Source organism: Candidatus Sodalis endolongispinus, assembly GCF_018777395.1.
GTDB lineage: Bacteria > Pseudomonadota > Gammaproteobacteria > Enterobacterales > Enterobacteriaceae > Sodalis_B > Sodalis_B endolongispinus.
Genome location: NZ_JAFJYC010000002.1, coordinates 749,729 through 807,399, shown reverse-complemented (window position 1 = coordinate 807,399; position 57,671 = coordinate 749,729). Strand labels below are relative to the sequence as shown.

Here is a 57,671-nt window from a genome sequence, read left to right as displayed (position 1 = left end):
GATTGCAGGCGCATTGCGACGAGTTACTGGCGCTTATCGGTCTGTTCGAGCAACATGCCAACGCCGTCTTGCCCCACGAAAGCGTAGAGGTGGAGCATCGGTTTGCGCTGGGCGTCCTGACAGCTCCGATGAGCGAGGCGGCGGCGCGGCTCTATACGCTGACGGATAAGTTGCGGATGCTGGCGGAGTTTTTGCTGGCGGACCTGGGCGAAAAAACCGGCAAGCACGACATCGTGCGCCTGCGTCAGACGCTACTGCACACCAGCCGCATTCAGGGCTTCTGGGACGCCACTAGCAGGCTATGGCGACTGGCCGCGCTAGAGAAAGCCTCCAACGCGCCGATTTCCAAATGGTTGATCCGTAGGCGGGGAGACAATGGCGTGCAGTTGTTTTTGCACTGCGTCGGCATCCGCGTCAGCTGCCAGCTGGAAAAGCTGCTGTGGTCGCGGATCCCCCATGCGGTCATCACCTCCGCCACGCTGCGATCGCTTGCGAGCTTCGCGCGAGTTCAGGAGTTGTCCGGCCTGCATGAGCGCAACGGCGATCGCTTCGTCACGCTGGCATCGCCTTTTGATCACCGTCGCCAGGGCCGGCTGGTTATCCCCCAAATGCCGATGGAGCCGGTCATGGCGCAGGAGGCGGCCCATATCGCCTGGATGGCGCGCTACTTTCGCGCCGAGTGGGCGAAAGGGACGCACTTTGGCATACTGGTGCTGTTCGCCAGTCACCGCGCGCTGCGGCTGTTTTTGGACCAGGTGACGGAGCTGCGCCCGCAATTGCTGGTGCAGGGGGATAAAACCCCTTTACCGCCTGGTAGAAGAACACCGCCGCCGCGTGGACCGCGGGCAGACCAGCGCGCTGTTGGGGCTGCAATCCTTTGCCGAAGGACTGGATCTGAAATGGGAATGGCTGACACAAGTACATATTCACAAAGTGGCCTTTCCGCCGGTGGACAGCCCGGTCATTTTGACCGAAGGGGAATGGCTGAAAACGCAGCCGCGCCATCCGTTTGAGGTACAAAGTTTGCCCAGTGCGTCTTTCAATCTGATTCAGCAGGTCGGGCGGCTTATCCGCAGCCATGAATGTCATGGCGAGGTGATCATCTACGACCGGCGGTTGTTGACCAAATCTTATGGCGCCCGCCTGCTGGAGGCGCTGCCGGTGTTTCCCATTGCCCAACCGGCGTTGGCGGCCGAGGCCGCGGCGACGCCCCAATCGACCGGAACGGTCGACAAAAAAAGACCCTGATGCGCCCGGCGATAAAGTGTTATTGCGTCACGAGGAAGCTAAAATCGCAGGGGTAGGTCATGTGTGTAAGGGTTCAGGAGAGTCCCATGTATATTCCTCCCGCGTTTTGTCAACCGGATGCCGAGGCGCAGCGCGCCCTGATTGCGGCCCATCCGCTGGCGCAGCTGGTCAGCTACGGCGAGTCGGGTTTGCAGGCTGACCCGCTGCAGCTGGACAGTTATCCTGACGGCGCCTGGCGGCTGCACGGGCATCTGGCGCGCGCCAATCCCCATAGCCAATCTCTGGCCCGCAACGGCGCCTGTCTGGCGATGTTTCAGGGAGAGTCAGGCTACATTTCCCCCGGCTGGTATGCGGCCAAGGCGGAGCACGGCAAGGTGGTGCCGACCTGGAATTACCAGACGCTACATTGCCACGGACAGGCGCGGATAATAACGGACCCGATATGGCTTATGGCACTATTGCAGGCGCCCTGGCAGGTCGAGGATGCGCCGCCGGGCTTTATCGACACCTTGATAGGCGCTATTGTGGGGGTCGAAATTTGCGTAACGCGCACCGAGGCCAAGTGGAAATTGAGCCAGAATCGCAGTCTGGCGGATCGCGACGGCGCGATAGAAGGGCTGACGGACGTCGGCAATGTGCCTCTGGCCCGCGAGATGGGGCGCGGCTGACGGCAATGTGCCGCTGTCCCGGGAGATGGGGCGCGGCCGACAGCAATGTGCCGCTGTCCCGGGAGATGGGGCGCGGCTGACGGCAATGTGCCGCTGTCCTGGAAGACATGGCGCGGCCGATGGCAATGTGCCGTTGGCCTGGAAGATAGGGCGCGGCTGACGGCAATGTGCCGTTGGCCCGGGAGAGGGGGCGCGGCTGACCGGTCGCTGCCCTTGCAGATACAGGTGGTTAATGGATTACAACAGCATCATTAAAGAAATCGGACGCGGCAAACATCACGCCCGCGATTTGGACCGCCAGACAGCCTATGCGCTTTACCGCGCTATCCTGGCCGGCGAAGTGCCGGAAATGGAACTGGGGGCGCTGCTCATCGCGATGCGCATCAAAGCAGAAGCGCCAGAGGAGTTGATCGGCTTTTACCAGGCGATGCAGGAGCAGGTGATGGCCCTGCAGCCGCCGGCGTCACGGCCGCCGCCCATCGTCATCCCCAGCTACAACGGCGCACGCAAGCAGGCTAATCTGACGCCGCTGCTGGCGCTCGCCCGTCTCGGTTTTCCGGTCGTGGTGCACGGCGTGACCGACGATCCCGGCCGCGTGACCAGCGCTAACATATTTCGCGAACTGGGCATTAACGGCGTCACGTCGCGCGATGAGGCGCAGGTCGCGCTGGACCGCCAGTTGTCATTGCGCTGGCGGCTCGGGGTGCGTAACAGCGCCCACACGCTGGCCAAGCTGGCGACACCGTTTTCATCGCATTCCCACTGGCGGCTTTGCAGCGTTTCCCACCCAGAATACATACCGCGCGTCGCGGGATTTTTCAGCGCTATCAACGCCACCGCCTTGTTGATGAACGGTACCGAAGGCGAAAGCTATGCCAACCCCAAGCGTCTGACGCGTATCTATCATGTTCGCGGCGGTGAGCCGCAGCTGCTGCTGGATCCGGCCGTCAACCCGCTGCCACCGTTGGAAAGCCTGCCGGACAACCGCGAGGCTGCCGTCACCGCCCGTTGGACTGAAGACTGTCTCGACGGCCGCTGGCCGTTGCCGCAGGCGATCCGTCTGCAGCTGGGCTGCTGCCTGGTCGCCACCGGCCAGTGCGCTGACCTGCCGGCGGCGCTCCTTGAGGTAGATAACCGCCTCGTTCGTCTCTGAATGCCATTTTCGCAGCTAACCGGAAGCACACGTCATGCAACATGCTATCGACTATTTTAACCGTTTAAATCAGGATTACCTGGCGGTACATCAGGCCAAAGAAGATCTGTTCTGGCAACACTATATGGGCACGTGCGGGGCGGAAGTATCAGCGCGTTTCGCCGCGGCTGAAACCGCCTACAAACGCTTTATTGCCGAGCCTACGCGCCCTGCGGAGCTGCGCCACATTATCAGCCAAGTGACGGCAGAGCCGCCGTTCTCCGAGCGCGACACTATATTGCACGGCCTGCGCGGCTGGGCGCGCTTTTTTGACTGCAATGTGATTGAAGACTCGGCGGCGCAGGCGCTGATGGATGAGATCATTGCCGCGGAAAACGATTTGTATGCCCGACGCAAAGACTTCACGATGCAAAATCAGCTGGCCGAGCAGGACGAACCCGTCGCCGCGAGCCTGGGGGAATTACTGACCAATCAGGCCAATAACAGCAGCGAACGCTGCCGACAGAGCTCACAACAGGCGCTGCGGGCGCTGGAGCAGTGGCTGCTGCACAATGGTTTTCCCCAACTGGTCAGCCTGCGTAATCGTTTCGCCCGGCAGATGGTCTATCGCAACTTTTTTGATTATAAGGTAAACAAAACCGAGCAGATGACGCCGGAGCAGCTGTTCGCCATCCTCGACAGCTTCGAGCGGCAGACCCGCGACGGCATGCAGGCCAGTCTGCGCCAGCTGGCGAGCGCGAAGGGTGACGCGGCACTGGCGCCGTGGAATATCCGTTATGCGACCGCCGGCGATGTGACCCGACAACTGGATCCTTACCTGCCGTTTTCCGACTCGCTGCGCCGCTGGGTGGACAGTTTCAAACGGCTACATATCGGCTTCAACGGTGCGCGCATGCAGTTGGATCTGCTGGTGCGGCAGGGGAAATATGAAAACGGTTTTATGCACGGTCCGGTGCCACCGTTCTTGGCGCAGGTCACCTGGGTGCCGGCGCGTATCAACTTCACCAGTCTGGCGCGCCCTGGCCAGCTTGGCAGCGGCATCAGCGGCATTACCACTTTATTCCACGAGGGGGGGCATGCGGCGCATTTCGCCAATATCCGCCAGAACGCTCCCTGTTTCTCACAGGAGTTCCCGCCGACCTCTATGGCCTATGCGGAAACGCAATCGATGTTTTGCGACAGTTTGCTCGACTATGCTGACTGGCTGAAACGCTACGCCTTAAATCGTCACGGCGAGGCGGTGCCGGATGCGCTTATTCGTGACGCTATCGCCGCTCGCCAGCCGATGCGCGCCTTCAACGAGCGCCATATCCTGCTGGTACCCTATTTTGAGTGGGCGCTGTATCATTGGGATGACGCGCAATTGACCCCCGAGGCCATTACGCGTCTGGCGCGGGAAAATGAGCAGCGGATCCTGGGCATCGACGGCAGTCCGCGGCCCACTCTGGCCATTCCCCATTTATTGTCGCAGGAGTCCGCCTGTTCCTATCAGGGCTACCTGCTGGCGCTGATGGCGGTAGAGCAGACCCGTCATTTCTTCCTGCAGCGCGATGGTTATCTGACCGATAACCCGGCGATCGGGCCAAGTCTGGCGCAGCATTATTGGCAACCCGGCAATAGCGTCAGCCACGACGCTACGCTTGTCAGTCTGACTGGCGAGGGCTTTAATCCGGCCTATCTGTCCGCCGTCTGCAACCAGACCGTCGAGCAAGCCTGGCGCCAGGCCCAGGACTGCATGGCACAGGCGCGCTCGCGTCCACAGCCGCCGGCGGATTTCCCATGGCAGGCCGACATTCACGTCGTGGATGGTGATGCGATATTGGCCAGCAATGCCCAGGGGGATGAGGTGATCTGCCGGCAGTTCGCGCAGGCAATCCAGCAGCGCTACGGCTAAGCAAGCGGCTGCGCGTTACGCGCCGTGCTGTTAGCATCAAGCGTCATGCTGTTAGCGTTACGCGCCATGCTGTTAGCATCACGCGGCGTGCTGTTGATGATATTCCGGGCTGTAATCTTTGATGGCCTGATTATTGTCGGCGGAAAAGCGCTGGGCGGGGCAGCGGCCGGCGGTGTCGGCTGTCGTTTGCGCCATGCAGGCGCTGTCGTTACGCTGATCACGCGGCATATCGGTGAGGCGGGAGGCGACGGCGGCCTGACTGATGGCGAAGGCGCCAAGGACAATAAAGGCACTAAATGAGAGTTTCATACTAATCACTCTGTAAACTATATCATAACGGAAACGTAGGATACGCCCACTAATACGATATTGCTCGAGGAATTTTTTAAAGATTTCATCAGTTTTTTTGATGAAGCGCTCGCGCTAGGGACGCCCTTGTTACGGCGTCCACGGCCGTCAGGTTAACCGCTCTTGCGATCATCGGGCCGTACCATGTCAAAGCGCTGTTGCGCAGAAATGGCAAAATAGGCGCTGGGACCGCCACCGCGCACCACCGGCTCCGCGGCGGCGGTCTGATACAGTCCCTGGTCATCCAGCAGCCGGCTGTCGATATACACCGCGACGACTTCGCCCAATACCAGCCAGCTACCGGTCTCCCGCCCGCCGGCATCCACCAGCGCAATACATTGGCTTAGACGACACTCAAAATTGACCGGGCTTTCGGCGACGCGATGCGCCTTAACCCGCTCCCCCTGTACAGGCGTCAGGACGGCAACGGCAAACTCATCTTCCCCCGCAGGGAGAGAGGCGGAGGTTTCATTCATCGCGTCGGCCAGCGGGCGTGTCACCAGATTCCAGACGAATTCGCCGGTAACCATGATATTGGCGACGCTATCTTTCTATCCGGCGCTGGAAAAGCCGATGATCGGCGGATGATAGTTAAAACAATTGAAAAAGCTGTAAGGCGCCAAATTGCGCTGACCGATGCAATCCAGCCAATGGGGCGCGGACCGATAATGGCGTTTAACGGATCATGCGGCAAACCATGGCCTAGCGCCGGTTCGTAAAAGTAGTGGGTATCAGAAATCATAGCGGCGTCCTCCAGCCCATGCTTACCCGGTGGTCTGGCCTGCCGGTATGCAGGCATTCTGCCAATGGAAAAACGTTCAGCATAGGCGTCCCACTACCAAGGTGTCTTACCATTTTGCCGCAGCAGCAGACTTTGGCCGTCTTGGCACCAGCCTAGCGCAGCTGGCTGTCCTTACTTCCGCGGCGGTTATAGCCGGCATAGCTGGCCTGGTGCTTATCCCGTTCCTGTTGGCAGGCCAAACATAACTGCACGCCCGGCACCGCGAGCCGGCGCGGTTCAGGAATCGGATCGCCGCATTCCTGGCAAAAATGCGCGCTTACACCGCCGTTCAACCCCTGACGTACGCGTTGCACTGCATCATTGAGGGTGGCATCGATTTGATCCTGCACGGCACCTTCCGGCGCCCAGCAACTGGCCATAGTGACACCTCCGCTTGTAAAGAAAAAAAGAAAAAGGCCAACGAGCAAGCCGTCAGCCTTTGCGAACTGCCCGTGCCGACCTATGCCGGCAATGACGTCAGTTTATTCAATGTTCGATTCGATAAACCACAGGAATTTATCCAGGTCGCGCGAGGCCGCGGTGAAAATATCGGCGGTGTCGTCATCTTCGACTTCGGTTATCGCCTTACGCACATCGTTGGCAACGATGCCATAACGATCGGCCAGCGCTTTCAGATGGTCCTGCACCGTATGGATATTGGTCGGGTAGCTTTTCAGTGGCGTTTTGTCGTTGGTCACCTGAACCGTTCCCAAGGCGACACCGCCTAACTGAACGACACGTTCGGCTATGGTATCCTGATGGTCGAGAATAGCGGTTCGGAAACCGTCCAGCATTTCATGCACACCAATAAAATTGTTGCCGCGCATATTCCAGTGCGCTTGTTTGGTGATAAGGGCCAGATCCACCAGCTCGATGACAATACGGTTAAGTGTGGCGATAGTGGTAGTCTTAACCTCTTCATCCACATCATTACGCGTAAAAATGAGTTCAGAAGATTTCGTTTTAACCAGTTTAGTGGTACTCATAATGACTCATCCTCTTAATAATTCGTAATGGTTCGTTTTTAATTTCGTTTAGATAATAAGTATAACAGCGTTTTGAAATTTTGCTCCCTATCAAAGCTATCGCTGTTTTTTATTGAATGGATTCGGCGGCGGTTGCAGTCTTTTAGCCGCAAAAGTAGCGTTCTCCCGCCGCACCGCGCTGAGGGTTCGGGCAATGCGGGTAGAAGATCTCATGCCCGGCGACGCTCCGGCGCGCGGTATTTCTGCCTGCCTGGACCCTCATCTCCTCCAGCGCGTTCATGCGAGTAAAACAGTCTTAACCGCCCCGCATCCAAGCTGCCGCTATCAGGAAACATTTTTACAGCGCTATAACAGCGTTGTTAACTGGGAATAATTATTGTTACGCTTCGTCCCCCTTTCTACCGGCGCCATAATATGGAACAGCGGGTGCCAAAACAGGATAAAAATAAGCCAGACGGCGGTGAGTGAATAAAAAACTTATTAAACAAAAACGCGATGGCTACCGTTTCGTCTGTAAAGAAAAGCTTAAAAAAAAGAAAAAAATAGGCAAACTTGCCGCTAAAGGTCTATTTTTTAAACGGTCGATTCGGAATGTTCTGGATATGTTGTAAGGATAAGTAAAGGTTATTTGGCGACAGCTTAGCAAAACATAAGCAAAATGAATAGGATAGGAATGTTTGAAAACTTATGTTACACGATACCTTCAATTGGGCAACAATTATTAAGCAGAGTTTCATGCTGGGTTTTGGTATATTTTCATGGTTAGGGGGTACATTCACATTTGAGGTGGTTATGAAAAAAATTGCATGTCTTTCAGCTTTAGCCTGTGTACTGGCAGTGGCAGCAGGTTCCGCATCAGCAGGTGAAATCACCGTTTCCGCCGGTTACGCGCAGGGTGACCTGCAGGGCGTAGTGAACAAAGCCAACGGCTTCAACGTAAAATATCGCTACGAGTGGGACAATGACCAACCGCTGGGCGTGATTTCCTCCTTCACTTATGTCGAGAAAGATCGCGCGGAAAGCGGCTCGTACGATAAAGCGCAATACTACGGCTTCACCGCCGGTCCTGCCTGGCGTATCAATGACTGGGCCAGCCTGTACGGCGTGGTCGGTTTGGGCTATGGCAAATCCATCTCGAATGCCCAAACGCAAAACGGCAATGACCGCAGCACCAGCGATGTGGGCGTGGCCTACGGTGCCGGTCTGCAGTTTAACCCGATGGAAAACGTCGCACTGGACGTTTCCTACGAGCAAAGCCGGATCCGATCCACCGACGTTGGCACCTGGATTGCCGGTGTAGGTTACCGCTTATAATCCCAGTTGGACGGCTGGCCAACGCGGCTTTGCCTTCTGACGGTGATATCGCTGACGGTGATATCGGCATGGCGCCTGGCGCCATGCCGATAGCGTTACACCGATATTTAGCCGTACTGTGGTGTTTGCCGTTCTGCTATAACGGTCGTGTGCCTACCCAATTGTCGATGCTTGCCTACCGCGTCTGCTGTCCTGTTCAGTTTTCAGCGCTTTCCATTGTCAGCCCCGCTTACGCTTACGGCCCCATTAGGCGGCTCATGTCCCTGCCTGTTGCGATCCCTTTACTTGTCCATTGCGCCTCTTGTGGCTGCCAGTTGCGAGCCTTTTTACTTGACCATTGCAGCGCTTGTGGCTGCCCGTTGCGACCCGTTTACTTAAACACTGTGGCTGTTGTGGCTGCTCATTGCGCCCCGTACTCCTTTCATCCGCGCCCGAGCATCCTTCACGTACGTGCCAAGCATCCTTCACCTGCGGCTCAATCATCCTCAGGGCGTTCGCCTGTTATTTTCATTGGCGACAGGATGTGGCGCCGGGCATCCGGCCGTGCGCGTTCGGTTAAGCCGGCAGTTGTCCGGTGGCGCGCATCACGACGCTGGTTCGGGTTGTACCGACGCCGCCGTCGTAGCGCGGGTGGCAATAGATTAGGTCCCCCAACACGTCGCTTTATGGCATACTACGGCTAACGTCACATTTTATGAAAGAGTCTCTCCTTTGCTAATTAGTAACAACATCACCATGCAATTCGGCAGTAAACCGCTGTTCGAGAACATTTCCGTCAAGTTTGGCGGCGGCAATCGCTACGGTCTTATCGGCGCTAACGGCTGCGGTAAATCCACCTTGATGAAAATTCTGGGCGGCGATCTGGCACCCACCGGCGGAAACGTGAGCCTTGACCCCAATGAGCGCCTCGGTAAATTGCGCCAGGATCAATTCGCCTTCGAGCAGGACACCGTGCTGGATACCGTTATCATGGGCCATGGGGAACTGTGGGCGGTCAAACAAGAACGTGACAGCATCTACGCCTTGCCCGAGATGAGCGAAGCACAGGGCTACCGGGTGGCGGATTTGGAAGTGCTGTACGGTGAAATGGATGGCTACACCGCAGAAGCGCGCGCTGGCGAATTGTTACTGGGCGTCGCGGCATCCCGCTGGGACAGCACTATGGCCCGATGAGCGAGGTGGCGCCCGGTTGGAAGCTGCGTGTGCTGCTGGCGCAGGCGCTGTTCGCCGATCCGGAAATTCTGCTGCTGGATGAACCGACCAACAACCTGGACATCAATACCATCCGCTGGCTGGAGCAGGTGCTGAACGAACGTAACAGCACGATGATTATCATTTCCCATGATCGGCATTTTCTGAACATGGTCTGCACCCATATGGCAGATTTGGATTATGGCGAGCTGCGCATCTATCCGGGCAACTATGATGATTACATGACGGCGTCAGCGCAGGCGCGCGAGCGGCTGGTGGCGGACAATGCCAAGAAAAAGGCCCAAATTGCCGAGCTGCAGTCGTTCGTTAGCCGTTTTAGCGCCAATGCATCGAAATCCCGCCAAGCCACTTCCCGCGCCAGACAAATTGATAAGATCAAACTTGACGAAATCAAGGCGTCCAGCCGGCAGAATCCGTTTATCCGCTTTGAACAGGACAAAAAGCTGTTTCGCAATGCTTTGCAGGTAGAGCAGATGTCCCAGGGCTTTGAGGGGACGGCGCCGCTGCTGCGCGTGCTGAACATGATGGTTGAGGTGGGCGATAAGGTGGCGATTCTCGGCGCCAATGGTATCGGTAAAACCACGCTGCTGAAAACGCTGATGGGCGAGTTGACGCCGCAAAGCGGTGAGGTCAAGTGGTCAGAAAACGCCAATCTTGGCTACTACGCCCAGGATCATGCCGCCGAGTTCGCCGAGAATATGACGGTGTTTGACTGGATGAGTCAGTGGAAACAGGCCAGTGACGATGAGCAGGCGGTCCGCGGCATCCTGGGCCGGCTGCTGTTTGGTCAGGATGATATCAAAAAGCCGGTGGGCGTGTTATCCGGCGGTGAGAAGGGCCGGCTGCTGTTTGGCAAGCTGATGATGCAAAAGCCTAATATCCTGCTGATGGACGAGCCCACCAACCATCTGGACATGTAATCAATTGAATCGCTGAATTCCGCCTTGGATCTGTATCAGGGAACGTTGTTGTTTGTCTCCCATGACCGCGAATTTGTCAGTTCGCTGGCAACGCGGATCGTGGAAATCCTGCCGGGTAAGGTCGTCGACTTTAGCGGCAATTATGAAGACTACCTGCGCAGCCAGGGGTTGGATTGATTTGCCTGAAGAGGTGTGGCCAGTGATTGCCCGATAGCGCGGCCTCGCTGTATTGCGCAGCCCGGGTTTAACCCCTTTTTTGCGCCGGCGCCCCGCATTTGCGCCGCCGGCTGTTCGCGTAATGAGTGTGCCGTGAAAAAATCTGTTTCACCCGTAGCGCAGAAAGCCGCTTTGCATCCGCGTAATCGCCACCGCGGCGGCTATGATTTCGCCGCATTGGTGGCGGCCTGTCCGCTGCTGGACCCGTTTGTGCGGCCGACCCCGGCGGGGACGCCCTCGGTGGATTTTACCTCGCCGGCGGCGGTGACCCAGCTCAACCGTGCGCTATTGCTGCATGATTACGGCCTGCGCCACTGGGATATTCCCGCCGGCTTTCTCTGACCACCGGTGCCCGGACGGGCGGATTATCTGCACCATCTGGCGGACCTGCTGGGTTCCGGTAACGGCGGGCGTATCCCGCGCGGTCGGCGGGTGATGCTGCTGGATATCGGCGTGGGCGCCAATTGTATTTACCCCATTATCGGCCATCACGAATACGGCTGGCGTTTCACCGGAACGGATATCAGTCCGCCGTCGCTGCGCTGGGCGCAACAGATCGTCAACATGAATCCGTCGCTGGTGGGGGCGCTGCGCTTACGTCGGCAGAGCCAGCCGGCGGCTATCTTTGACGGTATCATCGGCGCGGCGGAACGGTTTGATGCCACGCTGTGCAATCCGCCGTTTCACGCCTCGGCACAAGAGGCTCTGGACAGCGCCCGACGCAAGCAGGTCAATCTGGCGCGGGCGACCCGGCACCGTCGGGAAAGAACCCGTGGTGCGAAGGATCACGACGAAACGCCCGACAGCCTCCCGCCGGCGCGTCAGGCCATCGCGGCGGCGCCCAATTTTGGCGGCCGGCACAATGAACTATGGTGCCCCGGCGGCGAGCTGGTGTTTGTGCGCCGCACTGTAGCGGAAAGCGTTGCCTGCGCCCGACAATGCCTGTGGTTTACCACGCTGGTGTCGAAGAGCACGACGCTAGCGCCGCTGTATCGCGCTATCGAACAGGCGGGCGCCCGCGCGGTACGAACGGTGCCGATGGGGCAGGGGCAGAAAATCAGCCGGTTTGTCGCCTGGAGTTTTTTGATACGGCGGGACAGGAGGACTGGGCCGCGCGCCGCAGACCTCGCAGTGGGGATGGCGCTGCAGCCGCATTTCCCGCAGCTGCAGCGTCATGGCATCCAACATCACCAGTTTCCCCACCGTGGATTGGCCGTAATCGGTTAGCACCTTGACGGCTTCCATAGCCTGCAGCGCGCCGATGATGCCCACCAGCGGCCCCATAACACCCGCTTCAGCACAGGTCAGGCTCTCGGCGCCGAATAACCGGCTCAGGCAGCGATAGCACGGCTCGCCCGGTTGATAGCGGAAAACGCTGATTTGCCCCTCCATCCGTATCGCCGCGCCGGAAATCAACGGCACACGGTGCGGATAGCAGCAGCGGTTAAGCTGTTCGCGCGCCGCGATGTTGTCGGTACAATCCAGCACGATATCGCATTCGGCCAGCAGCGCAGACAGCGCCTCATCATCCAGCGCCCGGTCCACCGCCTTTAGCGTCACGTGCGGATTCACCGCCGCGAGGGCCTGACGGGCAGATGCGACTTTACTCTGGCCGATGCGACAGTCGTTATGCAGTACCTGACGCTGCAAATTCGACAGCGAGACGGTATCAAAATCCACCAACACCAGCCGGCCGATGCCGGCGGCGGCCAGATACAGCGCCGCTGCGCTGCCTAACCCGCCGAGGACGGCAATCAGCGCACAGCTCGCTTTCAACCGTTCCTGACCGTCAAAGTCGAAGCCGCACAACATAATCTGGCGGTTATAGCGCAGCATCTCTTGATGAGTTAATTCCGCCGCCATGTTGACTCCTCAGCCCTGCAACAAAGCATTGAACGGTTCTATTGTCACCCATTCGCCGACGGCCACGTCGCCGCGCGCTTGCTCCAGCACGATAAAGCAGTTGGCGCTGGCGAAGGAGCTGAACACATGGGATCCCTGCGAACCGGTAGTGGCGACTGCCACCTCGCCCGCGGCGTTCAGGCGGTAGCAGCCGTGCTGAAAATCCAGCCGGCCGGACGTTTTGCTAAGCGGGGTCAGCGCCCGTGCCCGCAAGCGCGGCGGCTCACGCCAGTCCCGGCGACCCGCGAGGCGCGCAATCAGCGGCTGCACCAATTGATAAAAGGTCACCGCCGCCGACACCGGATTGCCCGGCAGGCCGCAAAACCAAGCCTGCGACAGCCGGCCGAAGGCAAAGGGTTTGCCGGGCTTCATCGCCAGTTTCCAGAAATGAATATGCCCTAATTCTTCCAGCATGGTTTTGGTATAGTCCGCCTCGCCGACCGACACGCCGCCGCTGGTGATGAGTAAATCCGCCCGACTGTCCGCCTGACGAAACGCCTCACGCAGGGCAGCGGCGTCGTCGGCGATAATCCCTAAATCGATGACCTCGCAGCCTAACCGGGTGAGCATCAGCCTGATGGCGAAGCGGTTGGTGTCGTGGATCTCGCCGGCGGCCAGCGGCGCGCCGATGGGCCGCAGTTCGTCGCCGGTGGAAAACAAGGCCACGCGCAAACGGCGGCAGACGCGTACCGAGGCGATGCCCAGCGATGCCAGCAGCGGCAGCTCCGCCACCTGCAATAGCCGTCCCGCCGGCAGCGGCTGAAACGATAAACCGCACGCCCTGTTCGCTGACCTCCGCGTATTCTTGCATGATGACCGCCTCGGCGCCGGCCGGAGTCGGCGCGCCGTTCATGATGCGCAGCGCGCTGCCCGCAGGCCAGGGGCCGGTGAACGGCACCCCCGCCAGCGCCCGTCCCGCTACAGGCAACGCTACTCTCGGCGCAAGGTCGGCCCGTCTGACGGCATAGCCGTCCATGGCGGCATTATCAAACGGCGGCACGTTGACCGGCGAAATAATAGGTTCGGCGCTGATGCGGCCGCAGGCGTCGTCCAAGGCCACACTCTCGGTATCGAGCGCCGTGACGGCGTTGACGGTATCGAGCATAGTGGCCAACGCCTGCTCAAGCGTCAGCATCGGGGAAGGGGTGGAAGCCATGGCAACTCCTGTCGGCAACGGGGATCCGGCGATAATCACCGGATGCTAAGCGGTGTCTATTATGGCAGAGAACCTGATATCGGAGAACCGGTCGGCGCACAGGGGCGTGCCGCCACGCCGTACTCTGCGACGCGAAGGTAGCTAGTGCTCAAGAATGCAATATCATCTGAGTGATTAATATCACGTATTTCTACTTTACAGCAGCCAAGTGCGTCCATATAGTCAAAATCGATAACATGTTAACGTTTAGCCTGACATTTAATGGCCTGGATCGTTATCGTCCGCGGCCCGCGCCGGCATCCGGCATCCGGCATCCGGCATCCGGCAGGGCGAGCCAATCATGACGTATCGACTGGGTGACCGTTGCAATGAGCAAAGCAGTGATAGCACTCCACGGTGGCGCCGGCGCACTGTCGAGCCAGACGATGAGCGCAGAAAAAGAACGTGATTACCGCCAGGCGCTTGACGCGATAACCCGCAGCGGCCAGACCATCCTGGCCGACGGTGGCAACGCCCTGGACGCCGTCACGCAAGCGGTGCGATTGCTTGAAGAGTGCCCGCTGTTCAACGCCGGTATCGGGGCGGTGTTCACCCATCAGGGTGCCCACGAGCTGGACGCCAGCGTAATGGACGGGCGCAGCCGCTCGGCGGGCGCCGTCTGTGGCGTCAGGCATATCCGCAACCCCATTTTGGCCGCGCGGGCAGTGATGGAACACAGTCCCCATGTCATGTTTACCGGCGAAGGGGCGGAGCAGTTCGCTTTTCGTCAGGGGCTGGCGCGCGTGGAAAACGACTTTTTCTCTACACCGGAAAGGTATCAGCAACTCCAGCGGGCGCTGGCGGCGGACGGTGGCGCGCTACTCGATCACGACGGCGCGGCCGCGGATCCTATCGACCCGGACCGCAAGTTTGGTACCGTTGGCGCCGTGGCATGCGATAGTCAGGGCAATCTGGCCGCCGCCACCTCTACCGGCGGCATGACCAATAAGCAGGCGGGGCGGGTCGGGGATTCGCCTATCATTGGCGCCGGCTGTTATGCGGACAACGCCACCGTTGCCGTCTCTTGCACCGGCACCGGCGAGGTGTTTATCCGCACCGCCGCCGCGCATGAAGTGGCGGCGCTGGTGGCCTACGCCGGCTTGTCCCTGGAGCAGGCGGCGGCGCGGGTGGTCTTTGAGCAGATTTTACCGCTGGGGGGATCGGGCGGCCTTATCGCCGTGGACGCCGCCGGCCACGTGGCGTTGCCGTTCAATAGCGAAGGCATGTATCGCGCGGTGGGCTATGTCGGCCAGGCGCCCGATGTAGGGATTTACCGTTGATGGCGCCGCCAGAAATCGCCGCGTCGCACGCCGGCGAACCGTTGCCCCAGGACCTGCCGCAAGAGCGGGTCCTGTCGGTGCGTAATCTCAGCGTCCAGTTTCAGCGCGAAGGACAGCGCGTTGACGCGGTGCGTAACCTTTCCTTCGATGTTAATCGCGGCGAAACCTTAGCTATTGTCGGCGAGTCGGGTTCGGGGAAGTCCGCGACGTCGCTGTCGGTCATGCGGCTTGTGGAGCTGGGGGGAGGACGCATTGATAGCGGCACTCTGCTGTTCCGCCGGCGCTCGGGACAGGTGGTGGATCTTCGCCGCGCCTCCGCCCCCACGCTGCGTTCGCTGCGTGGCGCGGATATGGCGATGATTTTTCAAGAGCCGATGACGTCACTAAATCCGGTTTTCCCGGTCGGTGAGCAGATAGCAGAATCTATTCGTTTGCATCAGGGCAAGGATCATCGCAGCGCCAGACGCAAAGCGATGCATATGTTGGATCTGGTACGGATCCCCGAGGCGCGCAATATCCTTGACTGCTACCCGCATCAGCTGTCGGGCGGGATGCGTCAGCGGGTCATGATTGCCATGGCGCTGTCGTGCCGGCCGGCGCTGCTTATCGCCGATGAGCCCACCACCGCGTTGGATGTCACTATTCAGGCGCAGATCCTGCAATTGATACGGTTGCTACAGCAGGAAATGCACATGGGGGTGATGTTTATTACCCATGATATGGGCGTGGTGGCGGAAATGGCGGATCGGGTGCTGGTGATGTATCAGGGCAATGACGTGGAATCCGCGCCGGCCGACGAGGTGTTTCACCGACCGCGCCACCCGTATACGCAGGCGCTGCTGGCCGCCGTGCCGCGGCTGGGGTCGATGGCGGACAGTGATTTGCCGGCGAAATTCCCGCTGCTGCACCCGGCGCCCGGCGTAGAGGTGCCGCCGCCGACCGCCGCCGGCTTCTCGCCGGACGCGCAGGCGCCGACGGCGATGCCGGCAGAAGCATTGCAGCCGCAGGATACGGTGCTAACCGAAAGCGGGCCTATCCTGAAGGTGCGCAATCTGGTCGCACGCTTCGCTATTCGCGGCGGCATTTTCAACCGCATCCAGCGCCGGGTTCGCGCGGTGGAGAAGGTCAGTTTTTCCCTCTATCCCGGCGAAACGCTGGCGTTGGTCGGTGAGTCCGGCTGCGGCAAATCCACCACCGGTCGCGCGCTGTTGCGCATGGTGGAAAGCCAAGGCGGCGCTATTCTGTTTGACGGCCTCTCCATCAACCACTTGCAAGGCAGCGCGCTGCAGCATTTGCGGCGCAATATTCAATTTATTTTCCAGGATCCCTACGCCTCACTGGACCCACGCCTGACAGTAGGATATTCCATAATGGAGCCGCTGTTGGTGCACGGCGTGGCGCAGGGCAAAGAAGCGGAACAACGCGTCGCGACGTTGCTCGAACGTGTCGGCCTGCTGCCGGAACATGCCGCGCGTTATCCCCATGAATTTTCCGGCGGACAGCGGCAGCGGATTTGCATCGCCCGCGCGCTGGCCCTGAATCCTAAAGTGGTGATTGCCGACGAATCGGTGTCGGCGCTGGATGTCTCCATCCAGGCGCAGATAGTGAACTTGATGCTGGGTCTGCAGCGGGAATTCGGCCTCGCGTTTTTATTTATTTCCCATGATATGGCGGTGTGGTGGAGCGGGTCAGCCACCGGGTGGCGGTGATGTATCTGGGGCAGATCGTCGAAATCGGTCCGCGCCGGCAGGTGTTCGAGCATCCCCACCATCCCTATACCCGCAAATTGATGTCTGCGGTACCTGTGGCCGATCCCGCCAACCGCCGCCGCGATCGGGTGTTACAGGCAGATGAAATCCCCAGCCCCACACGGGCGCTGGGTGATGAACCACAGGTTGCGCCGCGCCAGCAGGCGGGCGAGGGACATTATGTCGCCCGTCATGCTGTCGGCGGCGCTTACTGACCGGTCTTTTCAAGGAGAGAGTCGCGAATGATGCAACAACATGGTAAGCGTAACTGGCTGATAGCCACGGCAGTTCTATCCACGCTGGCCGCCGCGCCGGCCTGGGCCGCCAAAGATGTCGTGGTGGCGGCGAACTCCAATTTCACCACCCTTGATCCTTATGATGCGAATGACACCCTGTCCCAGGCGGTGGCCAAATCGTTTTATCAAGGATTGTTCGGCTTCGATAAAGATATGAAGCGGCAAAACGTTCTGGCGGAGAGCTATGCCGCCAGCGATGATGGCCTGACCTACACCTTCAAGCTGCGTCAGGGCGTCAAGTTCCAGGACGGCACCGACTTTAACGCGGAAGCGGTAAAAGTGAATCTGGATCGCGCCAGTAACCCGGACAACCATCTCAAACGCTACAACCTGTTTAAAATGATCGCCAAGACCGAGGTCATCCATTCCCTATGATCAGGCCAAGGTACTGGAGAATAACAGCAAGGTGAGCCTTATCTCCGCGCCGTCGATCGTGCAGCGTTATATCAGCCTCAACGTGACGCAAAAGCCGTTTGAGAACGTCAAGGTACGCCAGGCGTTAAACTACGCCATTAATAAAGACGCGCTGATTAAAGTGGCCTTCTCCGGCTACGCCACCCCGGCACAGGGGCCGGTGCCGAAAGGCATTGATTTCGCGAGCCAATATCAGCCTTGGCCTTACGACGTCGCCAAGGCGCGCGCGTTACTGAAAGAATCCGGCCATGGCAACGGGTTCTCCACCACGCTTTGGTCGTACAACAACAGTAGCACCAGCCAAAAAGTGCTGCAGTTCGTTCAGCAGCAGTTGGATCAAATCGGGGTGAAAACGACCGTGACGGCGATGGACGCCGGCCAGCGCGTAGCGCAGGTGGAAAGCAATGGCGTGAAAGAAACCGGCGTGCGGATGTTCTACTCTGGCTGGTCGGCGTCAACCGGCGAGGCGGATTGGGCCATTTCGCCGCTGTGCTGAAAACCACCAGCCGTGAGGAAAAAGCCCGGCTGTACAAAGACGCGCAGGATACTCTCTGGGCCGATGCGCCGTGGATTTACCTGGCAACCGAGAAGCTGGTGTACGCGCGTAATAAAAACCTGAGCGACTTTTATGTGATGCCGGACGGCTCTTTTGAGTTCTCACACGCCGATATGAAATAACCCAGGCCGTTATGCTGAATTATTTCATCAAGAGATTATTGGGGCTGATACCCACGCTGCTGATTGTGGCGGTGTTGGTGTTCTGCTTTGTCCACCTGCTACCGGGCGATCCCGCCCGGCTGGCGGCAGGGCCGGAAGCGGATGCGACGGTGGTGGCGCTGGTGCGCCACGATCTGGGTCTGGACCTGCCGTTGCCGGTGCAATTCTGGCGCTTTTTGACCCAGGTGGCGCAGGCCGACTTCGGCACCTCGATGGTATCAAAACGGCCGGTAAGCAGCGAAATAAGCAGCCGTTTCATGCCCACACTGTGGCTCACTGTGACCAGCATGATTTGGTCGGTCATTTTCGGCATGACGCTGGGTATTTTGTCCGCAGTGTGGCGCAACCGCTGGCCTGACCGAGTGGGTATGACGATTGCGGTGTCGGGTATCTCCTTTCCGGCGTTTGCGCTCGGTATGTTATTGATGCAGGTTTTCTCGGTGCGGCTGGGTTGGCTGCCCACGGTGGGCGCGGACTCGCTGCGCCACTATATTCTGCCGTCGATTACCCTCGGTGCGGCGGTGGCGTCGATTATGGCGCGTTTTACCCGCGCCTCGTTTATCGAAGTGATGCAAGAGGACTACATGCGCACCGCCCGGGCCAAAGGGGTGCGTGAGAGTCTGGTGGTGGTCAAGCACTGACTGCGCAACGCCATGATCCCGGTTGTGACCATGATGGGCCTGCAATTCGGTTTTCTGTTGGGGGGGTCGATTGTGGTGGAAGCGGTGTTCAACTGGTCCGGCCTGGGTCGGCTGCTGGTGGATTCGGTGACGCTGCGTGATTACCCTGTCATACAGGCCGAGGTGCTATTGTTTTCGCTGGAATTCATTTTGATTAATTTGCTGGTGGATATGCTGTATGCCGCCATTAACCCCTCCATTCGCTACAGGTAACCCATCGTGATGCAATTTTGGCGACGTAATGCCGCGCTGGCGGCGATGCCCACGGTAGCGCCCCAGCGCGTGCGCACACCCTGGCGCAAATTCTGGCGCCGTCTCCGCCAGCAGCCGGTGGCGGTGGTGGCGGGGGTCTTTGTGGTGCTGCTGATGCTGGCGGCGCTGCTGGCGCCCTGGCTGGTGCCCTTTGACGCCGAAAATTACTTCGACTACGACCGTCTGAATGAGGGGCCGTCGGCCCTACATTGGCTGGGGGTGGATTCACTGGGGCGGGATATTTTCAGCCGGATCCTGATGGGCGCGTGTATCTCGCTGGCGGCGGGGGTGTTTTCGGTCATTATCGGTATGGCTGTCGGCACCTTTTTCGGTCTACTGGCCGGCTATTATGAAGGCGTCTGGGACCGCATTATTATGCGTATTTACGATGTGCTTTTCGCCTTCCCGGACATTCTGCTGGCGATAGCGGTGGTGGCGATTATGGGCAGCGGCATGGCGAACGTGATCGTCGCGGTGGCCATTTTTAGCATCCCGGCTTTCGCCCGGCTGGTACGCGGCAATACGCTGGTGCTTAAGCACCAAACCTATATCGAATCCGCCCGCAGTATCGGCGCGAGCGACAGCACCATTTTGTTGCGCCATATCTTGCCGGGCACGTTGTCGTCCATCGTGGTGTTTTTTACCATGCGTATTAGTACGTCGATCATTACCGCCGCCAGCCTGTCCTTTCTCGGCCTCGGAGCGCAGCCGCCGACGCCGGAGTGGGGCGCGATGCTCAATGAGGCGCGGGCCGATATGGTTGTGGCGCCGCATGTGGCGCTGTTTCCCAGCCTGGCTATCTTCTTGACCGTGCTGGCGTTCAACTTGCTGGGGGATGGTTTGCGCGATGCGCTGGATCCACGCCTGAAGGGGTGAGGGCCTGGGAAAGCGCCAGCCCTCTCCGGGAATGCTATACCGGCATGCCCTTCTCCGGCCCTCTTTAGGGAGGTGATACCGGCGCGCCGTCGCCGGTCCTTTTCAAGAATACGCTACCGGCGCGCTATTTGCCGGAGGGGTGCCGGCAAGGGCGGCAACGCGCGCCGCGTCGCAACTGTCCGCGTCCGACGTTAACCGGCGCCAGGGAGATTATTTACCGTCCCAGGCATCAATGCGTTCGGCGCGAATTTTCAGCTTCTGTTCGTCGCTGGCGGGCCAGTAATCCTTTGACAAACCGCCTTCCCAGTCGCCGTAGCTGGGATTAGGCAGCACAATATACTTACGACCGAAATCGCCCTGATGGCGGTTGACAAAGTCCCGGCGCTCGCTGTTCAGCCGGTGATAGGGCTCGCCGCTGAAATCGTTTAAATTGTCCCCCACATACACCACAATGTCATAGCCCTGTTGTTCCACCTGGTGGAAGCGGGCGGTTTTATCAGAGCTACCGCCGGTGGGTTTTAGCAGCAAAGTTTGCGGCGTCACATCAGCAAAACCCAATGCTTGCAGGTTATCGACGGTAGCGGTGAGATCCGCCTGCCCGCGATTGGACACATAAAAAATCCGGCCGCCGTGCTGGCTCACGAAATGGGAAAAAGCGACGGCGCCCGGCATGGCTTTAGCTTCGCTGGCCTGGGTCCACTGACTCCAGGTTTTATCGCTAAACGGCTGCGCCTGTTTAATCTGCCAACCGGCATAGGCGCTGTTGTCGATCATGGTTTCATCCAAATCCACGACTACGGCTTTCTTCAACCCAGGACGGGCCCTGGACTCCAGGAACGCCGTTTGCGCGCTATTAAACTAAACGCCTGATAGGCGAGGGCGCTTATTTCGCCGGATTGCTGTACCCAGTTTACCGCCATGACCGTTTGATCGGTTAAACGTGCCTGGGCCGACGACGCCGGTGCGGCGGGGTGTTCTCGCGTGGCGCAGCCGCTAATGACTAAGCCCAGAGTAACAACGGCGATAGTGGGGGTTAACCTCTGCATGGTGAGTCCTCTTGCTTTCCCTCGGTCAACGGCCACTGGTGCGGGAAGCGGCGCGTCGGTGCTTATTGGCGTATAATGCAATAAAAATATTATATAATTAATAACACGCTATTTATTAATTTAAAACACCAAAACGCATTATCGCGGCGTTGCTCCCTCTGTCAGTAAATGTAAAACCGCCGCTTCGCTATCGCGGAACCGGCGCAACATTTCTACGCTTAACACTTTACGTCACCAGAAGAACTACCATGCGATGGTTGCTTGTTTTGCTGTTTGCCACCGGCCTGCTGGCCTTGCCTTTGGCCGGTAATGCCGCCCGCATCCAGGTCACAGAAATGCTCAGCGGCCTGGATAACCCCTGGTCACTGGCGTTCTTGGGCGAGGGCGGCTGGATGCTGATTACCGAACGACCGGGTCGGCTGCGCTATTGGCAACCCGGAACCCCGCTGTCGCCGACGATTAGCGGCGTGCCGGCGGTGTATGCCCACGGTCAGGGCGGGCTGTTCGACGTCCTGCCCGCGCCGGATTTTGCGCAATCCCGGCGCATTTACCTGAGCTTTGCCGAACAGGGCAAACAGGATGCGGGCACGGCGGTCGGCTATGGCCGCCTGTCTGAGGACCATCGCCACCTTACCGATGTTAAAATTATCTTTCGCCAGGGCCCGAAGCTGTCCAGCGGCGAGCATTTTGGCGGACGGTTGGCGTTTGACCGCCAGGGCATGCTCTACATCAGTCTGGGGGAAAATAACCGCCGCCCCACGGCCCAGTCCCTGAGCAAACATCAGGGTAAAGTCGTGCGTCTGCACGGCAATGGCGACGTGCCGGAGGATAACCCGTTTGTGCATCAGGAGAACGCGCGGCCGGAAATCTGGACCTATGGCCACCGCAACCCGCAGGGCTTAGCCATGAATCCCTGGACCGGCGATATGTGGGAAAATGAACACGGTCCGCGCGGCGGCGATGAAATCAATATCCTGCACAAAGGCGCCAATTACGGCTGGCCGATCGCCACCTATGGCATTAATTATTCCGGGTTAAAGATCCCCGAGGCGCGTGGCGGCATTGTCGCGGGAACCGATCAGCCGGTTTGGTTTTGGCAACACTCGCCGGCGGTCAGCGGCATGGCGTTTTACCAAAGCGATCGCTTTCCCGCCTGGCGGCATTCGCTATTTATCGGTGCGCTGAAAACCAAGGCGCTGTTGCGCCTGACCCTGAAGGGAAACGAGGTGGTATCGGAGCAGCGCTTGCTGACGGATCGCGCAGAGCGCATCCGCGATGTCCCCGATGGTTATCTCTACGTGCTGACCGATGAACGCAACGGTAAGCTACTGCGGATAGGCCTGCAGGAAGACTAAGCCGTGGACCGGTGTCAGCTCAGCGGCAGCATCACCCGCTGCTGATAAGCCGTCCGGTCGCACAGGGGCCTGGTACCAGGCCTCGAGCCGCGGTCGGGGCCGTCGCTCAATCGGCAGATTGAACCAGTTATAAGCCAGACACCCCAGGGGAATATCACCGATGCCGAAGGCCTCACCGGCAAACCATGGCTGTTTTTCGAGCGCGCCATCGGCCACGGCGAACAGCTTTTCACACGCCGCGATGCCGCGCGCAATGGCCTCGGGATCGCGCTGCTTGGCCGGCGTGCGCACCAGGCTAATAAACAGCGGCTGCAGCGCGGGCGCCAGCAGCGACAGCGTCCAGTCCATCCATTTTTCGTTGCGGGCTCGCTCAGCGGCATCGGTGAGCAGCCAGACATCCTGACCGTAGCGGGCAGCAAGATAACGTACGATAGTATTGGATTCCCACAGCACCAAGTCATTTTCCTCGTCCTGCAGGCAGGGAACCAGCCCGTTAGGATTTAGCGACAAGAAGGGCGCATCCTGATTCTTGCCATGTTGCCCGCCTGCCGGGATGAGATTAAATACCAGTTGCAGCTCTGTAGCACACCAGAGTACCTTTTTGACGTTGACTGAATTCTCGCGACCCCAAATCGTTAACATAACGCCTCCAGCAGCGGAATGATGAATATTACGCTTTTCTTGTCGGCGGCGGCGGCGGGCGGGCAACTTTCAGCGATGCGCCCTACCCGGACCGCGCGCCAACGGCCGCGCGAACGCCATCAGAAAACGGCGGGCGCGTGGGCCATCAAACGGTAGGCAGGTGACGATATCTCCGCCGGCACGCAGGCCGCCGCCGGCTAATAATTATTATATGCTGTTGCAACCTATTCGCTTGCAAATAGCGCTGTGGGTAAACTGTGCGTCTACTGTGACGGATTCGCGGGGTTTAATCAATTGCCCCGGTCTGCCGGTTTGCCACCACGCTGCGCGGGAGCTAAAAATTGACAATAAAAGGGCTGACACGCGCGCGTCAATGCGGCAAAGTTAAACGGCTTTGACTAGATTATCATTGCTAGAACATGCTATAGACATGCGCGTGGCCCGTTGCCGGCCATGCGCGCAACATCCGCCACCGGATACCCGCGGTGACTCTTTTGAATGGATACTCTGGCCTCGTCATGATGAAACCTGTCTTCAGCTCTCAACGTTATGCCCTTGCTTTGGGCACCTTGCTCCTGCTTGCCGTTCCTGCTGTGCGCGCCGCCGACGCACCGCCCGCCGCGCCGGAAATCAACGCCCGCGCCTATATTCTGATGGATTATCAGAGCGGAAAGGTGCTGGCGGAAGCCAATGCCGATCAGCGTCTCGATCCCGCAAGCCTCACCAAAATCATGTCCAGCTACGTGATTGGGCAGGCGATGAAAGCCGGCAAAATTCACCCGGCGGACCAGGTGACTATCGGTAAGGACGCCTGGGCGACCGGCAATCCGGTGCTGCGCGGTTCGTCGCTGATGTTCTTGAAACCGGGCGAGCAGGTCACGGTCGACGATCTTAATAAAGGCATCGTTATCCAGTCCGGCAACGACGCCAGTATTGCGCTGGCGGATCATGTCGCCGGGAGTCAGGACGCTTTCGTCAGCCTGATGAATCAGTACGCTCAAGCGCTGGGGATGAAGAACACCCACTTTCTCACCGTACACGGCCTGGACGCGGAAGGGCAGTATAGCACCGCGCACGATATGGCCATACTCAGTCAGGCGCTGATCCGTAATGTTCCGGATGAATACGCGCTGCATAAAGAGAAAGAGTTCACCTACAACAAAATCAAACAGCCCAACCGTAACCGTCTGTTATGGAGCGGTAATCTGGCCGTTGATGGTGTGAAAACCGGCTTCACCAGCGGCGCCGGCCACAATCTGGTGGCGTCAGCCACCGATAATGGTATGCGGCTTATTTCTGTGGTGCTTGGCGCCCCGACCGATGGTATTCGCTTTCGCGAAAGCGAGAAACTGCTGACCTGGGGATTTCGCTTTTATGAAACCGTGATGCCGATACCGAAGGATCGCCCGTTTACCCAGCAGCGGGTATGGTTTGGCGATCGTAGTCAGGTGAATCTGGGCGTGACCCAGGATGCCGCCATCACCTTGCCGAAAGGGCAATTGAAAAATATGAAGGCGTCTTTCACGTTGTTCTCCCCGCATTTGGAGGCGCCGCTGGCCAAGGATCAGGTCGTGGGTACGATTAATTTCAGCCTGGGCGGCAAGGTCATCGAGCAGCGCCCGCTGGTGGTGATGGAAGAGGTGAAGAAAGGCGGCATTTTCCGCACGTTGTGGGACTGGATCCTGCTGAAGGTGCACAGTATGTTTAGCTAAAGCGTGGCGAGACGGCGCGGCTTGCTTTCGCAGCGCCGCTCTGTCGCAGGCACCTCATAATCCGCTTATCTGGCGCTGCGCCGGCGGGGCCTGATATATCGGCGTCTCTGGCGCTGCGTCGTCGGGTCCTGGTTTATCGGCGCTTTTCTGGCGCTGCGCCGGCGGCAGATATCTCTCTCATCGGCGTCGCCGGCACTTCGTCTGCGGGCGCCAATGCCGCTTTTTCACTCGAAAACGCCGCCGCCCCGTCGCCGTGCGAGGTTGTCGCCCCGCGACGGATACCACCGGCGGTCGCCATCACATAAGTTTGTAGACGGTCGCGGTCAGCGCGATGAGCCCAATCGCCCACACAAAATAATTGCTGGCCAGACCACGAAAGCGCGCCATGGCGGGCACTTTATGAATGGCGTACATTGGCATTGAAAACAGCAGCATGGCAATAACCGGGCCGCCCAGAGTTTCAATCATACCCAAAATGCTGGGGTTAATCGTGGCCACTAGCCAGGCGGTCAGCAGCATAAACACGGCGGTGACTTTGCTCATCGCCCCAGCGGAAATGTCCTTGCCACGGGCATGTAAGGCGGATGTTACCAACCCGCTAAAACCTTCACTGGCGCCGAGATAGTGCCCGAGAAAGGATTTGGCAATAGCAATAAAAGCGATAATCGGCCCCAGCGAGGCGATAAACGGATTATCAAAATGGTTGGCAAGATACGACAGCATGGAAATATTTTGATCTTTAGCCTCTTGCATGTTTTCCGGCGAGAGACTCAGGGCGCAACTAAAGACGAAAAACATCACCGTCAGCACCATCATCACGTGGCTGCAAGCCAGAACGCGGGAGCATTTCGCCTCGGCCCCAGCGCCATATTCTTCGCGTTTGGACATCGCGAATGACGAGATAATGGGGGAATGATTAAACGAAAACACCATGACCGGCACCGCCAACCACAGGGTGCTGAGTAAGCCACCGCCGTCGGCCTGGGGCTGTACCAACGGTGTCTGGAAAATGGCGCCGCTCCAATACGGAATCAGATAAAACGACAAAAACACCAGCACCGCAACGAAGGGAAACACCAGCACGCTCATCGACTTAACAATGATGTCCTTGCCGAGCCAGATTATCATCATCAGCCCGATTATCAGCAGCAGCGCCAGCAACGCCCGCGGCGGCGCGCTATAGCCGAGTTGATGCACGATAAAGCTTTCGACGGTGTTGGTGATTGCGACGCTGTAAACCAATAGGATCGGATAGATAGCGAAGAAGTACAGCAGCGTTATCAGGTTACCGATGCGGTTGCCAAAATGCTCCTTAACGACATCGGTAATGTCGTTGCATTTGCCGTTGCCTGACAGCACAAAACGCGTCATGCCCCGGTGGGCGAAAAAGGTCATGGGAAAAGCGATAAGCGCCATGATAAGCAGCGGCAGTAGCCCGCCGATACCCGCATTGATGGGTAGAAAAAGCACGCCGGCGCCAATAGCCGTGCCATAAAGTCCCAACATCCAGACCGTATCGGTTTTGCGCCAGGCCGCATCGAACGGGACTGCCCGTGCGGGGGAAGCATTTGTTATGTCCATAATTTCTCCGAATAAAAACGCAAAGGCTGAACGGTAGTCAATAATAGACGTCGCCGTTACTCAGTTTAATATAATTATATTGATGTGATTCAATTATACGTTGTTGAATCATCGATAATCTTCGGGGGGATAATAAAGTGTTTCTTTGTCATCGCCAGCGTTAATGCCGTTTTTTTTGACGCCGGTCGAATAATTAATTGCAACGTCAGATGAAGGCATAATATTCCCTGTCATGAGTCAATTAATGAGCGAATGCATTGGCATTTGCGGGTGATAAGTTTAAAAGCATTGCTTATTTTTCAGTATGTTGAATTCTATATGATGACTTTTTTCTCTTTTGGTTGTTTTTTGTTAACTTTGCACGCGGCGTGTAAAATAAACGTATAAAAAGAGTGAGTAAATATTGCTCATAATAGAGGGTGAGCGTAAAAAATATATTACGTGAGAAAAAACAGTCAGTCTGTGGTGATTAATTGTGCAAGTTCAGTGTGAGTGTATAAAAATTAACTGATCCGCCGTCAAGATGACACGCCGTGCGGCATTGTGATGCCGAGGTTTAACCCGCCCTATGCCCGCATACCGTAAAAATAAACGGCGAACGCCGCGCTGATTGTGGTTTGGCAATGGCGGATAATGCGCCAGAAAAGCGATTTTTATAAAAGGGATGACAGGGGGGCAGGGGATCGAGGAATAATAGAAAACCCGAGCGTCTTGAACCTAATAGTCGGGACGCTCTGGCTCCTCAAAATGGGGACATCAAAGAAAAGCAGTGGCATAAAGTAGGACCGGGAGGCGGGTAAAAAGTTCTGCCGACGCGGGAAATATTTTTTTACGCTTGGTTAGGCAACCCCCACGGCGGCAGCCTGGGGAGCATTATCGGGCACAAGACCCGGGGAATGCCGGCAAGGTGGCGTGGGCCCTGTCCCGCGCGGGGTGCACGCCGGCGTGCGGCGGCTGTCGAAACGGGGGCGTGAGCCAATATGGGAGTCGAGGCCAGACGGTTGCCGCATCGTCCGTTGTGCGGCTGGTCAGTCACGGGCCTGCGGCACGTAGTGGCGTCGTCATAGAGCTTGGCCGCGAGAGCTTCGAGCTTATCTCTGGCACAATCTTCCCCCCACGCCCGGCCATCGCCCATACATTAAGGATATTTCCGAAAGTGGCGCCAAAGCCCCTTACACCCCGTGACAGCACGTTAACCAGTCATTAACTATCGGCGGCAAGAGCGGGAAAAGCCGCGTTGGCATTCAATGCCTGGCGCCGTCAAGCGTGTTCATAAAAATTCCAACACATTTATCGGCTTGGCTTGCGATGCGCGCGCATCATGGTGATTTTCTTCGGGCGCCGGCAGCAAATCGCTAACACTTTTGCAGCGTATCGTAACAATACTATGACCTGATACCTCCGAAACCGTAACCGATATTTTACCTGCAACGCCTTGATATAGTTGAAGTTACCCGTTAGATTTATTTGACCAATATCTCCGGCGGCCAGGCTTGCCTGACCTCCCGCGACGTTACAGGCTGCGAAGCGAATAGAGGCAAATGAATGCCAAAAGTCAGACGGCTTTTTAGACCGTCTGCCGGGATTTATGCCCCTGCCAATCAAGGGGGCGATTGCTTTTTTTACACCTGGAAACAGGCATTATTGCCGCCATCGTGGCGGGTATCTATGAGGGAGGCAACCATGGCGATTCACCGGCATAACGCAGGCATTGCGGCAAGCACGCTGATATTCGTGCTTATCTTTATTAGTCAAAAAACCGCCCTGGTGGCTTTGGCAGGGGAGGGTCACGGCGGGCAGTTCGGCCTGCTGCTGTTTATGTTGCCCGGTATTTTAGGCGCACTGTTGGCGGGCGACAACAGGCTGGTTTATCCCTTATTGGGTGCAGTGCTGGCCGCGGCGATCTGTTGGCCGTTGTTCAATCTCGGCGTTGAAACCGGTTATAGCCTGTGGCAGCAAATGACCTATCTGCTCAGCGCCGTGTTTTGGTGTGGTTTTGGCGCGCTGGGCTGCTGCTTCGTCGGGATGCTGATGCACCATCCCGCGCATTGAACCTGAGGCTCAGACGGAGACGTCCGATTGGGCCGTGTGCCCGCCGGCGGCGGGCGGTAGCCGTCATCAGGAGGACGAGTACAGGCTCAGGTTTTCTTTGGCGTAGGCCTCAAAATCGGTACAGCCGCCGATATGGATCTGGTCAACAAAAACTTGCGGTACCGTTTCCACCGGCTTTCGACAAGTCGGCCTTTGAGATGCCTTCGGCGTGGATATCAACATAACGGTAGGTGAAGTCATCCCGTTCCGCGGTCAATTTTTCAGCCAGCGATTTAGCGTGTACACAATAAGGACAACCCGGACGACCGAAAATGACTGCAAACATAACCACTCCTCTTACATTAACGAATATCAAAACGGCCAGCGCGGTGCGCGCTGCATTTTTTGCCGCGGTTCACTATGCCTGCTCCGGCGGTTAAAAAAAGCAGAAATTACCTCTCGATCCCATACCCGTCGCCAATCTCCGCTTACATCACGCCGACACGACTTCAGCGGCGGGAGTTGAGCGGCGCAACGTCAGCGGTACGACTTCAGCGGCGCAACGCCAGCGGTGCGATTTCAGCGGTGCGACTACAGCGGCGCAACGCCAGCGGCGCGATTTCAGCGGCGCAACGTCAGTGACGCCACTGTGGCGGTGTGATCTCACCGGCTGAAACTTGCCGCGCGACCTGACTCGCAGATGGAATGACCGCTGACGCTGCCTTGCGGCGCAGGCCGAATCTTTTCTCGACCCCCGCCGGTAGCGGGATTATGATGTCGCCAACGCGATACTCTGCCTGGATAAAGTGTGAAACTAGCCATTCTCTCCCGCGATGGAACCCTGTTCTCCTGCAGCCGGCTGCGCGAAGCCGCTCAGGCCAGGGGCCACAAGGTCGACTTTATCGATCCGCTCTCTTGTTATATGAATATCAACAGCGCCGCTCCTTCGATTCACTACCGCGGCCGGCGGCTTAAATTTTACGACGCCGTTATCCCACGTATCGGCCCCTTGACCACCTTTTATGGTACTGCGGTGCTGCGCCAGTTCGAGATGCTGGGCAGCTATGCCCTTAACGAATCGGCCGCTATCACCCGCGCGCGGGACAAATTGCATTCGTTACAATTGCTGGCGCGCCAAGGCATAGACCTGCCCATTACCGGTTTTGCCGATTCCCCGGACGATACCGGGGATTTGATCACCATGGTGGGCGGTGCACCGCTGGTGGTGAAACTGGTGGAAGGAACCCAGGGCATAGGGGTGGTATTGGCGGAAACCCGGCTGGCGGCGGAAAGCGTTATCGACGCGTTTCGCGGCCTGAAAGCGCAATTTCTGGTGCAGGAGTTTGTCGCCGAGGCCGGCGGGTGCGATGTCCGTTGTCTGGTGATAGGCGATAAGGTGGTGGTGGCGATAGAACGCCAGGCCAAAGCGGGCGATTTTCGCTCCAATTTGCATCGCGGCGGTAGCGCGCGGTCGGTAACCATCAGCGCGACGACGCCGCTGGGCCTTAACGTCGCCGGTGTGGATATCCTGCGCGTAAAGCGGGGACCGTTGGTGATGGAGGTAAACGCCTCCCCTGGGCTTGAAGGTATAGAAATCGCCAGCGAACTGGATATTGCCACCCTGATGATCACGTTTATTGAAGCCCGCCTTGCCGCCCGACCGTCCCGGTAGCTGACATAAACCGTTTTTCAGAAAAAGCCGGCGCGCGGGGCGGCTGTGCCTCTCCTTTGCCAGTGATTGCTTAAAAATCAATCGTCTGCTTCTCCATTGCCGCGGTTAGCGGCGGTTGGAACCGCCCCATCGCCGTCAATCTCGGCTAAGGGAAGGTGAAATTGCTGCATTTGACCATAGCGCTACTATTTAATATTCCGTAAGCTATGCCCCGTTTCACACTTGATGAGAGGTTGGCCTTATATGGATTTACTTGTAGTACCGGATCTGGATGTCCTGAGGCGCTGGCTGGAGAAGCTGAATTTGTCATTCTATGAATGCGACTCTTGCCAGGCGTTGCATCTGCCGCATATGCAGAATTTTGACGGCATTTTTGATGCGAAGGTTGATCTGGTTGACAATGTCATCTTGTTTTCCGCCATGGCGGAAGTCCGGCCGACGGCCCTTATCGCGCTGGTGGGGGATTTAAGCCAGATCAACGCCAGCTCGCTGACGGTGAAAGCGTTTATTGACATCCAGGACGATAATTTGCCCAGGCTGGTGGCCTGTCAGGCTTTGGTCAGCTCCGCCGGGGTCACCCTCGGCCAGTTTCGCCATTTTATGCAGCAGGCCGAGGAGCAGATCTCCATGCTCATCATGGAAGCCCGCGCCAACGATCTGTTGTTCATGGGCGAAGAGGATGACAGCGAGGCCCATGCTCCTTCGGCTCCGGTAATCCACTAAACCGCGCGCCTGCGGGCAGCGCGTGGCCCGCCCTCTGATTTGATGTTCAATTGCGGGCAGTGCGTGGCCCGCGCTCCGATTTAACCTCCCGTTGCGGGCGCTGCATGGCACGCGCTTTGGTCGGGCAAATCGTATTCTGCCGCGCGCTTGCCGATAAGCCAGCGCTTTGTCGCCTGCCGTGATGGCCACCGCGGACCACCGTGAGACACCACCGGCTATGCGCGGGCGGCGTCCAGTCGTTATCCTGTCAATTCCCGACGAGGGATGCCTTTATACTGCATTATGTCGATCATTCACTATTTTCTCTGCCTTGTGTTGCCAGTTCGCATCTTAAAATGCGGTAAAATGAATAATTAGTCACTTAAAGTCGTTTTTTACGCCGGATGCTGGCGCGGGACCGTCTGTGCGGTTATGCCGGTGACAGGCTGAGCGGGCGCCAGGCGCCGCGTGGTTTAGGCTACGCGATGGCGGTGTTCGCCAGGAAAACCGGCTGTTGTGCGGCGGGTTTACCGCACGGGCCGCCATGGGATGCCTGGTTTGCGCATTGCGCTTTTCATCAATGACCTGGAGCGGTGCTGCGACATGAGCGCCGTTGTGAGATGAAGGTTTAGGGAGGAAGTTACGGATGTTCACCCAACGTCAATCATGGCTTACCGGTGCGATTGCCGGCTTATTGATGGCCGTTTCCGCCTCTGCGTTCGCAGAGCAGAAAACATTGCACGTCTACAACTGGTCGGACTATATCGGGCCAAATACCGTCCCTAATTTTGAAAAGAAAACCGGCATCAAGGTGGTCTATGACGTTTTCGATTCCAACGAGGTATTGGAATGGAAACTGATGGCCGGTAGCACCGGCTTTGATATTGTGGTGCCCTCCTCCGAGAGTTTCCTGGAACGCCAGCTGTCGGCCGGCGTCTTCCAGCCGCTGGACAAGAGCAAACTGCCCAATTACAAAAATCTCGACCCGGAGCTGCTCAATCTCACTAGCCGTCACGATCCGGATAACAAATATGCCGTTCCCTATATGTGGGCCACTACCGGTATCGGCTATAACGTCGAAAAGGTCAAAGCGGCGCTGGGCAAAGACGCGCCGGTCAACAGCTGGGATTTGGTGCTGAAACCAGAAAACCTGGCAAAGCTGAAAAGCTGCGGCGTGTCATTCCTCGACGCACCTTCGGAGATTTACGCAAGGGTGCTCAACTACCTGGGTAAAGATCCCAACAGCGACAGCGCCGCCGATTATACCGGTCCGGCCACAGATCTGTTGCTGAAACTGCGGCCGAGCATTCGCTACTTCCACTCTTCGCAATACATTAACGACCTGGCGAACGGCGATATTTGCGTCGCTATCGGCTGGGCGGGCGATGTCATGCAGGCCGCCAATCGGGCCAAGTAAGCGAAAAACGGCGTTAATATTGCCTATTCGATTCCAAAAGAAGGGGCGCTGGCGTTTTTTGACGTGCTGGCCATTCCGGCGGACGCCAAAAATCTCGATGAAGCCTACCAGTTCATTAACTATCTGCTGGAGCCGCAGGTGATTGCCGACGCCAGTAACCAGATCTTCTACGCCAACGGCAACCAGGCGGCGACGGCGCTGGTAAACCCGGAAGTGCGTGACAATCCTGGCATTTACCCGCCGGCGGACGTGCGCGCCAAACTTTTTACGCTAAAAGTGCAGCTGCCGAAAATCGACCGCGTGATTACCCGCGCCTGGACCAAAGTGAAAAGCGGCAAATAATCCGGCGAATTACGCTACGCTTACCTTAACCGACAGGCGGCTCACCCCCGCCTGTTATGCTTTGTTTGCGGCGATACGCCGGCCGAGCCGGTCCGCTGCCCCCGCTGATACCGGAGAGTAATATTAGTGAACGATTCCTTACCCCGTCCGCCGTCCAACAGCGCCCGCAAAATGGTGACGCCATTGCTGGAAATCCGCAATCTGACCAAAAGCTTTGACGGGAAGATGGCGGTGGATGATGTCAGTCTCACCATCTATAAAGGGGAAATGTTCGCCCTGTTGGGCGCTTCCGGCTGCGGCAAATCCACGCTGTTACGCATGCTGGCAGGCTTCGAGGCGCCGACCCACGGCGCTATTGTCCTCGACGGTCAGGATCTCTCCCATACCCCACCCTATCAACGGCCCATCAATATGATGTTCCAGTCCTATGCGCTGTTCCCCCACATGACGGTGGAGCAGAATATCGCTTTTGGCCTGAAGCAGGACAAGCTGCCGCGCGCGGAGATAAAACTGCGGGTGGCAGAGATGCTGGCGATGGTGCATATGCAGGAATTTGCGGCGCGCAAGCCGCATCAGTTTTCCGGCGGCCAGCGTCAGCGGGTGGCCTTGGCGCGCAGCTTGGCCAAACGGCCCAAGCTTCTGCTGCTGGATGAACCCATGTGGGCGCTAGATAAAAAGCTGCGTGACCGCATGCAGCTGAAAGTGGTGGATATTCTTGAGCGGGTCGGCGTGACCTGCGTCATGGTGACCCACGATCAGGAAGAAGCGATGACCATGGCGGGCCGTATTGCCATCATAGACCGCGGCAAGTTTGTACAAATAGGCGAGCCGGAGGAGATTTATGAGCATCCTAACAGCCGCTTTAGCGCCGAGTTTATCGGCTCGGTAAATATGTTCGAGGGGTTGCTCAAGGCGCGTTCGGACGACGCGCTTATCCTGCAGAGTCCAGGCCTGCTATCGCCGCTACGGGTCAATACCGATGTCTCGGTGGTGGACGGCGTCCCGGTCCATGTCGCGCTGCGGCCAGAGAAAATCATGCTCTGCGAGGGCGCGCCGGAGGACGGCTGTAACTTCGCCGTGGGGGAGGTGATCAATATCGCCTACCTGGGAGATTTGTCCATTTATCACGTCCGCCTGAACAGCGGACAGATCATCAGCTCCCAGTTGACCAATGCCCATCGTTACCGCAAAGGCGCGCCCACCTGGGGCGACCAGGTCAACCTGTGCTGGGACGCGGACAGCTGCATTGTGCTTACGGTTTAGGGGAGGGGAGGTGATGTCCAACGCTAATCCTAAATCGCCGGCCGGTGTTGCGCGGCGCGTGGTGATCCCGGGCTTGCTGACACGCTGGCAGATGGCCCACGGTCGCAAGATAGTGATCCTGCTGCCTTACCTGTGGCTGCTGCTGCTGTTCATGCTGCCGTTTTTGATCGTATTTAAAATCAGTCTGGCCGAAATGGCGCGCGCGATCCCGCCCTACACCGATTTGGTCAGCTGGCTGGACGGCAACCTGTCGATTTCGCTCAATCTGGCCAATTTTATCCAGCTGCTGGACGACCCGCTGTATATCGAAGCCTATCTGCAATCTCTGCAGGTGGCGGCGGTATCGACGTTCTTCTGCCTGCTGCTGGGCTACCCCATGGCCTGGGCGGTGGCGCACAGCCGGGCATACACGCGTAACATTCTGTTATTACTGGTTATTCTTCCGTCATGGACCTCGTTTCTGATCCGGGTTTATGCCTGGAATGGCATTCTGAAGAATAACGGCGTGCTGAATAATGTGCTGATGTGGCTTGGGGTTATCGACCAGCCGCTGGTAATTCTGCATACCAACCTGGCGGTATATATCGGCGTGGTGTACGCCTATCTACCTTTTATGATCCTGCCCATCTATACCGCGCTGACCCGGTTGGATTATTCGCTGGTGGAAGCCTCGCTGGATTTGGGCGCCCGGCCGCTAAAAACCTTTTTCCAGGTGATCGTGCCGCTGACCAAAGGGGGCATTATTGCCGGCTCGATGCTGGTGTTTATCCCGGCGGTAGGGGAGTATGTGATCCCTGAACTGCTCGGCGGGCCGGACAGCATCATGATCGGCCGCATCTTGTGGCAGGAGTTTTTCAATAACCGCGATTGGCCGGTGGCCTCAGCGGTTGCGGTGGTGATGCTGCTGGTGTTAATAGCGCCCATCATGTGGTTCCATAAACATCAGAACAAAGCCATGGGAGATCACCGATGAATACCTTACCGGTCGTCCGTTCGCCCTGGCGCATCCTGATACTGGTAGTAGGCTACACCTTTTTGTACGCGCCGATGCTGATGTTGGTGATTTATTCGTTTAACAGCTCACGGCTGGTGACGGTCTGGGCCGGCTGGTCCACGCAATGGTACCACGTGCTGGTGCACGACGATGCAATGATAAGCGCCGTGACGCTGAGTATGACGCTGGCGGCGTCCACGGTCACGATGTCGGTGCTGCTGGGGACCCTGGCGGCGGTGGTTATCGTTCGCTTCGGCCGCTTTCGCGGCGCCAGCGGTTTCGCCTTTATGCTGACCGCGCCGCTGGTCATGCCGGACGTGATTACCGGATTGTCGCTGCTATTGCTGTTTGTCGCGCTGGGGCACGCGATAGGCTGGCCCGCCGAGCGCGGCATGTTCACCATCTGGCTGGCGCATGTGACGTTTTGTACCGCTTACGTGGCGGTGGTGGTGAGTTCACGCCTGCGCGAGCTGGATAACTCTATCGAAGAGGCGGCGATGGATTTGGGCGCCACGCCGGTGAAGGTGTTTTTCATCATTACGTTGCTGATGATTGCGCCGGCTATCATCTCCGGCTGGCTATTGGCGTTTACCCTGTCGCTCGACGATCTGGTGATTGCCAGTTTTGTCGCCGGTCCCGGCTCCACGACGCTGCCGATGCTGGTTTTCTCCAGCGTGCGCATGGGGGTAAATCCGGAGATTAATGCCCTGGCGACGCTTATCCTGGGGGTGGTGGGCATTATTGGTCTGATAGCCTGGTGGTTGATGTCCCGTAAGGAAAAACAGCATCAGCGCGATCGCCAGCGCGCCGCGCGTGGCTGATTGACGGGATCGCTGCTAATCTTTAGGAGTGCGCCGGCGGCTAACGGCGCGAGCGTGAAGGAGAAAGGCGATGTCGGAGATATTAAGAAACAGCACGATCGTTGGCGCCCGTCCCCGGATCCGGGTGCCTGTCGGTGCGCCGGTGGCGGTGATGATAGCCGGCATTGCGCTGATTACTATTCGCTGCCTGGACGTGGTGTTGCTGTTTAATGCGTTTGGCGTCAACGGGATGCATAGCTTCGTCCACCACAGCAGTCGCGCCTGGGATTTGACCGGGCTGTTCCTGGCCAGTCTGACCATGGTGTTTATTGAAATCCGCTGCGGCTTTGGCGTAATGCGCGCCGTGCCCTGGACCCGCTGGTGTTACCTCGGTTGCCAGATCTTGAGTGCCCTGTATCTGTTTTTCGCCACCTGGCGCGGGTTTTATCCGGAAATGTTCATGCTGCCGGGCGATACCGCCGGGCAAATCGGCTATCAGGTCTTGATGCTGAAATTACCGGATGTATTGATTATCGCGCTGCTGTTCGGCGCCCCGTCCAGCCGCCGCTTTTTCGCCCGCCATAATAGATGATTTGACGCGGGGGCGATGCTACAATGCGCCCCCGTTACGCTTGCTACTACCCGATACCGCCCATGCACTGCGATCTTTTCACTACCGAACGTTGCCGCTCTTGCCAGTGGCTTGCCATGCCCTATGGCCAGCAGTTGGCGGAAAAACAGCGCCAGCTGGCGGCGCTGCTGCCCAATGTGCCGGCGGCATGCTGGCAGCCGGCCATGGGTTCGGCGCCGCAGGCGATGCGCAATAAGGCGAAAATGGTGGTGAGCGGCAGCGTCGAACGGCCGCTGCTGGGCATTGCCGATGCCGGGGGTGGGGTGGATTTGTGCGCCTGCCCGTTGTATCCCGAAGGCTTCGCGCCGGTGTTCGCCGTCTTGAAACAGTTTATCCCGCGGGCGGGTCTGACCCCGTATCATGTAGCGCGCCGGCGCGGCGAATTAAAGTTCTTGCTGCTGACCGAAAGCCGGCTCGATGGCGCAATGATGCTGCGCTTTGTGCTGCGATCCGAGGCCAAGCTGGGGCATCTCCGGGCGGCGTTGCCCTGGCTGCAGGCGCGATTGCCGCAGTTAACAGTTATCTCGGTTAACCTGCAGCCGGTGCCGATGGCGGTGCTAGAAGGCGAACGGGAAATCGTGCTGACGCCGGCGCGGGTGCGCTGGAGGAGCGGCTCAACGGCGTGCCGCTGTACATTCGGCCGCAAAGTTTCTTTCAGACCAACCCGCAGGTCGCCGCCGGCCTGTACGCCCCCGCCCGGGATTGTGTCGCCGCGCTGCCGGTGAACCCGGCTTTGGGACCTGTTTTGCGGCGTCGGCGGCTTCGGCCTGCACCTTTGTCGTCCCGGCATGCAGCTCACCGGCATTGAAATCAGCGCGGAGGCCATTGCCAGCGCGCGGCAGTCGGCGCAGCAACTGGGGCTGGAGCAAGTCTCGTTTCAGGCGTTGGACTCTACCCGCTTTGCCGTGCAAAACGGCGCGGCGCCGGATTTGGTGCTGGTCAACCCGCCGCGGCGCGGCATCGGCCGCGAGCTGTGCGCCTGGCTCAGCGCCACGGCGCCGCGCTGGATCCTGTATTCCAGCTGCCAGGCCGCGACGCTGATGCGCGATCTGGCGGAGCTCTTCGACTATCAGGTACGCCGCGTGCGGCTGTTCGATATGTTTCCCCATACCGCGCATTATGAGACACTGGTACTGCTGGAGCGTCGCGGGCCGGATGGCGCCGATTAATAGCCGACCGGCCACTGTCGTGTCGCGTCTGAATTTTGGCGCGCGTCCAGCACCCCCTGAATGTCGGTGCCCGTTTAGCGCCAGCCCTTCAGCGCTAGTTTAGCGCTTAACCTTCGGCGCTCATGTCACGCCTTACCCTCGGCACCCAAGGATCCTGCCGCGGCCGGGCACGCACCGTGCCGGGCGCCGCGCGCGTTAATGGCGCTGCTCGAAACGCAGCGCCCGCCGCTCCAGCCTACGCATTAAAAGCGTCAGCACGCCGTTGACGCACAGATAGATAATCCCCGCCGCGCCGAACACCATCACATCATAGGTGCGGCCATAAAGGAGCTGACTTTGCCCCATCACGTCCATCAGGGTGATGGTATAGGCCAGCGAGGTGCTCTTGAACACCAGCACCACTTCATTGGAGTAAGAGGACAGGGCGCGCTTGATGGCAAACGGCAGCAGCAGCCGCAGCGACTGCAAGCGGTTCATGCCGAGCGCCGCGCAGGATTGCCATTGCCCGTCGGGAATGGCGCGCATCGCACCGGCAAACAACTGAGTACTGTAGGCGGCGCTGTTTAGCGCCAGGGCCACCATGGCGCACAGCCAAGGCTGGGATAAAAACGACCACAGCCAGGGGATAGCGCGCAGGCCGGCAAATTGTCCCGGTCCGTAGTAGATAAGGAAGATCTGCACCAACAGCGGCGTACCGGTGAACAGCGTAATATAGACCGTTACCAGCGGCGCCAGTATGGGCGTACGCAACGTAAGGATGACGGTAAACAGCAGCGCTAGCACCAGCGCCGCCAGTACCGCTATCGCCGTGAGCGACAGGCTGACCGGTAGCCCGGGCAGCAGCGCCAGCAAATAACCGGTCATCAGGATGCCCTCTTGTCAAAGCGCGTGGCGCGCAGTTCGCAGGCGCGCAGTACCACCTGGCTGAAAAGCGTAATCACCAGATAAACGCACGCCGCCAGCAAATACCAGGTAAACGGCTGTTGGGTAAAGCTGACGATGCTTTTGGTTTGCAACATCAGATCGTTGACGCTAATCAGCGACACCAAAGCCGTGTCCTTCAGCAGCACCAGCCACTGATTCCCCAGCCCCGGCAGGGCGTGACGCCACATTTGCGGCAAAATCACCCGGAAAAACGTCGCGCCGTTGCTCATCCCGAGCGCCTGCCCCGACTCCCACTGACCCTGCGCGATGGCTTTCAGGGCGCCGCGTAACGTTTGCGAGGCGTAGGCCGCATACAACAGCGCCAACGCAATCACGCCACAGAGAAAAGGACTGACGTCGAAATTATCGATAGGCAGCGCGAGCGTAATGTGCAGCGAACCCAGTTGCAGGGTCATGCCGTCCGCCAGCGTGACCAGTAACTGCGAAGCGCCGAAATAGATAAACAGCACCACCAGTATTTCCGGCAGGCCGCGCAGCAGCGTGACAAGCGTAGTGCCGGTCAGCGCCAGCCAGCGCCAGCGTGCCGATTCCAGCGCGGAGAAGCCCATGGCCAAAATCAGGCCGATGACCAGCGCACACAGCGCTAGGGCGAGGGTGGTCCCCGCGGCGGTGGCGATGGGAATGAGTTCCGTCATCGAGGTAACTTACTGCTTAAACCATTTCTGATACAGGCTCTGATAAGTGCCGTGCTGCCTAATCTTGTCCAACGCCTGGTTAAACTTCTCCAGCAGCGCCGTGTTATTTTGTCGTACGGCGATACCCAGGCCGGTGCCGAAATAGGCTTTATCGGTGACTTTGTCGCCGACGGTCGCCAGGCCGGCGTCCTTCATAAGCCATTCGTTGACGACGGCGGTATCGCCAAACACGCTGTCCAGCCGGCCGTTTTTCAAATCCAGAATGGCGTTCTGATAGCTGTCATAAGGCACCGCGGTGATTTCGTGGTGCTTATCCATCAGGTATTTTTGGTGGGTGGAGCCGTTTTGCATCCCGACGCGCTTACCGGCCAGCGACGCCATATCGGTGAATTTGCCCTTCTGGGCAACAAAGACAGCCGAGTTTTCATAATAGGGCTGCGTGAACGCGACCTGCTTAAGGCGGTCCGGGGTGATATCCATACCGGAAATCACGGCATCGAAGCGGCGAAAACGCAGGCTGGGGATCAAACTGTCGAACGCCTGATTGGTGAAGGTGCACTCCGCCTGCATCTGCTTGCACAGCGCATTGGCCAGATCGATATCGAAGCCCTGGATTTTATTATCAGCGCCGACAAACTCAAACGGCGCATAAGTTGCCTCAGTAGCGAAACGCACGGTTTCCGAGGCGCTGACGCCGGTTGACAGAGCGGCCAGCAGCGTGGCAAGGACGATTTTATTCATTTTGAGCAATTCCCGAAAAGATTAATGCGATAGATACTGCGCAAACGCGGAGGTTTGAGGTTGCGCGAAATGGCTGGCGTCGCCCTGTTCCACAATGCGGCCGTTTTCCATATACACCACCCGGCTGGCGGTCTTGCGCGCCACCTCTACTTCGTGGGTGACAATCACCTGTGTAATACCGGTCTGCGCCAGCTCACGAATGATACTGACGATTTGCGCGGTGATTTCCGGATCCAGTGCCGCCGTCGGTTCATCGAATAACAGCACCTGCGGTTCCATCATCAGCGCCCGGGTGATAGCCCCCCGCTGCTGCTGACCGCCGGACAGGTGCAGCGGAAAACGATCGGCGTAATCAGTGAGCCGTAGGCGTTCGAGTAACTTATCCGCGCGCGCGTTGGCCGCCTGGCGATCCAGCCCGCGAACCCGGCACGGGGCTTCAATCAGATTCTGGCGCACCGTTAAATGGGGCCACAAATGGTATTGCTGAAACACCATGCCGACGTTCTGGCGCAGCGCGCGGATAGATTTGACCTCCGGCGCGCGGCTGAAGTCGAAATGATTACCGGCGATATCCAGTTCACCGTCGCGGGGCATTTCCAGCAGGTTAAGCACGCGCAGCAGCGAGCTTTTGCCGGCGCCGCTCGGGCCGAGCAAGACCAGCGTTTCACCTGCCGGGCAGGTCAGGGTGACATCGAACAGCGCCTGATACGCCCCATAAAAGCAGTTGATGCGGTTAAGTTGAATACTCATGCGAATAAACTGAATAGCCATTGGTGGGCAGATGGTAACGTCGCACCAGCGCCGATGCAATCCACCACGTAGAAAATTTACAATTATGATGATAATAATACGAGTCCTAGCGCAAAGCAGCAGTATCGGCGGCTTTTGCACCGGGTTATGCTTTATGGGGGGCGTTAGCGCTATCGCGCTTAGGGCGCCAAACGGCGCCAGCGTGTCGCTCGTGGGTGGCGCTGGACGTCAGACGGCGTCAGTAAGTTGCCCTCGGTGGGCGCCTGGCGCCAGAGGGCGTCAGCGTAGTTCCAGCGTTTGGCGCAGCGTGCCGGCGGTGGCGGGCGGCGCGGCGCCCAGATAGCGCACGTCGTCCACGACCCAGCAAGTGCCTTCACGTATCATCAGCACTTCGACCTGCCAGGCGACATCAGGCCGATCGCCGTTTTGGTGTCGCGACATCGCCACCCGCAGCGGAATGTTTTTAGCGTCGGTATTGGGGATCCTGGAAGAGCTATGCACGTCCGCCGTCGTCGGGCCGAGGCTATCGCCGCTGAAGATGTCCATCGCCGGCAAACGCGCCAGTTTTTGCGCACTGCGGCCCTCTTCGGCCAAACTATGATAGAGCGCGGTACTTAAATAGGGGCGGTAGCGGGCCAGGGTGGCGGTATCGGGTTTTCCCTGATTGCCCGGCTGCAAACGTAGGTCATAGAATTGCTGCGCCACGCTATCGGGACCGCCCTGTACGCATGGGGCGCTGCGGCTGCCCACATCATCATAGGCCGGTTTGACCGTGCTGCAGGCGCTGAGGGTCAACATTAATGGCAACAGGACCAGCGATGTCTTTTTCATTGTCGGCCTTAAAAGTGAAGTATAAGAGAGCCCATTATTCTACAGTATAGAGAATTATCATGGGGTTGTAGCACCCGCCGTGCTATTGCGCACTTTACCGCCGGCGGGGTTCGCGACACCTTCCAGGCTAGACAACCGAGGATCATTATGTCGCTCTTATCCCCATGCGCGCCGTGGCGCCGGCCGCGTTTGACAGTGCTCATTGCGCTGCTCATGCTGGCAGGCTGTGCGCCGCGCGGTTACCGTTTGTACCGTTCGCACCCGGCGCTCAGCCAGGATGAGCGCATAACGCTGCTGGTGCTGCATTACACCGCGGACGATTACGATCGCTTCCTGACCACGCTGACCCGGGGGCCGGTCAGCGCCCATTATCTGGTGCCCGCGCCGCGCGACGACCGGGCGCCGACGGTACTGCAGTTGGTGGATGAATCGCGTCGCGCCTGGCATGCGGGAGAGAGTTACTGGCGTGGACGCACCAATCTCAACGATACCTCGATCGGCATCGAGCTTGAAAATGACGGTTACCGGCGCGGCGCCGACGGCAATCTGCGCTGGGCGCCCTGGCCGCCGCAGCAGATAGCGGTGGTGACGGCGCTGTGCCGCGATATTCTGCGCCGCCATGCCATCATGCCGTTCAATGTGGTGGGACATAGCGATATTGCCTGGCGGCGTAAACAGGATCCCGGCCCGCTGTTTCCCTGGCGGCCGCCGGGGTAGGCGTCTGGCCGCAGGCGGCGCGGGTAAATTATGTTCTCGCCGGACGAGACCCGCAGGCGCCGGCGGCGGCAGCACCAATACTGCGTGGCATGGTGCAACTGGGCTATGATGTCACGCCCGATATGCCCCAAACGCTACAGCGCCGGGCATTGCGCGCGTTTCAGATGCACTACCGGCCGCGCGACTACCGCGGTCTGCCGGATGCCGAGACGGACGCGGTGCTGCGGGCGTTATTGGAGATAGACACGGGTGACCGAGGCGGCGTCTCACGCGCAGGCCGGCCGCGCCACTACTGCGGTCAGCCGGATGCCGAGACGGACGCGGTGCTGCGGGCGTTATTGGAAATAGACACGGGAGACCGAGGCGGCGTCTCACGCGCAGGCCGGCCGCGCCACTACTGCGGTCAGCCGGATGCCGAGACGGACGCGGTGCTGCGGGCGTTATCGGAAATAGACACTGGTAGACGGGGCGGCGACCAGTGAGTCATGGTGGGCGAGAAACGTCCGCCAGCAGTCGACGACCTTTGCCAGATCCTGACGGCTAACGTTGAGATGCGTCACCAGCCGGGTGAGGGTGCCTGAGGCGATAATAATACCGTGATCGCACATCCAGGGCGCCAGTCTGGCCGCCAAATCGGCGGACTGGCGGATAAACACCATATTGGTTTGCGCCCCCGGCGCGACAATATCCCCCCCAGTTGCGCCAACTGCTTCGCCAGCCAGCGGGCGTTATCATGATCCTCTTGCAAGCGGGTAACATGATGCTCTAGCGCGTAGCGGGCCCCGGCGGCCAGGATCCCCGCCTGCCGCATACCGCCGCCCACCATTTTCCGCCAGCGTCTGGCGCCGGCGATGTAGGTTTCGCTACCGCACACAAGGGAACCTACCGGGGCGCCCAAGCCTTTGGAAAGGCAAATGGTCAGCGTATCGCAATATTGGCTGATCTCGCTTAAAGGAATGCCCTGCGCCACCGCAGCGTTAAAAATCCGCGCGCCGTCGATATGCAGCGCCAGCTGCCGTTCGCGGGTCAATTCCCACGCCTGACGCAGATAATCCTGCGGAACGATCTTGCCGTTATGGGTATTTTCCAGACTGAGCAACCGCGTGCGCGCGAAATGGAAATCGTCCGGTTTGATGGCGGCCGCCACCTTATCAAGCGGCAGCGTGGCGTCATCGGCAAAATCCAGCGGCTGCGGTTGTATACTGCCGAGCACCGCGGCGACGCCCGCCTCGAACAGATAATTATGGGCCTTTTGCCCGACGATATATTCTTCGCCGCGCTGACAATGGGTCAATAACGCCACCAGATTGGCCTGGGTACCGCTGGGTGAAAACAGCGCCGCCTCTTTGGCGGCCAGCCGCGCGCCATCGGCCTCCAGCGCCGCGACCGTGGGATCGTCCCCATACACATCATCGCCAACGTCGGCGGCGGCCATGGCCTGACGCATCGCGTCGGTGGGAAAAGTCACGGTATCACTGCGTAAATCAATCATGCAAATCCCATCCTGCGTAGTGGGCTTGCGGCTGTTTAACGGGCCGGCGCCGGGAAACGGCATTCCGGCCGGCGCTTAACGCAGCCAGTTGGTTTTGGCGAGCTCGACGATTTCATCTCCGCGGCCATTGATGATGGCGCGGAGCATATACAAACTAAAGCCTTTCGCTTGTTCAAATTTGATTTGCGGCTGCATCGCCAGTTCCTCTTTGGAGGTGACGACGTCCACCACCACCGGGCCATCGTAGGCGAACGCCTCGGCCAGCGCGGCGGATTTTTCCACCCGCAGACCTTTGATGCCCGCGGCGCAGGCGATGGCGGCAAAATCGGGATTTTGCAGATCGGTGCCGTCGGTAAGATAGCCGCCGGCTTTCATTTCCATCGCGACAAAACCCAGCACACTATTATTGAAGATAACGATTTTCACCGGCAATTTCATCTGCGCCAGCGACAAAAAGTCCCCCATTAGCATGGTGAAACCGCCGTCGCCGCACAGCGCCACCACCTGCCTGCCGGGAAAGGCGGCCTGAGCGCCCAGCGCCTGCGGCATGGCGTTGGCCATTGAGCCGTGATTAAACGATCCGAGCAGCCGACGGCGGCCGTTCATGGTCAGATAGCGGGCCGCCCAAACCGTCGGCGTCCCCACGTCGCAGGTAAATATCGCGTCCTGGGCCGCCAGGCGGCTGATTTCATGGGCCACATACTGCGGATGAATCGCTTTCTCGCCGCTCGGCTGCGCCAGCGCGTCCAGCTCGCGACGGGTGTCGCGGTAATGCGCCAGCGCCTTATCGAGAAAGGTCCGGTCCGTTTTTTACCTGCAGCCGCGGCAATAGCACCGCCAGAGTGGATTTGATATCGCCCAGAAGCGCCATATCCAACGCACAATGGGCCCCCAGGCTGCCCGGTGCGATGTCGATCTGGATGATGCGCGCCTTTGGCGGGTAAAACGCGCGATAGGGAAAACGGGTACCCAACAACACCAGGGTATCGGCATTCATCATCGCATGATAGCCGGAAGAGAAGCCGATGAGGCCGGTCATGCCCACGTCAAAGGGATTGTCCCATTCCAGATGCTCTTTGCCGCGCAGGGCATGCACCACCGGCGCTTGCAATTGACGGGCCAGCGCGACCACCTCGTCGTGGGCGCCGGCGCAGCCGCTGCCGCACAGTAATGTCACGTTACGGGCGTCATTGAGCAGGGCGGCGAGTTTCTCCAGCTCGCCTATCGGCGGCACCGTCAGCGGCGCGCAAGGGGTGTACCAGTCCGGCCGTTCCCCTTCCGGCGCCGGCTTGAGGGCGACATCGCCGGGCAGGACAATCACCGATACGTCCCGATCGATGATGGCTTTGCGTATGGCAATGGCCAACACTTGCGGCAGTTGTTCCGGGTTGGACACCAGTTCGCAATAGTGGCTGCATTCGCTAAACAGCGACGCGGGATGGGTTTCCTGAAAATAGCCGCTGCCGATTTCGCTGGAGGGAATATGGGCGGCGATAGCCAGCACCGGCACCTGGTTGCGGTGGCAATCAAACAGCCCGTTTATCAAATGCAGATTACCCGGCCCGCAAGAGCCGGCGCAGACCGCGAGCTGGCCGGTGACATGGGCCTCGGCGCCGGCCGCAAAAGCGGCGACCTCTTCATGGCGCGTGCCGTGCCACGCGATAGTGCCCATCCGGTTAAGGCTATCGCTCAGGCCATTCAATGAGTCGCCGGTTACCCCCCCATATCCGCTTTACGCCGGCCTGTTCCAAAGTATGGGCAATCATCGCCGCTACAGTGTCTTTCATGGTTACCTCCGCAGAGAGTGTCTAGGCAGCGCCGCGCCGGGCGGGCGTCTGGTTATAGGGTAGACCCTATCGGTGCCGTGGGGGTAAGGAATTATGGCCGCGCGACGTACAGCGGCCGAAGAGAGCGTGGGGCGTCAGCCTGTTCAGCCGTTGGCGTGTACCGAAAACAAAGCAATAAGTACCGGCGCCATCAGACTGAGCAGAAAACCCTGCACGATTGCGGCGGGGACGATCTCCGTTCCGCCGCTGCGCTGCAGCACGGGCAGGGTGAAATCCATCGAAGTGGCACCGCATAATCCCAGCGCCGTGGTGCGGCGATGCCGTATCAATAGCGGGATAAGCATAATGGCCAGCAGTTCGCGCAGTAAATCGTTGAAAAACGCCGCGCTGCCGATGACCGGCCCGAAAGCATCGGTCATCAAAATGCCCGAGAGCGAATACCAGCTATAGGCGGAGGCCAGAGCCATACCGGTTGACAGCGGCAGCCCCAGAAGCAAGGCGGCCAGAGCGCTCACCGCCACCACCAGCGCAACCAGCAACCCGCGACGATTGAGGAGTATCTGCCTAAGCGTCATGCCACTGTTGCGTAATTGGATCCCCACCAGCCACAATAGCAGGATCAGCAGGAGCTCGCTGGCCCGGGTCGCCAGGCTGAACCAGGACCAATGGGTCAGACCGAGCGCAAAGCCGGCGAGCACCACGGCGCAGAGCTTGAGCGAGTCCAGGATCATGCGCCAGCGGGAGGGCGGCGGCGTATACGCGACGGCGCCCCGCCAGGGCAGGGCTTTTTCAAGCAGCCCTAGCGCCAGCACATTCATCGCCAGGATACACAGGGCGCTGACGGCGGTATAAACACCGATGCGCAGCAGGTTACTGGCGAGATTCGGCAAAAAGGCCAGGCTGATGCCCATCAAGAAGAGAATGACATACACCATGGCGCTCAAGGCGCGATTAACCCCCTTTAGCCAGCTGGCAGGCGGGGCAGCACATAGCCGACAATGAGCGGAACAAGAATAAGCAATAGACTGGCATACATGAACAGACCACTTCCTTATGGCGCAGCGGGACGATTGACCGCTGCACGCCAGATGACCTAGTGTGGCGCTCGACCGTCACACGCTAGCGAAAAGCGCCTGCGCTGTAAAGGGCAGCGTTGAGAAAAAACACTTCGCCCGCCGACCAGCGCTGAGCAGGCGATTTATCGCATAATTAAACTTGCGTCGTAAAAGAAAAGTGTTATAACTTGAGAGTATGCAGGCGTCAAAGGTAGAAAAAAATGCCAGCAACAGGCTGGCATTTCATGCGGTGACACCTTTAATTGCGAGGCGCGTTATTAGGCAACAGTCTCGGCTTCAACAGGCACAATCAGGCTCGCATGGTTCCATTTGGGCCCCTGATGAACCTCGAATCTGACGACTTGCCCGGCCTTCAGCGTCCGGTAACCGTCCATCTGGATCGTTGAATAGTGCGCAAAGATATTCTCGCCGCCGTTTTCCGGGCAGATAAAACCAAAACCTTTGGCGTTATTGAACCATTTAACTTTACCCGTCTCCATGTTTCTACATCCCTCGCAACCGAAGCTTTAATGTGATGAGGATAGTTGACGTCGTAAGCGGCTGATTACCCGCATCCGCTTATGCCTCTACACTCTAGAGGATAGCGATAAGAGATCAAGCGGTGGCTAAAGAGTTGGCTGACGACATTATCAAACGTTGAAGCAGTTAACGATTTAAGACGTTTTTTTCTGACCGTTGCCGGCACACCCGGACAAAATCCTGACGCTGCCGGCGGCTATTTTGATAGTCCAATGGTAAGATGAAAGAAAGGGGGCTGCTCTAGCGCAGCGGTGATGATTTAGCGTTGGAACAACACGATGGGTAAGACAAGCGACAGGCTGGATGAGGGCCATCTAGCTGAAGAACAGGTGAAAGATGCGGTACGACCCCCGTCTATGTATAAAGTCATACTTATCAATGACGACTATACTCCAATGGAATTTGTTATTGACGTATTGCAAAAGTTCTTTTCTTATGATGTTGAACGTGCAACGCAACTGATGCTTAGGGTCCATTATCAGGGAAAGGCCGTCTGCGGAATCTACACCGCGGAGGTCGCGGAAACCAAGGCGGTTCACGTCAACCGCTATGCCCGGGAAAACGAGCATCCGTTGCTTTGTACGCTGGAAAAAGCCTGAAAAGGCAATCTATTTGGGGAGGTGCCAATGCTCAATAAAGAACTGGAACTCAGTTTAAACATGGCTTTCGCCAGAGCGCGTGAGCACCGGCATGAATTTATGACCGTGGAACATCTGCTGCTTGCGCTGCTCAGCAACCCTGCGGCGCGCGAAGCGCTGGAGGCGTGCACGGTCGATCTGGTGGCCATGCGCCAGGAGTTGGAAGCCTTTATCGAACAAACCACACCGACCTTACCCGCCAGTGATGAAGAGCGTGAAACGCAACCCACGCTCAGTTTTCAGCGCGTGCTGCAGCGTTCGGTCTTCCACGTCCAGTCGTCTGGACGCAGCGAAGTGTCCGGTGCTAACGTGCTGGTGGCGATTTTCAGCGAGCAGGAATCCCAGGCGGCCTACTTGCTGCGCAAGCATGATGTCAGCCGGCTGGACGTGGTAAATTTTATCTCCCACGGTACGCGTAAAAAAGACGAGACGCAGGCACCCGGGCCTGAAACGCCGGTCAACGAAGAGCAGTCAGGCGGGGAGGAGCGTATGGAAAACTTCACCACCAACCTTAATCAGCTGGCGCGCGTTGGCGGCATTGACCCGCTGATTGGCCGCGACCGCGAGCTGGAGCGTGCCATTCAGGTTCTGTGCCGCCGCCGGAAAAACAACCCGCTACTGGTGGGGGAATCCGGGGTGGGTAAAACCGCCATCGCGGAGGGGCTTGCCTGGCGCATCGTGCGCGGCGAAGTGCCTGAAGTCATCGCTGACTGCACCATTTACTCCCTGGATATCGGGTCATTGCTTGCCGGCACCAAGTACCGCGGTGATTTTGAAAAACGCTTTAAGGCGTTGCTCAAGCAGCTTGAACAGGACCAGAACAGTATTCTGTTTATCGACGAAATCCATACCATCATCGGCGCCGGTGCGGCGTCGGGCGGGCAGGTGGATGCCGCCAACCTGATTAAGCCTCTGCTTTCCAGCGGCAAAATCCGCGTGATGGGCTCAACGACCTATCAGGAATTCAGCAATATTTTTGAAAAGGACCGCGCGCTGGCGCGTCGTTTCCAAAAGATAGATATTACGGAACCGACCGTGGAAGAAACGGTGCAAATCCTGACCGGGCTGAAGACCAAATACGAAGCCCACCACGATGTGCGCTATACCGCCAAAGCGGTACGGGCGGCGGTGGAGCTGGCGGTGAAATACATCAACGACCGCCATCTGCCGGATAAAGCCATCGATGTCATCGACGAAGCGGGCGCCCGCAGCCGGCTGATGCCTGTCAGCAAGCGCAAGAAAACCGTCAACGTGGCGGATATCGAGTCGGTGGTGGCGCGTATTGCCCGTGTCCCTGAGAAAACGGTGTCGGCAAGCGATCGCGACGTGCTGAAAAATCTGGGCGATCGTCTGAAGATGCTGGTCTTCGGTCAGGACAAGGCTATCGAAGTGCTGACCGAGGCCATCAAAATGAGCCGCGCCGGGCTGGGCCAGGATCATAAGCCGGTGGGTTCCTTCTTGTTTGCCGGCCCGACCGGCGTCGGTAAAACCGAGGTGACGGTGCAGCTGGCCAAAGCGCTGGATATCGAACTGCTGCGCTTTGATATGTCGGAATACATGGAGAGGCACACCGTCAGCCGCCTGATTGGGGCGCCTCCCGGCTATGTGGGCTACGATCAGGGCGGGTTGCTGACCGATGCCGTGCTGAAGCATCCGCACTCCGTGCTGTTGCTTGACGAAATCGAGAAGGCCCATCCGGATGTGTTCAATTTGTTGCTGCAGGTTATGGATAACGGCACGCTGACCGACAACAATGGTCGCAAGGCGGATTTCCGTAATGTGATCTTGGTGATGACCACCAATGCCGGCGTACAAGAAACCCAGCGCCAGTCGATAGGGCTGATTCAGCAGGATAACAGCACGGACGCCATGTCGGAGATCAAGAAGGTGTTTACGCCGGAATTCCGTAACCGTCTCGATAACGTCATCTGGTTTAATCATCTTTCCACCGACGTTATTCAGCAGGTGGTCGACAAGTTTATCGTCGAACTGCAGGCGCAGCTGGACGCCAAAGGCGTTTCGCTGGAAGTCAGCGACGATGCGCGCAATTGGCTTAGCGACAAAGGTTACGACAAAGCGATGGGCGCCCGGCCGATGGCCAGCGTCATGCAGGAGAACCTGAAAAAACCGCTGGCCAACGAACTGCTGTTTGGTTCATTGGTGGATGGCGGTTCGGTGCGGGTCGAACTGGACAAAGAGAGTCAAACCCTCAAATACCAGTTCCTTAGCGCACAGAAACGCAAAGCCGAGGGCGCGGTGCACTAACCCTTGGTGGCACGGCCTGAGCAGGGCGATACCTACGGTTATTGCCTTTTTTTGCCACGGCGGCGGCCATCACGGTGCGCCGGCGGCGGCGCCAGGTTATCCCGCGCGCAAAGGGGGAGTACGGGTAGGCGGCGGCGACCATGGGGCGATGGCATGTCCAGGTACGTAGACGGCAGGCGGGTCATTTTCACGGAATGGCGACAGTGGGCACAGGGGAAAGCCTGGCGCGCCGTTGAATGGCTTGCCGTTAATCACCGCGCAGGCCGTTGGCAAGCGGAGCATAAGGGCGCAGAGGAAAGCCTGGCGGCGCCGTCTGGGGGCACGCGGGTGATAATAGCGCAGGCGAATGCGGTGCGGGTCGCGATAAGCGGGGCGGGCAGTGGCAGCCGGTGCGGCACAACGCGAAGCGGCTTGAGAGGGGCGATAGCCCGGATTACGCAGCCGGATAGCCGGTGTCTGGGTCATCGCCTTCTTCAGCCGTTATGGCGGGTAGACATATTCACCGGGGGCGCGGCAGGGGGAATTATCGCGCATCATGATGCCGATAATTATCACCGGTACCGCCCGGGGCAACGCGCTCAGATACTCTCAGCGGCTGCGGAAGACAATGCGGCCTTTGCTCAGATCGTACGGGGTCAGCTCAACGGTGACTTTGTCGCCCGTCAGAATACGGATGTAGTTCTTGCGCATTTTACCGGAGATATGTGCGGTCACCACATGTCCGTTTTCCAATTCCACGCGGAACATGGTGTTAGGCAGCGTGTCCAGTACGGTGCCTTGCATTTCAATATTGTCTTCTTTGGCCATCGAATCCTCTAGGTGTGAATACCATAGTTTTTAACCGGCAAGATAATGCCGAAAAACCCTCATTATGTAAAGAAATGATGAAGAAAGCCGCATCATCTGCCGCTTTCAGAATCAGGAAGGACGGTGGAGAGGGTTTGCGGTTGCCAGCAGCCGGCCGCCAGCGATAAAGGCAGTAATTGCGTAAGCATAGCCAGAAAATCGCCGCGTGCAATATTATGCGCGCCGAGCGATGCGGTATGCGCATTCAACACTTGGCAGTCTACCATTTTTCCGCCCTGATGCATAAAATAACGACAAAAACTCCCCAGCGCCAATTTTGATGCATTCGGCCGGCGACTAAACATCGACTCGCCAAAAAACAGCGCCCCCTGCGCCACGCCATACAGGCCGCCGACCAACGTCTCGTCGTCCCACACTTCGACTGAATTGGCATGGCCGAGCTGGTGCAAATGGTTATAGGCGATTTCAACTTCCGGACCGATCCAGCTGCCTTCCGTGCCGCGCTCGGCGCAGGCGGCGACCACATCGGCGAACGCCTGATTTAGCGTGACGCGCCAGCGACAACGGCGAGAGAAGCGGTTAAAACTGCGGCTGTGATGGAACGCGTGCGGAAACAGCACCGCACGGGGATCCGGCGACCACCACAAAATGGCATCGCCGGGAGAATACCAGGGGAAAATCCCCTGCCGATAAGCCTGCAGCAGCCGCTGCGGCGACAAGTCACCGCCGAAAGCCAGCAGGCCATTAGGCTCGCTGAGCGCGGCGTGCGGCGGTGGGAAATGCAGAGAGTCTGGTGAAAGCCGGTAAAGTCGCACGCTGCCGATGACTACTCCAATCCGTCTGAACAAAGCCTGCAGGCGAACACCGGCCGGCATCGGGTTTATCGTTGACTAGTATACCTCTACCGGCCGGTGATAGTGATAATAGCGTCCGCGCTGCGCCATCAGCGCCTGATGGCTCCCCTGTTCGATGAGGGTGCCGCGATCCAGAATACAAATGCGGTCCAAACGTTCCAGTCCCCGCAACCGATGTGTAACAATGATTACCGTCCGCCCTTGGCCGAGCGTGCCGAGCAAGTGCAGTATTTGCTGTTCGGTAACGGCATCCAGCCCCTCGGTGGGCTCGTCGAGCAGCCACAGCGGCGCGTCGCGCAGCAGCGCGCGGGCGATGCACATGCGGCGCTGTTCACCGCCGGAAAGCGCACGTCCCCCCTCGCCGAGCCAGGCATTGAGCCCTTCGCCCGTCAGCAGTTTGTCAAGGCCCACTTGCCGCACGACGGTGCATAACTGCTCATCGTCGGCGTCCGGCGCCGCCAGGCGGAGATTATCGCGCAACGTGGCGCTGAAAATATGGACGCGTTGCTCCACCACGGCGGTCATCGCGCGCAGCGCGCTTTCGCTCCACTCGCGCAGCGGCACGTCGTTAAGCTTAATCTCCCCCTCTTGGGGATCCCAGGCGCGGGTCAACAATTGCAGCAGGGTGGATTTACCGCTGCCGGTATGGCCAAGGAGAGCGATATGCTCGCCGGCTGCCACCGCCAGGGTCAGATCGTCAATAGCGGGGGCGACCTGCTCAGGGTAGTGAAACCGTACCCGCCTGACGACGAGGGCGCCGCCGGCGGCCGGCGCAGGACCGGCGGCGGGAAAAATCACCTCCGGCGGCTGTTGGACAAGGGCGTTCAGGCGCACCGCGCAGGCGATCACCTGTCCAAGATGTTGAAACGCTACAGCCACCGGACCCAGCGCCTCGAAAGCCGCAAGTGTCGCAAAGGCAAACAGCGCTATCAGCGGGCCGGATGGGCCATCGCCGGCGACCTGCCACAGCACCCAGGTCAATGTCAGGCCGGTCAGCCCCAGCAACAGGCTTTGTGCGCCGGCGCCCAGCCCGCTTTGGCGGCGCTGTAGCGCCTGCCAGCGCTGTTCGGTAGCCTCCAGCCGGTGGCGATAGCGTTCGGCGGCGCCGTACAGGGTGAGCTCGGCGTTGCCGGAAAGCCATGCGGTAAGCTGCAGACGGTAATCGGCGCGCAGGGCGGTTAACGCCTCGCCCACCGGTTTGCCGGCGCGGTAAAACAGCGGCGGCAACAGCGCCAGAATCGCCAGCATGATAGCGCCAAGGGTCAAGCCCGCTCGCGGATCCAGCAGACAAAGGGCGGCGCTCACCGTCAGCGTGACCACCAGCGCTCCCGCCAGCGGGGAAATAACCCGCAGGTAAAGGTGGTCCAGCGTATCCACATCCGCCACCAGGCGGTTGAGCAGTTCCCCTCTGCGCAGGCGGGCGGTGGCGCCGGGTGAAAGAGGAAGAATACGGCTGAAGGTGTAAAGCCGCAGATGCTGGAGTACGCGGAAGGTGGCATCGTGGCTGACTACCCGCTCCGCCCAGCGGCCGGCGGTGCGGGTAATTGCCGCGCCGCGCACGCCGGCGGCGGGCAGCATATAGTTAAAGCTGTACAGGCCGGCGGCGCCCGCGGTCGCCGCACCGGCGAGGAACAAACCGGAGAGCGTCAGCAGGCCGATGCTGGCCAGCAGCGTGATGATAGCGAGCAGCACGCCAAGGGTAAGTTGTCCGCCGTGGCGGCGGTAGAGGGCCAAATAGGGCAGTAATGTGCGCATGGCTACAGCTCCTGTGCTCGGGAAGCAATCAAATCGGCCAGCGGCCCGTCGCTAACGGCAAGGTCGGCATAGGGCCCCTGTTGGGCGATGACACCGTCGTGCATCACCCAGACCACGTCAAAATAGGCGATAGCCTGTAGCTGATGCGTTACCAGCAACGTGGTTTGACGACGCGTGGCGCTTTCCAGCGCGCGCATCACCAGCCGATCGCTGTGGACATCAAGACTGGCGGTGGGCTCGTCAAGCAACAGCAGATCGGGGGTGCGGATTAGCGCGCGCGCCAGGGCGACACGCTGCGCCTGGCCCACGGAGAGAAGGCCGGCGTCTTCGCCGACGGCACTATCCAGTCCGTCGGGCAACGCAGCGAGGAACTCTGCCACATAGGCATCCTTTACCGCCTGCATCAATTGCGCGTCGTCTGCGGCCGGGGCGCCCAACAGGATATTGTCGCGCAGCGTTACCGCCGGCAGCGCCGGATTCTGACTGACCCAGCTTGATCGTTCACGCCACAGACTCGGTGCGAGCGCGCGCAGCTCGCGGCCGTTGACCTGCAGCGAACCGCGATAGGGCAGGAACCCCAGCAGCACGCTTAGCAGGGAGCTCTTGCCCGCGCCGCTGGCGCCAACGATAGCCACCCGCTGGCCCGCCGGAAGGGAAAAGTTCAGCGGTCCGGCGAGTTCGCTGCCGTCCGGTGCCAGCACCCATAGATCGCGGGCGAGCATACTCACCGGCCCCGGGACGGGCGTTTCGCTGCCGGTGCCCTGGGTTTTATCGTCATGTTCCAAAAAAGAGACCAGCGATTCCGCGGCGCCCACCGCCTGGGCTTTGGCGTGGTAGAACGTCCCCAGATCGCGCAACGGCTGAAAGAATTCCGGCGCCAGAGTCAGCACCAGAAAGCCGGCGAAAAGCGTGGCGCCCGTGCCATAGCTGCCGAAATTCAGCTCTCCCAAGTAGGAGAAGCCGAAATACACCGCCGCCACGGCAATGGAAATCGAGGCAAAAAACTCCAATACGCCGGAGGAAAGAAACGCCAGTCGCAACACCTCCATGGTGCGCTGACGGAATGCCTCGGTCGCACGGCGGAGCTCTTCCGTTTCCGCTTCGGCGCGAAAGAACAGCCGCAAGGTTTCCAGCCCGCGCAACCGGTCGAGAAAGTAGCCCGACAGGCGCGCTAACGCCAGAAAATTACGGCGGTTAGCGTCAGCGGCGCCCATGCCGACCAGCGCCATGAACAGCGGAATCAACGGCGCGGTTAAAAACAGAATCAGCCCGGCGGCCCAGTTGATGGGAAACACTACGATAAGGATCAACAGCGGCACCAGCACCGCCAGCGACATTTGCGGCAAATAGCGGGCGTAGAAATCGTGTATATCCTCGATTTGCTCAAGCAACATGCTGCTCCAGCTGCCGGCGGGCTTACCGCGGATCCAGGCAGGCCCCAAACGCGCGAGGCTGTCCAGCACCTGGGCACGGATTTGGCGACGCAGCAAACTGCCGGCGATAAAGCCCACCCGTTCACGGGCGTAGTTGACCGCCGCGCGCAGCGCGAATAACGCCGCCAGAGCGACAAAGTCGCCGGTCAGGTTGGCGCGCGGGGTGTTATCCATGATCAATGCCTGTAGCAAACCCGCCAGCGCCCAGGCCTGGGCAACGATAATGACGGCGCTTATCAGGCCGAGTAGCAGGGAAAGGCGCAGCCAGCAGTTTACCCGCTTACTTTGCGATCGGAGCCAGCGTACCAGGATTTGTTGTCGATTCTTATTCATTGGAAGTCTGTTTCCAGCCGGAACGGCAGACGGTTAACGTTGGAAATCCCATGCCGGGAAGCGAGACCGGAATGCTCTGCAGCGCCGGTGCGCCGACATCTTACCCTGTTGCGGGCGAGGTGAAAATCATTGCCGGTGAATTAGCGCGCGTCCGCCACGCCGGCACGAAGTGCACGCGCGCACGCAAATATGCACGGGGGCGGGGCAAAGAAAAGGCGGCCGTTGGCCGCCCTGAGCAATCCTGGCGGCAACAGGGCGACACACCGGCCCTGCCGCGCAGCGATAGTGCTATCTCAAAGGGATCCGGCCTGGGGCCAGGCCGTCGAGATATCGTTCGGCGTCCAGCGCCGCCATACAGCCGGTCCCGGCGGAGGTGATCGCCTGGCGGTAGTTGTGGTCCATCACGTCGCCGGCCGCGAATACGCCCGGAATCGAGGTAGCGGTCGCGTTGCCATTGATACCGGACTGCACGCGCAGATAGCCGTTTTGCAGCGCCAATTGGTCGCCGAAAATCGCGGTATTGGGACTGTGACCGATAGCGATAAACACCCCGGCGACCGCCAGATCTTCATGGGCGCTGCCGGCCACCTCTTTCAGACGCACGCCGGTGACGCCCATCTCATCGCCCAGCACTTCTTCCAGGGTACGATTGGTATGCAGCACAATATTGCCGTTCTTGACTTTATCCATCAGGCGGTCGATGAGGATTTTTTCCGAACGAAAACTGTCGCGGCGGTGAATTAAATGCACTTCCTCGGCGATATTGGCCAGATACAAAGCTTCCTCCACGGCGGTGTTGCCGCCGCCGACCACCGCCACTTTCTGCTTACGGTAAAAGAAGCCATCGCAGGTGGCGCAGGCGGAAACCCCTTTCCCTTTGTAGGCCTCTTCGGACGGCATACCGAGATAGCGCGCCGAGGCGCCGGTGGCGATGATAAGGGCATCGCAGGTGTATTCGCCGCTATCGCCGACAAGGCGTAACGGGCGGGTTTGCAAATTGACCTGAGTAATGTGGTCGAAAATGATTTCCGTATTGAATTTTGTGGCGTGGGCGTACATGCGCTCCATCAGCAGCGGGCCGGTCAATCCTTCGGGGTCGCCCGGCCAGTTTTCCACCTCGGTGGTGGTCGTCAGCTGTCCGCCTTGCTCCATACCGGTGATCAGAACCGGGTTCAGATTGGCGCGCGCGGCATAGACCGCGGCGGTATAACCCGCCGGCCCTGAACCCAATATGAGTAATTTACTGTGTTTCACCGTAGACATATTTTCCTCGTTGTCGTCGCCTCATTAACCTGGGCATTGTAAGAAAATTACCAGAGTTAAAAAAGGATGCAAAAAGTAGTTAACGATTTTTCCAATTAATCGCGGCTATCAAGGCTGCCGGCAGGGCATCATCGGGTAAAAAACCTCGCTAAGCCCGCCACACGGCAAAGGATGTCGGTCACAACCGGTAGGTTGTTCTGATTTTTAACGTTTTACTTTGACAATCGGCTGCGCTTTTGCGAAAACATCTAGACGGGTATTTAAACAGGCCGTGGCTGGCGCCGGTGGGGGGGCGAAGCCCTGCGTGCGACAGACCTGAACGGTATGTCCCGTGCTCCCTGCTGCCGTTGAATATGTTGACAGACAGGTTCTAAATGGTTCCAGAAAAGGTTGACCTTAAAAAAAACTGATAACAGGTCTTTAGACAACCCCTGACACAATGAAGTTAGTGAGGGTATGGCAAGTACAGGGAAGGAATTGAGAGAGACACTAATGATGGTAGACAACAAAAAGCGCCCGGGGAAAGATCTCGATCGTATCGACCGCAATATCCTGAATGAACTGCAAAAGGACGGGCGGATTTCCAATGTCGAGTTATCAAAGCGGGTAGGGCTATCGCCCACACCCTGTCTTGAACGCGTACGCCGCCTTGAGCGTCAGGGTTTTATCCAGGGCTATACGGCGCTGTTGAACCCGCATTATCTGGATGCGTCGTTACTGGTGTTTGTTGAGATCACCATCAACCGCGGTGCGCCGGATGTGTTTGAGCAATTCAACTCCGCGGTGCAAAAGCTGGAGGAAATCCAGGAGTGCCATCTGGTTTCCGGCGATTTCGACTATTTGTTGAAAACGCGCGTGCCGGATATGTCCGCCTATCGTAAACTGCTAGGCGAGACGCTGCTGCGCCTGCCCGGCGTGAACGACACCCGGACCTATGTGGTCATGGAAGAAGTGAAACAGAGTAATCGTCTGGTCATAAAGACGCGTTAAGGAGCATTCCAGGTGCAAAAACGGTTTGTTTTGGTTACACTCCTGTGAATTCATACGGTCCCAGCGCCGGACAGCACCTCGGCGCTGTTATTATATCGGTTAACAGGAACCTGGAGAGCCTTTCTTGAGCCAGGAATATACAGAAGATAAAGACATCGCCCTCAAAAAACTCAGCAGCGGCCGCCGGCTACTGGAGGCTGTGCTGGTTGTAGTGGGTATATTTGCGTTTTATTTGATGGTGGCGCTGGTCAGCTTCAGCCCCTCCGATCCGAGCTGGTCACAGACCGCCTGGCATGGGCCTATCCATAATCTGGGCGGCGGGGTAGGGGCATGGTTTGCCGATACCCTGTTTTTCACCTTCGGCGTGTTGGCCTATGCGCTGC

General features: G+C 58.7%; 36 protein-coding genes and 17 pseudogenes (2 of these 53 running past the window's edge). 28 read left to right on the top strand and 25 right to left on the bottom strand.

Annotated elements, in window-relative coordinates:
- From dinG to JZM24_RS16955, 4 genes and pseudogenes are all read left to right on the top strand, one after another.
- A pseudogene (gene dinG, locus JZM24_RS16970) lies at window positions 1–1,248 on the top strand (ATP-dependent DNA helicase DinG) (it extends 907 nt beyond the left edge of the window).
- An 86-nt stretch (window positions 1,249–1,334) separates the two neighbouring features.
- Complete coding sequence (locus JZM24_RS16965) at window positions 1,335–1,916, top strand: FMN-binding negative transcriptional regulator (RefSeq protein WP_215671133.1); 582 nt, start codon at window positions 1,335–1,337, stop codon at window positions 1,914–1,916.
- A gap of 232 nt (window positions 1,917–2,148) precedes the next feature.
- Window positions 2,149–3,069, top strand: a complete 921-nt coding sequence (gene ybiB / locus JZM24_RS16960; protein WP_215671131.1) for a DNA-binding protein YbiB — start codon at window positions 2,149–2,151, stop codon at window positions 3,067–3,069.
- Window positions 3,070–3,103: 34 nt separating this feature from the next.
- Window positions 3,104–4,963 (top strand): M3 family metallopeptidase, encoded by a 1,860-nt coding sequence (locus JZM24_RS16955; protein WP_215671130.1) that lies wholly within the window; start codon window positions 3,104–3,106, stop codon window positions 4,961–4,963.
- Between the two features lie 78 nt (window positions 4,964–5,041).
- On the opposite strand, the gene JZM24_RS16950 is transcribed toward JZM24_RS16955, so the two are convergent.
- From JZM24_RS16950 to dps, 4 genes and pseudogenes are all read right to left on the bottom strand, one after another.
- The gene (locus JZM24_RS16950; RefSeq protein ID WP_215671128.1) at window positions 5,042–5,272 is read right to left on the bottom strand and encodes a hypothetical protein; all 231 of its coding nucleotides are present in this window, start codon (window positions 5,270–5,272) and stop codon (window positions 5,042–5,044) included.
- 152 nt (window positions 5,273–5,424) lie between these two features.
- Window positions 5,425–6,053, bottom strand: a pseudogene (locus JZM24_RS16945) (flavin reductase family protein).
- 152 nt (window positions 6,054–6,205) lie between these two features.
- Window positions 6,206–6,472 carry a DksA/TraR family C4-type zinc finger protein gene (locus JZM24_RS16940; protein WP_215671126.1) on the bottom strand — a complete coding sequence of 89 codons (267 nt, stop codon included), beginning with the start codon at window positions 6,470–6,472 and terminating at the stop codon, window positions 6,206–6,208.
- Window positions 6,473–6,574: 102 nt separating this feature from the next.
- Window positions 6,575–7,078 (bottom strand): DNA starvation/stationary phase protection protein Dps, encoded by a 504-nt coding sequence (gene dps / locus JZM24_RS16935; protein WP_215671125.1) that lies wholly within the window; start codon window positions 7,076–7,078, stop codon window positions 6,575–6,577.
- 792 nt (window positions 7,079–7,870) lie between these two features.
- Between dps and ompX the strand changes: the two genes are divergently transcribed.
- The 3 genes and pseudogenes from ompX to rlmF form a co-directional block, all read left to right on the top strand.
- On the top strand, window positions 7,871–8,392 hold the full coding sequence (gene ompX, locus JZM24_RS16930; RefSeq protein WP_215671250.1) for an outer membrane protein OmpX: 522 nt from the start codon (window positions 7,871–7,873) through the stop codon (window positions 8,390–8,392).
- A 711-nt stretch (window positions 8,393–9,103) separates the two neighbouring features.
- Window positions 9,104–10,701 (top strand): annotated as a pseudogene (locus JZM24_RS16925) (ABC-F family ATPase).
- A gap of 132 nt (window positions 10,702–10,833) precedes the next feature.
- Window positions 10,834–11,841 (top strand): annotated as a pseudogene (rlmF, locus tag JZM24_RS16920) (23S rRNA (adenine(1618)-N(6))-methyltransferase RlmF); the annotation flags it as partial.
- Between the two features lie 15 nt (window positions 11,842–11,856).
- Here the strand turns inward: rlmF and moeB are convergent.
- Together moeB and JZM24_RS16910 are read right to left on the bottom strand one after the other, a co-directional pair.
- A pseudogene (gene moeB / locus JZM24_RS16915) lies at window positions 11,857–12,603 on the bottom strand (molybdopterin-synthase adenylyltransferase MoeB); the annotation flags it as partial.
- Between the two features lie 9 nt (window positions 12,604–12,612).
- Window positions 12,613–13,798 (bottom strand): annotated as a pseudogene (locus JZM24_RS16910) (molybdopterin-binding protein).
- A gap of 368 nt (window positions 13,799–14,166) precedes the next feature.
- Between JZM24_RS16910 and JZM24_RS16905 the strand changes: the two are divergent.
- The 5 genes and pseudogenes from JZM24_RS16905 (at window position 14,167) to gsiD (ending at window position 20,100) form a co-directional block, all read left to right on the top strand.
- Window positions 14,167–15,117 (top strand): isoaspartyl peptidase/L-asparaginase family protein, encoded by a 951-nt coding sequence (locus JZM24_RS16905; protein ID WP_215671121.1) that lies wholly within the window; start codon window positions 14,167–14,169, stop codon window positions 15,115–15,117.
- Window positions 15,117–17,080, top strand: a pseudogene (locus JZM24_RS16900) (dipeptide ABC transporter ATP-binding protein). Before JZM24_RS16905 ends, JZM24_RS16900 begins: the two are co-directional and overlap by 1 nt.
- Before the next feature lie 30 nt (window positions 17,081–17,110).
- Window positions 17,111–18,253: pseudogene (locus JZM24_RS16895) on the top strand (ABC transporter substrate-binding protein).
- Between the two features lie 11 nt (window positions 18,254–18,264).
- Window positions 18,265–19,185, top strand: a pseudogene (gene gsiC / locus JZM24_RS16890) (glutathione ABC transporter permease GsiC).
- A 9-nt stretch (window positions 19,186–19,194) separates the two neighbouring features.
- The gene (gene gsiD, locus JZM24_RS16885; protein WP_215671249.1) at window positions 19,195–20,100 is read left to right on the top strand and encodes a glutathione ABC transporter permease GsiD; all 906 of its coding nucleotides are present in this window, start codon (window positions 19,195–19,197) and stop codon (window positions 20,098–20,100) included.
- Window positions 20,101–20,310: 210 nt separating this feature from the next.
- On the opposite strand, the gene JZM24_RS16880 is transcribed toward gsiD, so the two are convergent.
- Entirely contained in the window at window positions 20,311–20,910 is a 600-nt protein-coding gene (locus JZM24_RS16880) for an HAD family acid phosphatase (protein WP_376775566.1), read from the bottom strand.
- Complete coding sequence (locus JZM24_RS19890; RefSeq protein ID WP_376775565.1) at window positions 20,907–21,146, bottom strand: hypothetical protein; 240 nt, start codon at window positions 21,144–21,146, stop codon at window positions 20,907–20,909. The genes JZM24_RS16880 and JZM24_RS19890 overlap by 4 nt, the downstream gene beginning before the upstream one ends.
- A 248-nt stretch (window positions 21,147–21,394) precedes the next feature.
- On the opposite strand from JZM24_RS19890, the gene JZM24_RS16875 reads away from it, so the two are divergent.
- Window positions 21,395–22,501, top strand: coding sequence for a PQQ-dependent sugar dehydrogenase (locus JZM24_RS16875; RefSeq protein ID WP_215671119.1), 1,107 nt, complete (start codon window positions 21,395–21,397; stop codon window positions 22,499–22,501).
- Between the two features lie 14 nt (window positions 22,502–22,515).
- Here JZM24_RS16875 and JZM24_RS16870 read toward each other — a convergent pair.
- Window positions 22,516–23,143 (bottom strand): annotated as a pseudogene (locus tag JZM24_RS16870) (glutathione S-transferase).
- A gap of 518 nt (window positions 23,144–23,661) precedes the next feature.
- Between JZM24_RS16870 and JZM24_RS16865 the strand changes: the two are divergent.
- Window positions 23,662–24,855 (top strand): serine hydrolase, encoded by a 1,194-nt coding sequence (locus JZM24_RS16865; RefSeq protein WP_376775564.1) that lies wholly within the window; start codon window positions 23,662–23,664, stop codon window positions 24,853–24,855.
- A 297-nt stretch (window positions 24,856–25,152) separates the two neighbouring features.
- Here the strand turns inward: JZM24_RS16865 and JZM24_RS16860 are convergent, their stop codons facing one another.
- Complete coding sequence (locus JZM24_RS16860) at window positions 25,153–26,436, bottom strand: serine/threonine transporter (RefSeq protein WP_215671117.1); 1,284 nt, start codon at window positions 26,434–26,436, stop codon at window positions 25,153–25,155.
- Between the two features lie 1,683 nt (window positions 26,437–28,119).
- Here JZM24_RS16860 and JZM24_RS16855 point away from each other — a divergent pair.
- Window positions 28,120–28,488, top strand: a complete 369-nt coding sequence (locus JZM24_RS16855; RefSeq protein WP_215671115.1) for an inner membrane protein YbjM — start codon at window positions 28,120–28,122, stop codon at window positions 28,486–28,488.
- A 66-nt stretch (window positions 28,489–28,554) separates the two neighbouring features.
- Here the strand turns inward: JZM24_RS16855 and JZM24_RS16850 are convergent.
- Window positions 28,555–28,813, bottom strand: a pseudogene (locus JZM24_RS16850) (GrxA family glutaredoxin).
- Between the two features lie 462 nt (window positions 28,814–29,275).
- Between JZM24_RS16850 and rimK the strand changes: the two are divergent.
- From rimK to rlmC, 8 genes and pseudogenes are all read left to right on the top strand, one after another.
- Entirely contained in the window at window positions 29,276–30,139 is an 864-nt protein-coding gene (gene rimK / locus JZM24_RS16845) for a 30S ribosomal protein S6--L-glutamate ligase (protein ID WP_215671113.1), read from the top strand.
- A gap of 243 nt (window positions 30,140–30,382) precedes the next feature.
- Complete coding sequence (locus JZM24_RS16840; RefSeq protein ID WP_215671110.1) at window positions 30,383–30,862, top strand: type III secretion system chaperone family protein; 480 nt, start codon at window positions 30,383–30,385, stop codon at window positions 30,860–30,862.
- A gap of 625 nt (window positions 30,863–31,487) precedes the next feature.
- A pseudogene (gene potF, locus JZM24_RS16835) lies at window positions 31,488–32,600 on the top strand (spermidine/putrescine ABC transporter substrate-binding protein PotF).
- A 126-nt stretch (window positions 32,601–32,726) separates the two neighbouring features.
- On the top strand, window positions 32,727–33,863 hold the full coding sequence (potG, locus tag JZM24_RS16830; protein ID WP_215671108.1) for a putrescine ABC transporter ATP-binding subunit PotG: 1,137 nt from the start codon (window positions 32,727–32,729) through the stop codon (window positions 33,861–33,863).
- A gap of 13 nt (window positions 33,864–33,876) precedes the next feature.
- Window positions 33,877–34,836 (top strand): putrescine ABC transporter permease PotH, encoded by a 960-nt coding sequence (gene potH / locus JZM24_RS16825; RefSeq protein ID WP_215671106.1) that lies wholly within the window; start codon window positions 33,877–33,879, stop codon window positions 34,834–34,836.
- Entirely contained in the window at window positions 34,833–35,678 is an 846-nt protein-coding gene (gene potI / locus JZM24_RS16820; protein ID WP_215671104.1) for a putrescine ABC transporter permease PotI, read from the top strand. The genes potH and potI overlap by 4 nt, the downstream gene beginning before the upstream one ends.
- 70 nt (window positions 35,679–35,748) lie before the next feature.
- Window positions 35,749–36,249 (top strand): YbjO family protein, encoded by a 501-nt coding sequence (locus tag JZM24_RS16815; protein ID WP_215671102.1) that lies wholly within the window; start codon window positions 35,749–35,751, stop codon window positions 36,247–36,249.
- A gap of 62 nt (window positions 36,250–36,311) precedes the next feature.
- Window positions 36,312–37,457 (top strand): annotated as a pseudogene (gene rlmC / locus JZM24_RS16810) (23S rRNA (uracil(747)-C(5))-methyltransferase RlmC).
- Between the two features lie 195 nt (window positions 37,458–37,652).
- Here rlmC and artM read toward each other — a convergent pair.
- From artM to JZM24_RS16785, 5 genes are all read right to left on the bottom strand, one after another.
- Window positions 37,653–38,321: an arginine ABC transporter permease ArtM gene (gene artM / locus JZM24_RS16805; RefSeq protein WP_215671100.1), complete on the bottom strand. Its 669-nt coding sequence runs from the start codon at window positions 38,319–38,321 to the stop codon at window positions 37,653–37,655.
- Window positions 38,321–39,037, bottom strand: coding sequence for an arginine ABC transporter permease ArtQ (artQ, locus tag JZM24_RS16800; protein ID WP_215671098.1), 717 nt, complete (start codon window positions 39,035–39,037; stop codon window positions 38,321–38,323). Before artQ ends, artM begins: the two co-directional genes overlap by 1 nt.
- A 9-nt stretch (window positions 39,038–39,046) precedes the next feature.
- Entirely contained in the window at window positions 39,047–39,778 is a 732-nt protein-coding gene (gene artJ / locus JZM24_RS16795; protein ID WP_215671096.1) for an arginine ABC transporter substrate-binding protein, read from the bottom strand.
- 21 nt (window positions 39,779–39,799) lie between these two features.
- The gene (artP, locus tag JZM24_RS16790) at window positions 39,800–40,528 is read right to left on the bottom strand and encodes an arginine ABC transporter ATP-binding protein ArtP (protein ID WP_215671094.1); all 729 of its coding nucleotides are present in this window, start codon (window positions 40,526–40,528) and stop codon (window positions 39,800–39,802) included.
- A 279-nt stretch (window positions 40,529–40,807) separates the two neighbouring features.
- Window positions 40,808–41,359 carry a lipoprotein gene (locus JZM24_RS16785; protein WP_215671092.1) on the bottom strand — a complete coding sequence of 184 codons (552 nt, stop codon included), beginning with the start codon at window positions 41,357–41,359 and terminating at the stop codon, window positions 40,808–40,810.
- Window positions 41,360–41,506: 147 nt separating this feature from the next.
- Between JZM24_RS16785 and JZM24_RS16780 the strand changes: the two are divergent.
- Window positions 41,507–42,330 (top strand): annotated as a pseudogene (locus JZM24_RS16780) (N-acetylmuramoyl-L-alanine amidase); the annotation flags it as partial.
- A gap of 186 nt (window positions 42,331–42,516) precedes the next feature.
- On the opposite strand, the pseudogene ltaE reads toward JZM24_RS16780, so the two are convergent.
- The 4 genes and pseudogenes from ltaE to cspD all read right to left on the bottom strand — a co-directional run bounded on the left by ltaE (window position 42,517) and on the right by cspD (window position 46,910).
- Window positions 42,517–43,568 (bottom strand): annotated as a pseudogene (ltaE, locus tag JZM24_RS16775) (low-specificity L-threonine aldolase).
- 75 nt (window positions 43,569–43,643) lie between these two features.
- A pseudogene (gene poxB, locus JZM24_RS16770) lies at window positions 43,644–45,355 on the bottom strand (ubiquinone-dependent pyruvate dehydrogenase).
- A gap of 143 nt (window positions 45,356–45,498) precedes the next feature.
- Window positions 45,499–46,391, bottom strand: a pseudogene (locus JZM24_RS16765) (LysO family transporter).
- A 297-nt stretch (window positions 46,392–46,688) separates the two neighbouring features.
- On the bottom strand, window positions 46,689–46,910 hold the full coding sequence (cspD, locus tag JZM24_RS16760; RefSeq protein ID WP_215671090.1) for a cold shock-like protein CspD: 222 nt from the start codon (window positions 46,908–46,910) through the stop codon (window positions 46,689–46,691).
- A gap of 318 nt (window positions 46,911–47,228) precedes the next feature.
- Between cspD and clpS the strand changes: the two genes are divergently transcribed.
- The gene (clpS, locus tag JZM24_RS16755) at window positions 47,229–47,549 is read left to right on the top strand and encodes an ATP-dependent Clp protease adapter ClpS (protein ID WP_215671088.1); all 321 of its coding nucleotides are present in this window, start codon (window positions 47,229–47,231) and stop codon (window positions 47,547–47,549) included.
- A 27-nt stretch (window positions 47,550–47,576) separates the two neighbouring features.
- Window positions 47,577–49,853: an ATP-dependent Clp protease ATP-binding subunit ClpA gene (clpA, locus tag JZM24_RS16750; RefSeq protein WP_215671086.1), complete on the top strand. Its 2,277-nt coding sequence runs from the start codon at window positions 47,577–47,579 to the stop codon at window positions 49,851–49,853.
- A gap of 588 nt (window positions 49,854–50,441) precedes the next feature.
- Here the strand turns inward: clpA and infA are convergent.
- The 5 genes from infA to trxB form a co-directional block, all read right to left on the bottom strand.
- On the bottom strand, window positions 50,442–50,660 hold the full coding sequence (gene infA / locus JZM24_RS16745; RefSeq protein ID WP_002211347.1) for a translation initiation factor IF-1: 219 nt from the start codon (window positions 50,658–50,660) through the stop codon (window positions 50,442–50,444).
- 92 nt (window positions 50,661–50,752) lie between these two features.
- Window positions 50,753–51,475 (bottom strand): leucyl/phenylalanyl-tRNA--protein transferase, encoded by a 723-nt coding sequence (aat, locus tag JZM24_RS16740; protein ID WP_215671243.1) that lies wholly within the window; start codon window positions 51,473–51,475, stop codon window positions 50,753–50,755.
- Window positions 51,476–51,550: 75 nt separating this feature from the next.
- Window positions 51,551–53,269 carry a heme ABC transporter ATP-binding protein/permease CydC gene (cydC, locus tag JZM24_RS16735; protein WP_215671084.1) on the bottom strand — a complete coding sequence of 573 codons (1,719 nt, stop codon included), beginning with the start codon at window positions 53,267–53,269 and terminating at the stop codon, window positions 51,551–51,553.
- Window positions 53,270–53,271: 2 nt separating this feature from the next.
- Window positions 53,272–55,035: a heme ABC transporter permease/ATP-binding protein CydD gene (gene cydD / locus JZM24_RS16730; protein WP_215671082.1), complete on the bottom strand. Its 1,764-nt coding sequence runs from the start codon at window positions 55,033–55,035 to the stop codon at window positions 53,272–53,274.
- Between the two features lie 288 nt (window positions 55,036–55,323).
- Window positions 55,324–56,298: a thioredoxin-disulfide reductase gene (gene trxB, locus JZM24_RS16725; RefSeq protein WP_215671080.1), complete on the bottom strand. Its 975-nt coding sequence runs from the start codon at window positions 56,296–56,298 to the stop codon at window positions 55,324–55,326.
- Window positions 56,299–56,793: 495 nt separating this feature from the next.
- Between trxB and lrp the strand changes: the two genes are divergently transcribed.
- Both lrp and JZM24_RS16715 read left to right on the top strand, forming a co-directional pair.
- Window positions 56,794–57,288, top strand: a complete 495-nt coding sequence (gene lrp, locus JZM24_RS16720; RefSeq protein WP_215671241.1) for a leucine-responsive transcriptional regulator Lrp — start codon at window positions 56,794–56,796, stop codon at window positions 57,286–57,288.
- Window positions 57,289–57,412: 124 nt separating this feature from the next.
- A protein-coding gene (locus JZM24_RS16715) for a DNA translocase FtsK 4TM domain-containing protein (RefSeq protein ID WP_215671078.1) crosses the window boundary here: on the top strand, window positions 57,413–57,671 show its 5' portion. Its footprint extends 3,290 nt past the window's final position; 259 of the gene's 3,549 nt are visible here — the first part of the coding sequence; the start codon lies at window positions 57,413–57,415; its stop codon lies beyond the right edge, outside the window.

Excerpts from the sequence above, each read along its gene's own strand:
- JZM24_RS16965 (WP_215671133.1), top strand. The coding sequence starts at position 1,335 with ATGTATATTCCTCCCGCGTTTTGTCAACCGGATGCCGAGGCGCAGCGC.
- ybiB (WP_215671131.1), top strand. The coding sequence starts at position 2,149 with ATGGATTACAACAGCATCATTAAAGAAATCGGACGCGGCAAACATCAC.
- JZM24_RS16955 (WP_215671130.1), top strand. The coding sequence starts at position 3,104 with ATGCAACATGCTATCGACTATTTTAACCGTTTAAATCAGGATTACCTG.
- JZM24_RS16950 (WP_215671128.1), bottom strand. The coding sequence starts at position 5,272 with ATGAAACTCTCATTTAGTGCCTTTATTGTCCTTGGCGCCTTCGCCATC.
- JZM24_RS16940 (WP_215671126.1), bottom strand. The coding sequence starts at position 6,472 with ATGGCCAGTTGCTGGGCGCCGGAAGGTGCCGTGCAGGATCAAATCGAT.
- dps (WP_215671125.1), bottom strand. The coding sequence starts at position 7,078 with ATGAGTACCACTAAACTGGTTAAAACGAAATCTTCTGAACTCATTTTT.
- ompX (WP_215671250.1), top strand. The coding sequence starts at position 7,871 with ATGAAAAAAATTGCATGTCTTTCAGCTTTAGCCTGTGTACTGGCAGTG.
- JZM24_RS16905 (WP_215671121.1), top strand. The coding sequence starts at position 14,167 with ATGAGCAAAGCAGTGATAGCACTCCACGGTGGCGCCGGCGCACTGTCG.
- gsiD (WP_215671249.1), top strand. The coding sequence starts at position 19,195 with ATGCAATTTTGGCGACGTAATGCCGCGCTGGCGGCGATGCCCACGGTA.
- JZM24_RS19890 (WP_376775565.1), bottom strand. The coding sequence starts at position 21,146 with ATGCAGAGGTTAACCCCCACTATCGCCGTTGTTACTCTGGGCTTAGTC.
- JZM24_RS16875 (WP_215671119.1), top strand. The coding sequence starts at position 21,395 with ATGCGATGGTTGCTTGTTTTGCTGTTTGCCACCGGCCTGCTGGCCTTG.
- JZM24_RS16865 (WP_376775564.1), top strand. The coding sequence starts at position 23,662 with ATGATGAAACCTGTCTTCAGCTCTCAACGTTATGCCCTTGCTTTGGGC.
- JZM24_RS16860 (WP_215671117.1), bottom strand. The coding sequence starts at position 26,436 with ATGGACATAACAAATGCTTCCCCCGCACGGGCAGTCCCGTTCGATGCG.
- JZM24_RS16855 (WP_215671115.1), top strand. The coding sequence starts at position 28,120 with ATGGCGATTCACCGGCATAACGCAGGCATTGCGGCAAGCACGCTGATA.
- JZM24_RS16840 (WP_215671110.1), top strand. The coding sequence starts at position 30,383 with ATGGATTTACTTGTAGTACCGGATCTGGATGTCCTGAGGCGCTGGCTG.
- potH (WP_215671106.1), top strand. The coding sequence starts at position 33,877 with ATGTCCAACGCTAATCCTAAATCGCCGGCCGGTGTTGCGCGGCGCGTG.
- potI (WP_215671104.1), top strand. The coding sequence starts at position 34,833 with ATGAATACCTTACCGGTCGTCCGTTCGCCCTGGCGCATCCTGATACTG.
- JZM24_RS16815 (WP_215671102.1), top strand. The coding sequence starts at position 35,749 with ATGTCGGAGATATTAAGAAACAGCACGATCGTTGGCGCCCGTCCCCGG.
- artM (WP_215671100.1), bottom strand. The coding sequence starts at position 38,321 with ATGACCGGTTATTTGCTGGCGCTGCTGCCCGGGCTACCGGTCAGCCTG.
- artQ (WP_215671098.1), bottom strand. The coding sequence starts at position 39,037 with ATGACGGAACTCATTCCCATCGCCACCGCCGCGGGGACCACCCTCGCC.
- artJ (WP_215671096.1), bottom strand. The coding sequence starts at position 39,778 with ATGAATAAAATCGTCCTTGCCACGCTGCTGGCCGCTCTGTCAACCGGC.
- artP (WP_215671094.1), bottom strand. The coding sequence starts at position 40,528 with ATGAGTATTCAACTTAACCGCATCAACTGCTTTTATGGGGCGTATCAG.
- JZM24_RS16785 (WP_215671092.1), bottom strand. The coding sequence starts at position 41,359 with ATGAAAAAGACATCGCTGGTCCTGTTGCCATTAATGTTGACCCTCAGC.
- cspD (WP_215671090.1), bottom strand. The coding sequence starts at position 46,910 with ATGGAGACGGGTAAAGTTAAATGGTTCAATAACGCCAAAGGTTTTGGT.
- clpS (WP_215671088.1), top strand. The coding sequence starts at position 47,229 with ATGGGTAAGACAAGCGACAGGCTGGATGAGGGCCATCTAGCTGAAGAA.
- clpA (WP_215671086.1), top strand. The coding sequence starts at position 47,577 with ATGCTCAATAAAGAACTGGAACTCAGTTTAAACATGGCTTTCGCCAGA.
- infA (WP_002211347.1), bottom strand. The coding sequence starts at position 50,660 with ATGGCCAAAGAAGACAATATTGAAATGCAAGGCACCGTACTGGACACG.
- cydC (WP_215671084.1), bottom strand. The coding sequence starts at position 53,269 with ATGCGCACATTACTGCCCTATTTGGCCCTCTACCGCCGCCACGGCGGA.
- cydD (WP_215671082.1), bottom strand. The coding sequence starts at position 55,035 with ATGAATAAGAATCGACAACAAATCCTGGTACGCTGGCTCCGATCGCAA.
- trxB (WP_215671080.1), bottom strand. The coding sequence starts at position 56,298 with ATGTCTACGGTGAAACACAGTAAATTACTCATATTGGGTTCAGGGCCG.
- lrp (WP_215671241.1), top strand. The coding sequence starts at position 56,794 with ATGGTAGACAACAAAAAGCGCCCGGGGAAAGATCTCGATCGTATCGAC.